The organism is Deltaproteobacteria bacterium PRO3 (assembly GCA_030263375.1).
Classification (GTDB): domain Bacteria; phylum UBA10199; class UBA10199; order DSSB01; family DSSB01; genus DSSB01.
This window is the reverse complement of the sequence record SZOV01000012.1, coordinates 1-49934: the sequence shown is the minus strand read 5'-3', so window position 1 is coordinate 49934 and position 49934 is coordinate 1. Positions and strand designations below refer to the sequence as shown.

The 49934-nt window shown below is 61.2% G+C and carries 54 protein-coding genes; 34 read left to right on the top strand and 20 right to left on the bottom strand.

Annotated features, from left to right (window positions below):
* Positions 1 to 322 precede the first annotated feature (322 nt).
* Entirely contained in the window at positions 323 to 2230 is a 1908-nt protein-coding gene (locus tag FBR05_03895) for a hypothetical protein (GenBank protein ID MDL1871329.1), read from the top strand.
* Between the two features lie 9 nt (positions 2231 to 2239).
* On the opposite strand, the gene FBR05_03890 is transcribed toward FBR05_03895, so the two are convergent.
* Both FBR05_03890 and FBR05_03885 read right to left on the bottom strand, forming a co-directional pair.
* On the bottom strand, positions 2240 to 3325 hold the full coding sequence (locus FBR05_03890; GenBank protein MDL1871328.1) for an FHA domain-containing protein: 1086 nt from the start codon (positions 3323 to 3325) through the stop codon (positions 2240 to 2242).
* Between the two features lie 14 nt (positions 3326 to 3339).
* Positions 3340 to 4503: a tetratricopeptide repeat protein gene (locus tag FBR05_03885; protein MDL1871327.1), complete on the bottom strand. Its 1164-nt coding sequence runs from the start codon at positions 4501 to 4503 to the stop codon at positions 3340 to 3342.
* A 222-nt stretch (positions 4504 to 4725) separates the two neighbouring features.
* On the opposite strand from FBR05_03885, the gene FBR05_03880 reads away from it, so the two are divergent.
* The 23 genes from FBR05_03880 to FBR05_03770 all read left to right on the top strand — a co-directional run bounded on the left by FBR05_03880 (position 4726) and on the right by FBR05_03770 (position 24117).
* Positions 4726 to 6900: a PEGA domain-containing protein gene (locus FBR05_03880; GenBank protein MDL1871326.1), complete on the top strand. Its 2175-nt coding sequence runs from the start codon at positions 4726 to 4728 to the stop codon at positions 6898 to 6900.
* 84 nt (positions 6901 to 6984) lie between these two features.
* On the top strand, positions 6985 to 7260 hold the full coding sequence (locus FBR05_03875; protein MDL1871325.1) for a hypothetical protein: 276 nt from the start codon (positions 6985 to 6987) through the stop codon (positions 7258 to 7260).
* A gap of 808 nt (positions 7261 to 8068) precedes the next feature.
* Complete coding sequence (locus FBR05_03870) at positions 8069 to 8476, top strand: tetratricopeptide repeat protein (GenBank protein MDL1871324.1); 408 nt, start codon at positions 8069 to 8071, stop codon at positions 8474 to 8476.
* A gap of 8 nt (positions 8477 to 8484) precedes the next feature.
* The gene (locus FBR05_03865) at positions 8485 to 9429 is read left to right on the top strand and encodes a hypothetical protein (protein MDL1871323.1); all 945 of its coding nucleotides are present in this window, start codon (positions 8485 to 8487) and stop codon (positions 9427 to 9429) included.
* Positions 9430 to 9532: 103 nt separating this feature from the next.
* Positions 9533 to 10009 (top strand): hypothetical protein, encoded by a 477-nt coding sequence (locus FBR05_03860; GenBank protein MDL1871322.1) that lies wholly within the window; start codon positions 9533 to 9535, stop codon positions 10007 to 10009.
* Positions 10010 to 10059: 50 nt separating this feature from the next.
* Positions 10060 to 10398, top strand: a complete 339-nt coding sequence (locus FBR05_03855) for a hypothetical protein (GenBank protein MDL1871321.1) — start codon at positions 10060 to 10062, stop codon at positions 10396 to 10398.
* A gap of 252 nt (positions 10399 to 10650) precedes the next feature.
* Positions 10651 to 11439, top strand: coding sequence for a sigma-70 family RNA polymerase sigma factor (locus FBR05_03850; protein MDL1871320.1), 789 nt, complete (start codon positions 10651 to 10653; stop codon positions 11437 to 11439).
* Between the two features lie 110 nt (positions 11440 to 11549).
* Positions 11550 to 12086, top strand: a complete 537-nt coding sequence (locus FBR05_03845) for a hypothetical protein (GenBank protein MDL1871319.1) — start codon at positions 11550 to 11552, stop codon at positions 12084 to 12086.
* Between the two features lie 93 nt (positions 12087 to 12179).
* Positions 12180 to 13133 (top strand): hypothetical protein, encoded by a 954-nt coding sequence (locus tag FBR05_03840; protein MDL1871318.1) that lies wholly within the window; start codon positions 12180 to 12182, stop codon positions 13131 to 13133.
* 98 nt (positions 13134 to 13231) lie between these two features.
* Entirely contained in the window at positions 13232 to 13912 is a 681-nt protein-coding gene (locus tag FBR05_03835; protein ID MDL1871317.1) for a hypothetical protein, read from the top strand.
* 18 nt (positions 13913 to 13930) lie between these two features.
* Entirely contained in the window at positions 13931 to 15301 is a 1371-nt protein-coding gene (fliI, locus tag FBR05_03830) for a flagellar protein export ATPase FliI (protein MDL1871316.1), read from the top strand.
* Positions 15302 to 15313: 12 nt separating this feature from the next.
* Positions 15314 to 15817 (top strand): hypothetical protein, encoded by a 504-nt coding sequence (locus tag FBR05_03825; protein ID MDL1871315.1) that lies wholly within the window; start codon positions 15314 to 15316, stop codon positions 15815 to 15817.
* Positions 15818 to 15822: 5 nt separating this feature from the next.
* Entirely contained in the window at positions 15823 to 16686 is an 864-nt protein-coding gene (locus FBR05_03820) for a hypothetical protein (protein ID MDL1871314.1), read from the top strand.
* Between the two features lie 13 nt (positions 16687 to 16699).
* The gene (locus tag FBR05_03815; protein ID MDL1871313.1) at positions 16700 to 17626 is read left to right on the top strand and encodes a hypothetical protein; all 927 of its coding nucleotides are present in this window, start codon (positions 16700 to 16702) and stop codon (positions 17624 to 17626) included.
* Positions 17224 to 18084 (top strand): hypothetical protein, encoded by an 861-nt coding sequence (locus FBR05_03810; protein MDL1871312.1) that lies wholly within the window; start codon positions 17224 to 17226, stop codon positions 18082 to 18084. The genes FBR05_03815 and FBR05_03810 overlap by 403 nt, the downstream gene beginning before the upstream one ends.
* Positions 18081 to 18497: a hypothetical protein gene (locus FBR05_03805; GenBank protein ID MDL1871311.1), complete on the top strand. Its 417-nt coding sequence runs from the start codon at positions 18081 to 18083 to the stop codon at positions 18495 to 18497. The genes FBR05_03810 and FBR05_03805 overlap by 4 nt, the downstream gene beginning before the upstream one ends.
* Positions 18484 to 19272 carry an EscR/YscR/HrcR family type III secretion system export apparatus protein gene (locus FBR05_03800; protein ID MDL1871310.1) on the top strand — a complete coding sequence of 263 codons (789 nt, stop codon included), beginning with the start codon at positions 18484 to 18486 and terminating at the stop codon, positions 19270 to 19272. Before FBR05_03805 ends, FBR05_03800 begins: the two co-directional genes overlap by 14 nt.
* A gap of 12 nt (positions 19273 to 19284) precedes the next feature.
* Positions 19285 to 19551: a flagellar biosynthesis protein FliQ gene (gene fliQ / locus FBR05_03795; GenBank protein MDL1871309.1), complete on the top strand. Its 267-nt coding sequence runs from the start codon at positions 19285 to 19287 to the stop codon at positions 19549 to 19551.
* Positions 19552 to 19563: 12 nt separating this feature from the next.
* A complete protein-coding gene (locus FBR05_03790) occupies positions 19564 to 20400 on the top strand; it encodes a flagellar biosynthetic protein FliR (protein ID MDL1871308.1) in 837 nt (278 codons plus the stop codon).
* Between the two features lie 162 nt (positions 20401 to 20562).
* Positions 20563 to 21552: a hypothetical protein gene (locus FBR05_03785; protein ID MDL1871307.1), complete on the top strand. Its 990-nt coding sequence runs from the start codon at positions 20563 to 20565 to the stop codon at positions 21550 to 21552.
* 132 nt (positions 21553 to 21684) lie between these two features.
* Entirely contained in the window at positions 21685 to 22302 is a 618-nt protein-coding gene (locus FBR05_03780) for a tetratricopeptide repeat protein (GenBank protein ID MDL1871306.1), read from the top strand.
* A gap of 42 nt (positions 22303 to 22344) precedes the next feature.
* Positions 22345 to 23415: a hypothetical protein gene (locus tag FBR05_03775; protein ID MDL1871305.1), complete on the top strand. Its 1071-nt coding sequence runs from the start codon at positions 22345 to 22347 to the stop codon at positions 23413 to 23415.
* A gap of 63 nt (positions 23416 to 23478) precedes the next feature.
* Positions 23479 to 24117: a tetratricopeptide repeat protein gene (locus FBR05_03770; GenBank protein ID MDL1871304.1), complete on the top strand. Its 639-nt coding sequence runs from the start codon at positions 23479 to 23481 to the stop codon at positions 24115 to 24117.
* Positions 24118 to 24208: 91 nt separating this feature from the next.
* Here FBR05_03770 and FBR05_03765 read toward each other — a convergent pair whose 3' ends face one another.
* The 8 genes from FBR05_03765 to FBR05_03730 all read right to left on the bottom strand — a co-directional run bounded on the left by FBR05_03765 (position 24209) and on the right by FBR05_03730 (position 31562).
* Positions 24209 to 25567, bottom strand: a complete 1359-nt coding sequence (locus tag FBR05_03765) for an FHA domain-containing protein (protein ID MDL1871303.1) — start codon at positions 25565 to 25567, stop codon at positions 24209 to 24211.
* A gap of 51 nt (positions 25568 to 25618) precedes the next feature.
* Complete coding sequence (locus FBR05_03760; GenBank protein MDL1871302.1) at positions 25619 to 28378, bottom strand: PEGA domain-containing protein; 2760 nt, start codon at positions 28376 to 28378, stop codon at positions 25619 to 25621.
* A gap of 6 nt (positions 28379 to 28384) precedes the next feature.
* A complete protein-coding gene (locus FBR05_03755; protein MDL1871301.1) occupies positions 28385 to 28981 on the bottom strand; it encodes a hypothetical protein in 597 nt (198 codons plus the stop codon).
* 43 nt (positions 28982 to 29024) lie between these two features.
* Positions 29025 to 29294 (bottom strand): zinc ribbon domain-containing protein, encoded by a 270-nt coding sequence (locus FBR05_03750; GenBank protein MDL1871300.1) that lies wholly within the window; start codon positions 29292 to 29294, stop codon positions 29025 to 29027.
* A gap of 108 nt (positions 29295 to 29402) precedes the next feature.
* Positions 29403 to 29879 (bottom strand): DUF167 domain-containing protein, encoded by a 477-nt coding sequence (locus tag FBR05_03745; protein ID MDL1871299.1) that lies wholly within the window; start codon positions 29877 to 29879, stop codon positions 29403 to 29405.
* Positions 29711 to 30025 (bottom strand): YggT family protein, encoded by a 315-nt coding sequence (locus tag FBR05_03740; GenBank protein MDL1871298.1) that lies wholly within the window; start codon positions 30023 to 30025, stop codon positions 29711 to 29713. The genes FBR05_03745 and FBR05_03740 overlap by 169 nt, the downstream gene beginning before the upstream one ends.
* On the bottom strand, positions 30013 to 30852 hold the full coding sequence (locus FBR05_03735) for a pyrroline-5-carboxylate reductase (protein ID MDL1871297.1): 840 nt from the start codon (positions 30850 to 30852) through the stop codon (positions 30013 to 30015). Before FBR05_03735 ends, FBR05_03740 begins: the two co-directional genes overlap by 13 nt.
* Positions 30849 to 31562, bottom strand: a complete 714-nt coding sequence (locus FBR05_03730) for a YggS family pyridoxal phosphate-dependent enzyme (GenBank protein MDL1871296.1) — start codon at positions 31560 to 31562, stop codon at positions 30849 to 30851. The genes FBR05_03735 and FBR05_03730 overlap by 4 nt, the downstream gene beginning before the upstream one ends.
* A gap of 92 nt (positions 31563 to 31654) precedes the next feature.
* Here FBR05_03730 and FBR05_03725 point away from each other — a divergent pair, with 92 nt between their 5' ends.
* The 7 genes from FBR05_03725 (at position 31655) to FBR05_03695 (ending at position 39637) form a co-directional block, all read left to right on the top strand.
* Complete coding sequence (locus FBR05_03725) at positions 31655 to 32197, top strand: hypothetical protein (protein MDL1871295.1); 543 nt, start codon at positions 31655 to 31657, stop codon at positions 32195 to 32197.
* A gap of 3 nt (positions 32198 to 32200) precedes the next feature.
* Positions 32201 to 33010, top strand: coding sequence for an ABC transporter permease (locus FBR05_03720; GenBank protein ID MDL1871294.1), 810 nt, complete (start codon positions 32201 to 32203; stop codon positions 33008 to 33010).
* Positions 33011 to 33017: 7 nt separating this feature from the next.
* Positions 33018 to 33761, top strand: a complete 744-nt coding sequence (locus FBR05_03715) for an ABC transporter ATP-binding protein (protein ID MDL1871293.1) — start codon at positions 33018 to 33020, stop codon at positions 33759 to 33761.
* A gap of 2 nt (positions 33762 to 33763) precedes the next feature.
* Positions 33764 to 34669, top strand: coding sequence for an MCE family protein (locus FBR05_03710; protein ID MDL1871292.1), 906 nt, complete (start codon positions 33764 to 33766; stop codon positions 34667 to 34669).
* Between the two features lie 192 nt (positions 34670 to 34861).
* The gene (locus tag FBR05_03705; GenBank protein ID MDL1871291.1) at positions 34862 to 36934 is read left to right on the top strand and encodes a serine protein kinase; all 2073 of its coding nucleotides are present in this window, start codon (positions 34862 to 34864) and stop codon (positions 36932 to 36934) included.
* A 90-nt stretch (positions 36935 to 37024) separates the two neighbouring features.
* Entirely contained in the window at positions 37025 to 38134 is a 1110-nt protein-coding gene (locus FBR05_03700) for a DUF444 family protein (protein MDL1871290.1), read from the top strand.
* 3 nt (positions 38135 to 38137) lie between these two features.
* Positions 38138 to 39637, top strand: a complete 1500-nt coding sequence (locus FBR05_03695) for a SpoVR family protein (GenBank protein MDL1871289.1) — start codon at positions 38138 to 38140, stop codon at positions 39635 to 39637.
* A gap of 120 nt (positions 39638 to 39757) precedes the next feature.
* Here FBR05_03695 and FBR05_03690 read toward each other — a convergent pair whose 3' ends face one another.
* From FBR05_03690 to FBR05_03670, 5 genes are all read right to left on the bottom strand, one after another.
* Positions 39758 to 40639 carry a phosphoribosylaminoimidazolesuccinocarboxamide synthase gene (locus FBR05_03690; GenBank protein MDL1871288.1) on the bottom strand — a complete coding sequence of 294 codons (882 nt, stop codon included), beginning with the start codon at positions 40637 to 40639 and terminating at the stop codon, positions 39758 to 39760.
* A gap of 4 nt (positions 40640 to 40643) precedes the next feature.
* The gene (locus tag FBR05_03685) at positions 40644 to 40853 is read right to left on the bottom strand and encodes a DNA-directed RNA polymerase subunit omega (GenBank protein MDL1871287.1); all 210 of its coding nucleotides are present in this window, start codon (positions 40851 to 40853) and stop codon (positions 40644 to 40646) included.
* Positions 40854 to 40961: 108 nt separating this feature from the next.
* Positions 40962 to 41792 carry a hypothetical protein gene (locus FBR05_03680; protein MDL1871286.1) on the bottom strand — a complete coding sequence of 277 codons (831 nt, stop codon included), beginning with the start codon at positions 41790 to 41792 and terminating at the stop codon, positions 40962 to 40964.
* A gap of 86 nt (positions 41793 to 41878) precedes the next feature.
* Positions 41879 to 42076, bottom strand: a complete 198-nt coding sequence (locus FBR05_03675) for a hypothetical protein (GenBank protein ID MDL1871285.1) — start codon at positions 42074 to 42076, stop codon at positions 41879 to 41881.
* 317 nt (positions 42077 to 42393) lie between these two features.
* The gene (locus FBR05_03670; GenBank protein MDL1871284.1) at positions 42394 to 43374 is read right to left on the bottom strand and encodes a DMT family transporter; all 981 of its coding nucleotides are present in this window, start codon (positions 43372 to 43374) and stop codon (positions 42394 to 42396) included.
* Between the two features lie 136 nt (positions 43375 to 43510).
* On the opposite strand from FBR05_03670, the gene FBR05_03665 reads away from it, so the two are divergent.
* On the top strand, positions 43511 to 43939 hold the full coding sequence (locus FBR05_03665) for a DUF2203 family protein (GenBank protein ID MDL1871283.1): 429 nt from the start codon (positions 43511 to 43513) through the stop codon (positions 43937 to 43939).
* 27 nt (positions 43940 to 43966) lie between these two features.
* Here FBR05_03665 and FBR05_03660 read toward each other — a convergent pair whose 3' ends face one another.
* From FBR05_03660 to FBR05_03640, 5 genes are read right to left on the bottom strand one after another with little or no spacing between them, the layout of a single operon-like run.
* Positions 43967 to 44188, bottom strand: coding sequence for a hypothetical protein (locus FBR05_03660; GenBank protein ID MDL1871282.1), 222 nt, complete (start codon positions 44186 to 44188; stop codon positions 43967 to 43969).
* The gene (locus tag FBR05_03655) at positions 44185 to 44778 is read right to left on the bottom strand and encodes a dephospho-CoA kinase (GenBank protein MDL1871281.1); all 594 of its coding nucleotides are present in this window, start codon (positions 44776 to 44778) and stop codon (positions 44185 to 44187) included. The genes FBR05_03660 and FBR05_03655 overlap by 4 nt, the downstream gene beginning before the upstream one ends.
* Positions 44775 to 45278 (bottom strand): hypothetical protein, encoded by a 504-nt coding sequence (locus FBR05_03650; GenBank protein ID MDL1871280.1) that lies wholly within the window; start codon positions 45276 to 45278, stop codon positions 44775 to 44777. Before FBR05_03650 ends, FBR05_03655 begins: the two co-directional genes overlap by 4 nt.
* The gene (locus FBR05_03645) at positions 45232 to 46662 is read right to left on the bottom strand and encodes a CCA tRNA nucleotidyltransferase (GenBank protein ID MDL1871279.1); all 1431 of its coding nucleotides are present in this window, start codon (positions 46660 to 46662) and stop codon (positions 45232 to 45234) included. Before FBR05_03645 ends, FBR05_03650 begins: the two co-directional genes overlap by 47 nt.
* 56 nt (positions 46663 to 46718) lie before the next feature.
* A complete protein-coding gene (locus tag FBR05_03640) occupies positions 46719 to 47735 on the bottom strand; it encodes a hypothetical protein (GenBank protein ID MDL1871278.1) in 1017 nt (338 codons plus the stop codon).
* Positions 47736 to 48006: 271 nt separating this feature from the next.
* Between FBR05_03640 and FBR05_03635 the strand changes: the two genes are divergently transcribed.
* Together FBR05_03635 and mreC are read left to right on the top strand one after the other, a co-directional pair.
* A complete protein-coding gene (locus FBR05_03635; GenBank protein MDL1871277.1) occupies positions 48007 to 49053 on the top strand; it encodes a rod shape-determining protein in 1047 nt (348 codons plus the stop codon).
* An 89-nt stretch (positions 49054 to 49142) separates the two neighbouring features.
* A partial coding sequence (mreC, locus tag FBR05_03630) for a rod shape-determining protein MreC (GenBank protein ID MDL1871276.1) occupies positions 49143 to 49934 on the top strand: 792 nt, incomplete at its 3' end.

The window sequence follows — 49934 nt, the reverse complement described above, 5'->3', positions numbered from 1 at the left end:
GGTGACGGGCTACGGGGAGGCGAACCCCTTGGTCCCGAACAAGGACGAGCCCAGCCGCGAGCAAAACCGCCGCGTTCAGATCTTCGTCGAGGCGGTGCAAAAATAATAAAGCGCCGGAGCCTGGCTTCGCGTTCCGGGAGAAGCGATAATTATTGATTTGTCTGTCAGCCGAGGCTCAAACGGAACCCCGTTCGGGCCTCGGTTTTTTATTAATGATTTCAATGGTTTATATTTACAGTCTCCAAAATCCCTTTGACTTGCTCGACGCCTTGGTCTCAAGTCGTGAGGACAACCAGGGGTGGGCTGTCGAGGAGGAGACATCATGCGACTTTGGATCGTTCTTGCGGCGGTATTCCTGCCGAGCTGGCTTTCGGCGCAGACGCTTTTTCAAAACACCAACTTAGCCTGCGAAAACGAGCCGGTGCTTTGCGCCACCGACGGCTGCAATTTCCCCGACGCCAATACCCTGTCCTGCCGCAACATCCAGCGAGATGGAACCTTTTTGGGAAGCGATTTCAACGGCGATGGCTTCGCCGATTGCGTGGCGATGCGCGAGAACAGCTTCGACACCCAGACGCCTGAGCTCTTGGCCAGCGTCCTGATCAACCGTGGGGCCGCTGCGGTCGCCTGCTCGCCCGGCCCCGGGGATCAATTCAACGCCTCTTTGGATTACGGCCTGAGCGGACTGGGCACCTCGGATAATTTCAGCAACGTTCTCTCCGGGGACCTCGACGGGGGCAATTCCGACTTCCTCGGGATCTCGGTGGAGGGATTCAGTACGACCTTCGCCCAGGCCATGAATCCCGGCTCGGGTTTCGGTGCGGACGGGACCACGCTCACCACACTGGACGCGGCCGGGGATGTCGCGGGCAACAATCAGCAGGGATTTTCCACCTTCTTCGGGGCCCGCAAGGCCGCCCTGTTCGACTGCGACGGTATCAACGGCCTGGACGCCGTCCATGTGGTTACCGAATCCAGTCCCGGCCCACTTTCCTTCCAGCTCAACATCCTACGCAACAATGGAAGCGGTCTGCAGAACGTGCTGGCGGCGGATTCCTTCGACACCAACGTCGCAGCCAATTTCGAGGACAACGCGGGCCTGACCGTCGGCGATTTCAACGGCGACGGGAATCTGGACGTAGCGGCCTTCTTCGATACCCGCAGCGACGGGACCCCAGTCCTGCAGGTCGTGACGGTCTGCTTTAACGACAGAAATTGCAATCTTGCCTGTCCCGCGAGCCCCAGCATCAATCTGTTTGATGCCCATCCCGGCCAGGACCCCTCGCCCGGTTCGATCGAGGCCGGGGATTTCGACGGCGACGGCGACGTGGATTTGGTTCTCACCGAGTCGGGGCTCAGCGCGACCGATCCCGTTCCCACCCCGGAGCCGCCGGGGCTTCAGTATTACGACAACGATGGGGCCGGAAACTTCGCGGTGGGGGATTTCGTTCCGCTGCCGCTCGGCACTCTCACGCCTCGGGTGTTGACGACCGGTTGCTATAACAACGACAACGTCACCGACGTCGCGGTCACCTTGGAGGACGCGGAATTCCCCGTGAATCTCGTCGTAGCCGTGACTTCAGCTGCGAGTGGTGCTCTGAATCCGCCTACCGGTTTGGCCGGCCCTTCCAGCCAGATGCGCAGCATCGACACGGCGGACTTCGACAACGCGGGCGGCGATGATATCATGGTTCTGGCGAACAACGGGGTCGGGGATCGGGCCGCCTTCGTCTTTTTAAACGGCCTAGAAACGATCAGCGCCATCGCCGGCGCCGACCAAAGCGGCGATCCAAACCAGGCGATCGCCGTGACCGGGGCCTCCTGCTCCCTTTCTCCCGAGATCGCCGATCCCTTCGCCGACCCGGCCCGCTTCGCGGTGCAGTGGGCGGTGACCGCCGCGCCGGCGGGGGCTTCTTCCGCCTTGAGCGGAGCCGGCACCTTGACGCCGACCTTCACCGGGGATCTCCCGGGCGTCTACACCTTGCAGCTGGAGTGCCGGACGCGCTGCACCTCGACCGCCGTCGACGTGAAAAACGTGACTTTGGCCGGCGCGGCTCCTACGCCCACGCCCTTGCCGACCGCCACGCCGGCGCCCCTTCTGGAAACGCAGGGCGGCTGTCTGGCCAGCCTGGCGTCCGCCGCTCCCGGAACCGGGGCCGCCCTTTGGAGCTTGGGGCTCCTGGGGTTGCTGCCGGCGATCTACGGATATGCGCGGCGCCGCCGCAACTAAGGGCGGGGTTTACTTCAAGAGCAGGACGAGCAGACCCGCGATCGCCGCGATGCCGACGAGAATGCCGGCGGCGATCATCAGCTTCTCCGCGGTGGAGAAACCCGGTTTGGCCGGCGCCGCGGCGGCTGTGGGAGCAGCCGGGGGGGCCTGTTGGGCGGGGGGCGGAGCGGCCTCGGGCGGCGGTGCCTCCGCGGCACGTTTTTCTTCTTCCTCGGCCTTCTCTTTTTCGAGGGCCTCTTGCACCGCCTTGGCCTCGGCCTCGCGGCGGGCCGTTTCCTTATCCTCCGCCTCCTTGGCCAGGCGCTCTTCCTCGAGCTGCTTTTGCGCGAGCCGCTCGGCTTCGCGCATCGCGGCCTCTTTCTTCTTCTTGGAGATCTCTTGGCTGATGACCTCGAGGTTGACGTCCTTGGGGTTGCGGTAGAGCAGCTTGACCGTGCCCAGCATGACCTTGTCGCCGTCGCGCAGCAGCTTCTCCTCGACGCGGTCGTTGTTGACGAAGGTGCCGTTCTTGCTTTGCAGGTCGACGATGACGATGCCGCCCCACTTGCGCTCGAGCTTGGCGTGCAGGCGGCTGATGACGTTCTCGTCGATAGTGAGGTCGGCGGCCCCGTCGCGGCCGATGACCACCTCCTGCTTCGAATCGGGGATCAGCAATTTCTTGCCCACCGCCACGCCGTTCAGCACCTCGACGCTGGGGGTGTCGTCGGCGTCGAGGGTCTTGAGCATCTTCTTGATCAGCTTGATCTCGAGGATGTCAGTGTCCGTGTCTTCCTCGACGGCGTGCTCGGGCCCGTCCTCGGCCAACAGGAAGCGGATCTCGTAGTCCTCGATGCGGATCACGTCGCCGGAGCGCAGCAGGTTTTTCTCGAGCGGCCGGATCTTCTGGTTGTTGAGGAAGGTGCCGTTGCCGCTCTTCAGGTCGCTGAGGTAGTAGTCCTGCGCCTCGCGGACGATCTCGGCGTGGCGGCGCGAGATGGACTTGATCGGCAGCTCGACGTCGCAGGTGTTGGTGCGCCCGAAGACGATGGTGTCCTGGGGCAGGGTGTATTCCTGCTCCTCCTGCGTCTTGAGATTGTGGACGATGAGCTTGGGCATGGGCCGGGTCGAGTTTACTTGCACTTGCCGTTTTCGGCGATGATTTTTTGCGCGGCGTCGATGGAGGCCTGCAGGTCCTTGGGCGCCACCTTCGTGAAGCGGCAGAGGTAGTTGACCGCCGAGGCGACGTCGCCGCCCTGCAGCTTGATGGCCCCGATGCCGAAGAGGGCGCGGGGGTAGTTGGGGTCGATGGCCAGGGTCTTGTTGTACCACTCGGAGGCGCTGGTCAAGTCGCCGAGCCGCAGGTAGGCGTAACCCAAATTATAGGTCGCGTCGGCGTAGTTGGGGACCTGCTGGATCAGGGATTGGTAGTAATTGATACTTTCTTGGTAGAGGCCCCGCGCGGCGTCGAGGCCGTTGCGGGCCCGGGCGTCCTCGGCCTGGCTGAACTTGGCGTAGGCCAGGTTGAAGAGGATCTTGGGGTTGTTGGGGTTGGCCTGGCGGGCGAGGGCCAGCTCGCGCTCGGCCAGGACGTAGTTTTTCTCCTGGATGTAATACAGGCCCATGTTCAGGTGGGCGTCGACGTTGTTGGGGTTGGCTTCCATCGCCTTGTTGAAGGCGAATTGGGCGCGGTTGTTGTCGCCCTGGGCCAGGTAAAGGGTGCCCAGTTCGCGCCAGACCTCGGAGGCCGAGGGCTGGATCTCGAGGGCGACCTTGTAGCGGATCATGGCCTCTTCGTTCTTGCCCTGAGCCTTGTACATGTTGCCCAGCTCGAAGTTGGCCAGGTAGTGACGGGAGTTGGCCTCGGTGGCCAGGCGGAAGGCCTGCTCGCCCTCTTTGTAATATTGGGGATTGCCGGTCTTTCGGGCCAGCTCGCGGAGGATGATGCCCTTGTTGTAATAGCCGTCCGCGAACTTTTTGTCCTCTTTGATGGACTTGTTGGCCCACTTCAAGGCCTCTTCGTAGTTGTTTTGCGTATAGTAGAGCGTCGCCAGGTGGTTGTAGGGCGCCGGGTACTTCGAGTCGATCTTGATGCTGCGCAGGAAGGAATCCCGCGCCTGGTCGAAGTCTTTGAGATGGAGATAGGCCAGGCCCATGTTGTTCCAAGCTTCGGTGTACTCCGGGGAGATCTCGGTGGCGGTCTTGAACTCGAAGAGGGCCTTCTTGGGGTCGCCGGCATTGAGGTAGCTCACGCCCTGGTTGTTATGGAAGACGGCCTGGTCGAGGGGGCGTACCACATAACGCGATGTGGCAATCTGTGGAAAAAAAAGGATGAGTGCTGTCAACGTCACAGTTAGAATCTTCGATAAGGTGCTCACGTGTAAACTCCCATCCTGGTATACGCCCCGAGCGGCTCTAGGATTGTAGTTTATTTCTTTGCAATATCAAGATTTTATGCTACCCGCCGCAATTCAGAGGGGTAGGGCGGCCGCCAAGGCCGCAGACCGATAAGGGATTCCATGACAGGTCCTTCCAAAACCGGAGCCGAAGAAAATACCTTCATCAAGGCCTATGAAGAGTTGGAGCAAGCCTCCAAGGGCCCGGTGCGCGGTCCGGAGGCCTTTCCCCTGCTCGAGATCGTCCATGGACCCAAGCAGGGCGCCTGGTTCACGGTCGCCTACCAAAAAGAGCTCACCCTGGGCCGGGCGGCCACCAACAGCATCATCCTCGAGGACAACAGCGTCTCGCGCTCCCATGCGGTCATCCAGGCGGCGGGTAACAACACCTACACGGTGCGCGACATCGGCTCCCGCAACGGCACCTTTCTCAACGAAAAGAAGATCCAAGGCGAGATGCCGATCAAGCACCTCGACACGATCAAAGTCGGGATCTACACGCTGCGGTTTTTGGAAGAGGCGACCGACGAGCCCTTCGAGCTTGAGGTCAAGGAAGAGTTCACGCCCCGGGTCGCGGAGTCCCAAGAAGAGGCGCCGCCTCCCGAGGCCGCCGCTCAGGGCGCCTTCGAGTCCGAGCCTGAACCGGAACCCGAAGCCGAACCCGTCGCCCCCCCGGCGAACGAAATCGAGCCCGCGATCGAAGAGAGGCTTCCGCAGGAAGTCCCGCCCCCCGTCGTTCCCGCCCAGGCCGCCGCGGGCGCCAAAGGCAAGTCGCGCGGCCTGCGCAACCTCCTCATTCTGCTCTTGGTCTTCGGCATCCTCGGCGGCGGTGCCTACGCCGCCCATCGCTTCGGGGCCTTAAACAAGCTCAAGGCCTACCTCGGCGCCGCCAAGACCAAGATTGCCGAGAAGCCCAAGACCGAAAAACCGAGCGGGGAGGCCCCCAAGGTGATCACCCCGCCCAAGGTTGAGACGCCTCCCGCGGGCCAGGCCATGCCGGTTTTCATCGAGGCCGACGCCAAGCCGGTTCCGGCCAAAATCTTCTACAAGGACAAAGAGCTCGGTCAGACGCCTTTCAAAATCAGCCTGCAGGTGCCGCTGGGCCAGCCGCAGGAGCTGACGGCGGAGTTTTTCCTCGAGGGCATCGGTGAGAAGTGGACCGAAAAGGCGACCTTCACCGCGCAAAAGCAGGACGAGGTCGTCCCGGTGAACATCGAGGCGAAGATCGGTCGCCTGAAAGTCGTCGCTCTGCCGAAAAACGGCGATCTCTACCTCGAAGGGAAGTTCCTGCCAAACCAGGCCGAGATGAAGCCGTTGAAGGTCAGCAACCTCTCCTTCGACGCGCCGGTGTATCTGCCCTTCGGAAAATACGTCGCCGAGGCGCGGATGCCCGAGACCCTGGACGGCAGCACCTCAACCGTCAACGCGGTCAAATACCGCCGCGAGTTCGAGCTCTCGCAGGCCGCGCCCGAGTTCACCATCGAGGCGAGCGACGAGGCCATCCGGACCTTCCCGGCCCAGATCAACACCAACCCGCCGGGGGCCGAGCTCTTCGTCGACGGCAAGAAGCTGGGCGAGACGCCCTTCAACGGCAATCTGCCTACCGGCCGCCACAAGTTGGTCCTGAAAAAAGAGGGCTTCAACGAGTTCGAGAAAGAGCTCAGCATCGAGCTCAACACGCCTTACACCGCCAACTTCAATCTCAACACCAGCCCGGCCGGCGAGTTCATCAACAAGGGACGGCAGCTCGTGAAGGTAGGGCAGTACAACGAGGCCATCGAGCAGTTGGCCGAGGCCCTGAAGCGCAATCCCGAGCCCACCGAGCTGGCGCAGGTGCACATGCTCTTGGGGCAGGCCTTCGTGAAGACCCAGACCTTCGACCAGGCGCTGGCTTACTTTCAGCGCGCCAAGGACAGCCCCGAGTACGCCAAGGCCGCCGAGTTGGGCATGGCCGAGGCCTATGCCGGCCTGGGGCAGAACGACAAGGCCCTGGTGGCCCTGATCAACATCGTCCTCAACACCAAGGACGAAAAGATCCGCAGCGACGCCGAGTCGGTCTATCACAAGATCTCGCCGATGAAGTCGGTCCTCTACGTCGCGACCGAGCCGCCGGGGGCCCAGATCAGCGTCAACGGCAACCCCATCGGCCAGGCCACCCCGGTCATCCTCTCCGATTTGCTGGTGGGTTCGTATCGGATCAGCATCCAGAAGGACGGTTTCAAGCCCTTCGAGAGCCGCGTGACTTTGCCGCTCTCCGCGATCAAGCCGATGATCGTTAAGCTCGAGCCGGTGCAATAATTCCGCAGGGCCGATAAATCGCCTTGACTTTCCCGGGTCCCGATCTTTTAATTTAATCTCATTTCCCTATTTTTTCGAGGACTTATGGCCAAGAACAACCAGGAAGAGACCCTCACCGCGGGCTATCCCCGCATCGAAAAGCTGATTGAGACCGAGGATTTTGACGCGGTGAACAAGAGCTTCGCCGCTTCTTTCGAAGAGTTGCAGAAGATCGCCAAGCAGAAGAGCGGCCTGGGCAAGGGCAAGGCCGCCAAAAAGGCGATGCGGGCCTACGAGCTGACGATGGATTTATTTAAAGAGCTCCTGAGGCTAAAATACCAAATGATGGAGGTCCTGAAGAAGGAGGGGGCGAAACCCTAGTTTCGCGAATTTGTGGGGCTTGCCGCAACTTTGCCCTCCGGCCCCCTCGATAATTGAGCTGTGAGATGGGAAAAGATGTTTTCCCAGGGGCTTTTGTAGGAGGAACCCAATGGCCGACCCAAATTATAATACTGTGCAAGGTTTGAATACGGTCAATACCCGTGAGCTTTTTCGGCAAAATGACGCCTTTACCAAGAATCACGGCGTGATCGGCAATGAAGGGTTTACGCGGGCCCTAGGCATCGCTCAAGACGTGATGTCCCTTGCCGGCCCCACGATCGGCGCCGCCGCCCCCTTCATGGGGATGAAAGGCGCGGCGATCACCGGTGCGGCGGTCTCGGCCTTTGCGGGCCCCGGCGGCCAGCTCGGGACCCCCGGTTTCGCCCCGATGGGCGGTCAAGTCGCCTACGGCACCGGTAAGGCCCTCAGCATGCCCGGTACGGCCCCCGGCTTTCCGGGTGCGGGCGGCGCGGGCGGCATGCCCGGCACGGCCCCCGGTTTTCCGGGTGCGGCCGGTGGCGCGGGAATGCCGATGGGCAGCTCGGCCAGCCAATTCGACGCCCAGATCAACGCGATGGCGACCCAGCAGGTCGAGATGCTCAGCCTGCAGGCCCGGGTGCAAAATATCTCGCAGGTCGGCCAGATGATGTCCAACATCGCGAAGACGGATTCCGACGCGAAACTCAACGCGATCCGTAATATCCGGGCGTAATCACGGGTAATTAAACGAAAAAAATGCTATAAAATTTTGGGTAAATGGTTATTCTACTAAAGATAGCCATTTACCCATTTTTTTATCGAGGTCCCTATGATCCAAGTCCCCAGCGAAGACCTGCGTATTTTGCTCGAATCCGGATACCTTTATCTGGGCATGCAGCGTTTTAAAGAGGCAAAGGAGGTCTTCGAGGGCGTCGTGGCCCTGGCCCCCAAGAGCGAGGTCCCGCTCGTCGCCTTGGGCAATGTCTATTGTGTCCAGGCCAAATTCGACCAGGCCATCAAGACCTACAAAGAAGCCCTCGAGGTCGATCCAAAGAGTGCCTTTGCGACGGCCTATCTGGGCGAGGCCCTCTTTTTCAAGGGGGAGAAGGACAAGGCGGTGGAGGTCCTGGAGAAGGCCTCCAAGATGGACCCCGACGGCAAGTCCGGCGACTTCGCCCGTTCCCTGTTGGATTTGATCAAGAAGGGCTTCACCCCCGCGGTGACCCCGCAAAAATAAGAGGTCCCATGAGACTGAAGAAGTACGCCATCCTGTTTTTCTCGCTGGTCTTTCTCGCCGGCTGCGGCCAGGAGACCCTGCAGCAGGGCCTCACCGAGCAGGATGCCACCGAGATTTTGGTGGTCCTCTACCAAAACGGGATCAACGCGACCAAGGTCCTCACCGAGTCCTCCGAAGGCGCGACCTACAGCGTCACCGTTCCGAAGGATTCCATCCAGAACGCCCGGCGCATCCTGGTCGAGAACAACCTGCCGAAAAAGAAAGAACTGGGCTCGGAAGGCATCTGCAAGGAAAAGGGCCTCATCCCCACGCCCGAAGAAGAAAAATGCCGCAAGCTGCTCGCGAAGAAGGGCGACATCATCAACTCGCTGCAGCGCGTGCCCGGCGTGATCGACGCCGACATTGTTCTCAATGTCCCCGAGATCAGCCCCTTCAACACCGAGACACAGAGCGAGGCGCGGCCCACGGCCAGCGCGGTGATCCGCGTCAAGAAGAGCCCCGACGGCTACGAGATCACCGAGGCGCGGATGCAGCAATTCATCTCCAAGTCGGTGGAAAAACTCGATCCCCGCGACGTTTCCGTCATCATCAGCTATGTCCAACCTCCGCAGGAAGTCTTGGCCAAGGGCCCGCAGGCTTCGGGAACTGAGACCGCCGCGGCCGCCGGCAACGTCAAGCTGGCGACCATCGCCGGTCTAGTCATGAAGGCCGAATCGGTCCAGCGCTTCAAGATCTTCGCGGTCGTGATGTTGGTCTTGCTCTTGGGCGTCTCCGCCGCCCTGATCGTCAACGTGATCAAACTGACGCGGATGCGCCAAGAACTCAAGGTCTCCAAGTTGAGCAGCGGCCTGGCCGAGGTGCAGGGCGCGGCCGCGCCCCCGCTACTCGAAGGCGGCGCCGGAGCCCAGGCCCAGCTTGGGGCTGGAGAAAAAGCGGCAACTGCGCCAAAATAGCGAATATTAATATGAAAAGAATTCCATTTTCCCGACGAAACTTTGGGGGAGGCCTTCCCCGATAAATGCTCTGAAGTGATCGTTGGCTTTTTGGGAGTTTGTAATGGAATTTCAAACAATTAACCCCGCGCAAATCAGCATGGACCTGACCAGTCGGCCCATCATCAACACCAACAATACCCGGTTGGTGCAGGGCGGGAGCCTGCTGGACAAGCCGACCTTCGGCGAAAAGTTCATGATGGGGCTCAAGAAGTTCGGTTCCATCTTCGCCAGCATCGGGTCGAGCATCCTCCGTTTCATGCCCTTTCCCGGCGCCCAGGTGGCCGCCGCGGGGCTCTACGGCATCGGCCAGGTGGCCCAGCGCAGCTACGAAAACCAGGTGATGAAGCGCATGAACAACCTCGCCCTCGACGAGGCCGCCGCGCAGACCAGTTTTTCGACGATTACTCCCGGATTTGGAATGTTTGGGTCCCCGACCGACGTCGCGTCGGCGGTCCCGGTCAGCAGTTTCGACCAGCAAAAGTTAGACACCGTACTGACCCGCGAGGCTGCCGCCCGCGCAAGCATTTCGGCGATGTAAGCCGATCGGCCGCCAGGGCTCGGGACAAAAAAAGACAAAAGGGAAAAACGATGAGCGACTCGGTTAGCCGCATTCCCGATGGCAAGGCCGCAGCAGTCAACACCCAGCCTGCGTCGAAAGAAGATTCCTCCCTCAAACTAGTCATCGACAACGTCACCGAGTACCAGAAGGTCGAGCAATCGCTGGGCGGCCTGCGTGCCCTGCAGAGCCCCTTGGACCGGGTGGCCCGCGAGCGGGTCTTCGATGCTATCGTCCGGAAAACATTGGATAATCCGGACCACCCCTATTACTCCTTGGTCGATTCCGGCACCCGCAAGGAGATGATCCAGCGCATCACCGCCCTCTTGGACTCCTCCCACTACCTGACCCAAACCAAGCGCCAGGCCTAGGGATTCATTGGGGGCTTAAGTCCCCAGTTCTGGGAAATCCGAGCACCACTTGTGCACTTTTTACGGGGTGTAGGGGAGGGGTATTGCTGGATGTTATCGAGTTCCTGCCTAAAAAGTTGTTATAAATCCATGCCTTAATTTTTTTATTCCCCTACATTTTTTTAGCAACTCGCTGGCGGGCTTCTTGCATATTTACCCGCTCAAGGAAATTGGGTTGTCAGGCACACATTCATTGACTAAGGGGAAAAACGCATGAGTCGGACAGCTACGCAACGGGCCGTTAAGAAAAATCCAGTCAATCCTGTCACCGTTAACGCAGCGCAAGAAGATTTAAGCGGCCGCGACAGCCTGATCGAACAATACCTGCCTTATGCCACCTCGATAGCCAACAAGGTGGCCCAAACCCTCAGCAACGACGCCGACATCGAAGAGATCATCTGCAACGCCCGCCTGGGCCTGCTGGAGGCCGCCAAGCGCTTCGACCCCAAGTTCAACGTCGATTTCAAAACCTTCGCCTATTACCGGATCAAGGGCGCCATTTACGACGGCCTGCGCAAGACCGGCTGGATCCCGCGTTCGCTGTACTCCAAGATCAAGTTCGAGCAGGCCGCCAACGAATACCTCCAGACCATGGCCGACAAGAGCGCCACGACCAAGCTGAGCGCCGACGAAGAGATCGGCGAGCTCTACGACACGGTCAACTCGCTGGCCTCCATCTACATCATCAGCATCGACGCCAGCGAAGAGACGATGGAGATCGAGGACAAAAAGGCCAACGATATTGAACATAAGGCCGAGTTTCAGAAGGTGAAGGAGTACATGCGGCAGGCCATCGAGGAGCTGCCCGAGAAAGAGCGCAAGCTGATCAAGATGTACTACTTCCAGAACAAGACCCTGGAAGAGGCCGGCCAGAAGCTTGGCCTGTCCAAGTCCTGGACCTCCCGGCTCCACGCCCGGGCCCTGGGCCTGCTGTTCAAGAAGATCAGCCTGATCCAGCTCAAGTCCCAGCACCAGCATCGTGCCGCGGTGCATCCCCAGTAGCAAAAAATTGTTCAGATTTTTCGTTTCGTGGTAGAAACTTTCGAAGATAGCTGAGACGATAAGTAATTAGGCATTTTGGGTTGTTGCAAACAACCAAGAGAGGACGTTTTATGGATCCGATTTCAGCTGGTTTGACTCAAAGCGCGTTGCAAAACATCGGCGGGGCCGGCACTCAGCTCCCCAGCCAAGGTACCGGCGCTGGCGGTTTCCAGACCGACAAGACCAGTTTCTCCCAGCTTTTGGACAACACCATCGGCGCCCAGTCCAGCGCCAACAGCACCTCCAACGCCAAGCTGCTCGAGTTCGTCGAATCCTTCGGCAACGACTCGATCGGCGGCAACATGAAGTCGATCCCGGCGGGCGAGATCCAGATCGACGTGGCCCGCGCCGGCGAGATCGAAAAGTCCTCGGCCCCCAAGAGCACGGGCATCTTCGAGATCTTCAAAGAGGTCAACAGCAATCAGATGGGCATGGAACAGCTCATGGAGCAGATGTTCTCCGGCAGCAAGAAGAGCTGGTCGGCCCTCGAGCTCACCCGCATGCAGATGTACGCCCACCACAGCACCGTCAACATGGAGGTCATCTCCAAGGTCGGCGAAATGGCGAACAAGGCGATCTCGACGCCCTTCAACATGCAGGTCGGTTGATACGATTTCTACCTTTCTAAAAGGCGGCCCGCGAGGCCGCCTTTTTTTTGCTTTTGGAAGCCCGCTTTTCCCCGTTAGTATGGTTTCTAGTTTATGACCGAGCTCCAAGACTTAAGCGAACGCCAACAGGCCTTTCTCCTGATCTCCGCCCTCCGCGAGGGCGAGCAGGCGCCGGTCCTGCTCGACTACGTCGACGAGGGCCGGGGCGAGGCCGCCCGCGCCGTCCTCGACGCCATGCTCAAGCAAAACAAGAAGGCTCGCCAAGATGACTGGGCCCGGGCCCTGGCGGCGCTGGGATCCGAGGGTAAGGTGAATTTATGGTCCCAGGCCGACGCCGGTTGGATCGTCGATTCGCTGCGCGGGGAATCGCCATTGGTTTGGGCGCAGGTCTTTCGCGAGCTGCCGCGCGCCAAGGTCGGCCGCGTCCTGGCCGAGCTGCCCAAAGAGATGCGCAAGCTCGTGAAGGCGATGTCCAGCCACGTCCCCGTCGACCGGGTTTGGGCCTTGCTGAAACGGCGCTTGGAGAGCCGCTTTCCCTCGGTGCCCCGCGAGCTTTGGGAGCGGCCGGGCGACTTCGAGGCCTTCCACCGGCTCTCTGCCGACCAATTTTTGCAATTGATGCGCGAACTGGGTTTGAGCGAGATGGCGGTGGCCTTCGCCAAGGTCGACCGTACCGCCACGCGGGCCATCCTGCACCGGCTGGGAGTGGAGGACGCCAAGGAATTGCGGCGCCGCATCAAACAGGGCGGGAATTACAGCCTCGAGATGATGCGCGAGGCCCAGATGAACATCCTCTCGCTGGAGGTCGAGAAGCTGAAGACCGAGGAGCTGACCCTCGAGATCGGCTTCAGCGTCTTCAGCCGGGCCTGCGGACCGGAACACCGCGTCCTCACCCCGATCTTCGTCTACAAGCTTTCGCCCAAGCACGGCTACGTCCTCAAGCGCTATCTCGACCTCAACATCCCCCGTAACCACCCCGAGAAGGCACAGCGGCTCCGGGAGCGGATCGCCGCCGCCTTAGAGCGGATTCGACCGCAATTTTCCTGAGCCGGCTCCAGGATATCGTTGGAAAACCTTCATTTTTTGGCTAGACTGGCCTTGGATCCGGGCCGGCATGGCCTAGACAATCGGAACGGAAACAGACCATGGCCAAGATTCTCAAGGGCGACGAATTCAAAAAACGACTCAACCTCCAAGACCGCATCGAATCCGACCTGCCTTCCAGCTTCGGCGGGGCCACCGAGGTGGGCGGAGTCATCGACCGCGAGGTGCTCGACGCCTCCGGAAGGGCCCGCCAGATCATCGAGGAGGCCAAGGGCGACGCGGCGAGGATCAAGGCCGAGGCCAAGGAGGTCTTGGCCCAGGTCCAGGCCGAGATGGAGCGCAGCAAGAAAGAGGGCTATGACCTCGGCTACCAGGAGGGCCTCCAGCAGGGCCTGGAGATGTTGCAGCGCGTCAAAGAACTGCGCCAGAAGCTCTTCGACGACAATGAGCGGGAGATGGTCAAGCTGGTCTTCGAGATCGCCGAGAAGATTATCGGCCGCGAATTCCGGGAGAACGACAAGGCCATCATGAACGTGATCCGGCTCGCGATCAGCGACGCGGTCGGGGACAAGATCGTCGTGCATCTCAACCCACAAGACTTTGAAAAGATTAAGAAAAACGAGGCCGAGCTTTACCAGAAGATCGAGTCCGGCAAGACCCTGGTCTTCCGGGAGGACGAGACGGTGAAGGTGGGGGGCTGCGTCGTCGAGACCGACATCGGTACTATCGATGCACAACTGGACACCCAGCTGAACGCGATAAAAAAGGCACTGGGCTTATAATAAGCCCTGCGAGGTTTTATGCAGGCTGCCGCGGAACATGCGCCGTTGTTTGACGACGGCTTCGAATTGCCGGTCATCGACCTGCACAAGTACTACCGGGCCGTCGCGTCGCTCTCTACCTACCGCATCAAAGGCAAGGTCACCGAGCTGACCGGCTTGGTGGTCAAGGCCGTGGTGCCGGGGGTGCGGGTGGGCGAGCTCTGCTACATCCAAACTTTCAACAGCCGCGCCTTGCCCATTAAGGCCGAGGTCGTGGGCTTTAAGGACAAAGAGGTCCTGCTCATGCCGCTCGGCGACCTCGAAGGCATCGGACCCGGCAACGACGTCATCCCGACCGGAGGCTGTCTCAAGGTGCGCGTCGGCGAAGGCCTGCTGGGCCGCGTCCTCGACGGCCTGGGCGACCCCATCGACAGCGACACCCACGGCCCCTTGAGCTACGAGACCGAGTATCCGGTCATGGCGCCGCCGCCCGACCCGCTGACCCGCAAGCGCATCACCCAACCCATTTCCGTCGGCATCCGCGCGATCGATTCCGTGCTCACCGTCGGCGAGGGCCAGCGCGTCGGCATCTTCGCGGCCGCGGGCGTCGGAAAATCGACGACCATGGGCATGCTCGCGCGCAACTGCGACTCCGACGTCAACGTCCTCTGCCTGGTCGGCGAGCGCGGCCGCGAGCTTCGGGACTTTTTGGAAAAGGATTTGGGAGAAGAAGGATTGGCCCGGTCGGTGGTGGTCGTTTCCACCTCCGACCAGCCGTCCCTGGTCCGCTCGAAGGCCGCCTACGTGGCCACCGCGATCGCCGAGTATTTCCGCGACCAGGGCAAGAAGGTCCTGATGATGATGGACTCGGTCACGCGTTTCGCCCGCGCCTTGCGCGAGATCGGCCTGGCCATCGGCGAGCCTCCCGCTCGGCAGGGCTTCACGCCCTCCGTCTTCTCCACGCTGCCCAAGCTGCTCGAGCGCACCGGGAACAGCGCGACCGGCTCGATCACCGCCTTTTATACCGTTCTGGTCGAGGGCGACGACATGACCGAGCCCGTCGCCGACGAGGTGCGGTCGATCCTGGACGGCCACATCGTCCTCTCGCGGTCGCTCGCCGCGCGCGGGCATTATCCGGCGATCGACGTCTCCGAGAGCGTCAGCCGCGTGATGAGCGCGATCGTCGACGAGGACCACGAGGCCGCCGCGCGCAAGCTCCGCGAAGTAGTGGCCAACTACGAGAAGGAGCGCGATTTGATCTTGATCGGCGCCTACGAATCGGGCTCGGATCCCAATGTGGACTACGCGATCGAGAAGATCGAGGACGTGAACAACTTCCTCAAGCAGCACGTCAACGACAAGATCCACCTGACCGAGTCCGTGGAGGAGTTGAAGAATCTTTTTATGTAGGTTTGAGCATCGATGCCGAAAAAGAAGGAAAAATACCGCCTCCAACCCTTGCTCGACGTCCGGCTCCGCAACAAGCGCAACGCCGAGATCGCCCTGGGCAAGGCCTTCAAGATCCTGAAGGAAGAACAGGAAAAACTGGTCAAGTTGGAGGAGGAGAAGCAGGCGATCATCAAGCAGCGCGAAGACGCCCGCAAGGAGATGGCCGAGATGCTGCGGATGGGCGAGAGCGTGGTCGCCGATTCCCACGGCCATATCAACTTCATCAAGCGCCTGGTGGAGGACGAGGAGAAAAAGGACCAGGAGATCGAAGACCAGAAGATCCAGATCGAGAAGGCCGAGGAGCGGGTGGCCAGCGCGAAACGGGACTATATCGACGCCTGCAAAGAGGTTAAGATCATGGAGAAGCACAAGGAGCTTTGGCAGAAGAAAGTAAAGCAGAAGCTGGAGTACGAAGAGGCGAAACTCATGAACGAACTCGGCAACGTCGGGCACCAGCTGCGTAAGATGCGAGGATAGCGATTATGACGGAAAGCGTAAGACCCAGTGCCGGGGAAGAGGCGCGCGCCGCGGCCCGAGCCGCGGAACTCAAGAAGACCAAGCAGACCCAGCAGGCCGCCGGCCAGCAGGGCGCCCAGGCGGCGGGCCTGGGACAGGACAAGAAGCTCAAGACCAGCTTCGACGAGCTGCTCAAGAGCGCATCCTCCGAGCAGGGGGCCGCCAACTTGCTGCCGCCCGAGCAGAAGTTCGACTCGCGCCTGAGGGAGATCCACGGCGAGGACGACCGCCGCTCCGACCGCGACAAAGAGGAAGACCGCAAGCCCAACGACAAGGCTGAGTCCGGCAAAAAGACGAAGGAGCCCGCCTCGGGGGTGAAGGAGCGCGTCCTGGGCAAGCACGGCTCGGGCGAGCAGCAGGGCGGCTCGGGTTCGGACTCGGGCGGCAAGCGCGAGGGCGGCTCGCAGCGCGGCTTTCAAAAAGACTCGGCGAGCGCCCAGGCCTTCTCGGCCGACCTGAAGCGCCGCGATCCGGCGCCCGCCCCGGTTCCCATGCAGGTTCCCGGTCTCCAGGCGACGGCGCCCGTCACGCCTCCGGAGGCACCCGCGGCCCCTCGGGAGCTGCCGAAGGCTTTGCTTGACCAGATCGTCCAATCTGTCACTATTATCCAAAAGGGGGATCTCCAGAAGGAGATCCAGATCGACTTCCACGACAAGATCTTCCATGGTCTCAAGCTGAAGGTGACTTCGCAGGGCCAGGAGGTGAGCGTGGAGTTTCTCGTTCCCAACCGCACGGTCGAAGAGACCTTCAAGCAGGAGCGCGAAAACATCGCCCTGGCGCTCGGCGAAAAAGGGGTGGACGTCCGGGCGATCAACGTCACCCGCATGTGACCTCCGGGATTTTATGGCTCAGGCGCAAATTCGGCCCTTCGATTTCACCAAATTGCCCAAGCTCTCCAGCCGGCACCTCGCCACGGTGGACGCCTTGCTCCGCCTCTACCCCCAATTTCAACGCGGTACCGAGCTGGCCGCCTCGTTGGGCGAGGCCTTCGACCGCGACCTGGGGCTGCCGATGAAGCTGCGCTTCATCGATTTCGAAGAGGCCTCGGCAGCCGGTTTTCTCGCTTCCACCCCCAACCCCTCGGTTCTGGTACTATTAAAGATCCAGCCCAGCGGTCAGGCCGCGCTGCTCGAATTGGATTACGCCTTCTGCCGCCTCCTGGTCGAGCGGGTGCTGGGCAATCCCGGTGAGCCCGTCGAGGCCTCGCGGCCCTTCAGTCCGGTGGAGGAGGGGGCCCTAGAGTTTCTCCTGGCCAAGGCCGTCCACCACCTCAAGGACGCCCCGACCCCGCAGGGGCCGGCCGCCTTCCGCATTGCCCGCATCGTCCAAGAGCCCAAGCTGCTCTCCGATGCCGTCCCCGCCGAGGAATGGGGCTGTGTCTTCAAGTTTTACCTTGGCCTGGAGGACCGCGGCGGCTATGTTCGGGCCTACCTGCCGCATCCGCTTGTCGAAGGCGTATTTTTGCGGGAAGATATCCAGGCCGAGGGCGGCGAGATCCCCGAGGAGATGCTCGACCGCGTCTCCCACATCAAGACCCTGCTGTGGTCGGAGATCGGACGGGTCAGCCTGATGGCCTCGGAGAAAGACCAGCTCGAGAAGGGCGACGTGATCCTCTTCGACGACACCCTGGCCAACATGGGGCCGCACGGCTTGGCCGGCAAAACGATCCTGAGGGTGGGGGAGATGCCCACGGAAGGCCTCTTGGCCGAGGTGATCGACACCGAGGGCAAGATGGTCGTCAAGGTTTTGGACTTTTTTGGAGGCGAGTGATGGCGAAGACCCCGGATCCGAACATGGAAATGGAAGACTACAATCCCGACTTGGATCCCTTTGCCGAGCCGGGCGGCGCCGATCCGGCCCCGCCCGAGGGCGGGGACCCCTTCGATTTCAATCCCAATCCTCCGCCCTTCAAGCCGGCCTCTAAGAAAGAAGTTCCCGCCGCCGGCCCTCCGCCCGCCTTCGGTTCCCCGCCGCCCGCGGCGGCCAAGGCCGACCGTCGCGCCGTGGGACTGACCGCCGACGTGCCCGTCCAGTTGGTCGCGGTGATGGGCAAGAAGACCATCACGATCAAAGAAATTCTGTCCCTGAAGAAGGGGCAGGTCATCGAGTTGAACCGCTTCCCGAACGAGGCCATCGACCTGGTCGCCAACGGCAAGCTGATGGCCAAGGGCGAATTGGTCGAGATCGATGGCAAGCTGGGCGTGCGCATCATCAAAATCTTCGAATGAAATATCTCCACCTCATGCTGGGCTGGGCCCTGGCCCTGACGGCTTGGCCGGAAGGGCTCTTCGCCGCGACCCCTTCGCCCACCCCCCTCGCCCTGGGCGATCCGACGGCCGAGTTCGGCGCCTCCTCGGTGGATTTCACCTGGCTTTTCCTCAAGATGGTCTTCGCGATGATCTTCGTGATCGCGCTTGCCATCGTGGTCATTCGGTTTATTATCCCCAAATTGACGTTCCACCGCGGCGCCGCGGCACGCTCGGACCTGCGGATCGTCGACCGCGTCCCGCTCGACGCCCGCAAGTCCCTCTACATCCTGCAGATCGAGGGGCGGCGGTTGCTGATCGGTGCGAGCGAGCACCATGTCGGGCTGATCGCGGAATTGAAAGCGACTCGGGACGAAGACGATGACGAAACTTAAAGCCATTTTAAAAAAACACCGCAAGTCCTTGGCTCTGGGGGCGGGCGTCTATGCGCTCTTCTGTCTTGCCGCCGGCGCCCTCTGGGCCCAAGGGAAGTTCGAACAGCCCGTCAGCAAGCCGCTGATGATCCTCTTCGCCCTGGTGGCCCTGGCCCTGGTGCCGATCCTGCTGACGATGATCACCTCCTTCGTCAAGATTGCGGTGGTCCTCGCCCTGATCCGCAACGCGTTGGGCACGCAGCAGATCCCGCCCAACCAGATCATCACCGGCCTGGCGATGATTCTCACGGTCTACATCATGATCCCGGTCGGCGTCGAAATGTACCGGCAGACGGAGGGCGTCATCCAGACCACCAGCAACCAAGGGCTCTTCTCGACGGCCACGGTGGGCCTGCTCCAGGAGGCCCTGAACAAGGGCAAAGAACCGATGCGGGCATTTTTGAAGAAGAACACCAGCGAGAAGGACCTCACCATGTTCTACTCGCTGGCGCGGAAGATGCGGAAAGTCGAGGACCGCGACTCGGTGGGCAAAGACGACTTTTTGATCCTGATCCCGGCCTTCGTGATCAGCGAGCTATCCGAGGCCTTCCAGATCGGCTTCGTCATCTTTTTGCCTTTCTTGGTCATCGACATGGTGGTCGCCAACATTCTCTTGGCCTTGGGCATGTTCCAGCTCTCGCCGGTCACCGTGTCGCTGCCCTTCAAGCTATTGTTGTTCGTCTTGGTCGACGGCTGGTATTTGATCGCCCGCGGCCTGATCCTGGGATACACTTAAGCGAGGTTTGATATGGAAAGCTACATCCTCGCCATCGGCAAGCAAGGCCTGTTCCTCACCCTGATTCTCTCCGCGCCCGCGGTGCTGGTGGCCCTGATCGTCGGCCTCCTGATCAGCTTGGTCCAGGCTACCACCCAGATCCAGGAGCAGACCCTGACCTTTGTCCCCAAGCTGGTCGGCGTCTTCGTGGTGCTCGCCTTGACGGGGCCTTGGTTGATGGCCCAGATGATCGCCTTCACGAAGAGCCTCCTGGAGGGTTTTCCCAACTACATCCATTGAGGGGTCCCGCGGATGTTCAGCTTCACCACATCCCAGGCCTTTCTCGACCGGTTGGGCCTGCACATCGATCTGTTCCGCTACTTGTTGATCGGCGGCCTGATCTTCACCCGCATCTTTGTCTTGGCGCTGTTTGTGCCCTTCCTCGGCGGCAGGCCGGTGCCCGGGCGCATCCGCATCACGGTGGCCTTCGTCCTCACGTTTTTTTTATATATTCCGGTTTCGGGCGCGGCGCCGCCCACCATCCCCCATACCACCGGCGTCCTCTTCGCCTTCTTCCTCAAGGAGATGCTGGTCGGCATCCTTCTCGGAATGCCGCTGGCCTTTATGTTTTACGGGATCCAGTCCGCGGGCAACATGATCGACAACCAGCGCCAGCTCGCCAACGCGCGCATCTTCAACCCCGCCCTCGGTTCCCAGGCCTCGCTGTTCGGTGTCTTTTTCTACCAGGTGGCCCTGGTCTCCTTCATCACCATCGGTGGGCACCGCATGTTCATCCAAGGCCTGGCCCAGAGCTTCGAGACCGTGCCGGTCCTGGGCCTGCCCCCCGTCCAGGAGGGGTTGACCCCTCTTTTGGAGCTGATGATAAGGCTGACTGCGGATACCCTGGTCGTCTGCCTCCAGCTTTCGGCCCCCATTTTGGTGGCCATCTTCATCGCCGACTTGATCTTGGGGCTGACCAATCGGGTGGCCCCCATGATCAACGTCTTCGAAATGGGCTTTAATATCAAGGGCTTCGTAGGGATGGCCCTAGCCTATATCAGTTTTCCCCTCGTCTATGAGCAGATGAAGGTCTGGTTTTTGAAGACCCTCGCGGCCATCGACCAGATCCAAAAATTATTTCTAAAATGACGCAACGCGCTAATTGCGGGATCTCCGCTGATGCGACTAGCCGCCCCCCATGAAACTCGTTAAAATGACCTTGTAAATTTAAGATTCCGCCAAGCAACTCCCTCTTTGGCCTTACCCGATAAAAAGGGGGAGGCGAGGTATACCTTCTTAAGGAGAGCCGTGATGAGTGGCCCAATTAAAAACGACGCAAAGACCCGGCAACGCGAACACGAGGAAGAGTGGCAAGCGGAGCAGGATTACGTCGATTACGCGGATTACAATTTCGACGGCCCCGAGGATGTGGGCGGCGATTTTCCCGAATACCCCAGCGGGCCCGCGTATCCCACTTCCGGCACGGGAGGCCCCAACCCTTACGGCCCCGGCAACGCGACGGGCGGCAGCAAAAATTTGGCGAGCGGCGGGGGCTTCGGCTCGCCCAGCAGCTCTCAGGCCCAGTCTTACATGCAAGACCTCATCCATCAGGGCTTGAACAACGCGCAGATCAAACAGCAGATGCAGGCGCAGTTCGGCTATACGCCCACCGACGCCGAAATTAAATACGCCAAGGACGGGATGGGCGGCTTCAACGGCCTGCCCGGCCAATACTACCAGTATTCGAACACCCCGCAGGGCAAGGCCATGTCCAAGGCCTACGGCACGCCGGGATTTCAGCAGTGGATGGACCAGCAGCAGCAAGTCCAAGACGCGAAGTCCATGGCTCGCGACATGCGGAAAAAAGAGGGCGAGGCCAAGGTCAAGATCCACATGATCCTGCTTCAGATCATGATGGGGGACCTGGTCGGCGCGCTGCGTTCCTACTCCTTGCTGATGGAGCGCGACCTGCGCGCCTTCAGCCGATTGATCGTCAAGAAGCTCGACGGCGTCCGCAAGGCCCGCTCGATGGTCATCCGAAATTTCGCGCGCACCAAGCCGCCGCGCGCTTACGCCGGCCAAAACCCGCAGACGGCGGCCCGCGCCCAAGACCGTTCTTCGAAGTACACGCAATTCGTCCAGATGAGCACCCAGCTCATGAACGAACTGCAAAACACCGAACGCGAGTTGGTCGACGCGCTGCAGAGTCAAAAGCGCGATCTGGACAACTTCCTGCAGAGCTACGCGAGCATGCGCGACGACGACAAGCGCGTCGCCGAGCGCGTCATGACCTCGCGGTAAGACCTAAGCGGGGTCCCGGCCGGGGCCTCGGGGAGGCGGCGAGAGTCTCGCGCAGACAATCGGTTGAGACTAAAGGATTTACTGGGGTTTTTTGTTGAAGCCCGGTCGGCTTTAGCGCTAGCATAAGTCGTTATGGTCATTCCGAAAAACCCCCAAGGTCCGGCCGTTGCCCCCGATTCCGCGGGTGCGGCCTCGGATCCCGGCTCCTCAGGTCCTCCGTGGCTGAACGCCCTTGGCGAGTTGCTCGATAAGATCGATCCCAAGGACTCCGAAAAAGCCCTCAAAGACCTCGAAGAGTTCATCAACGGCGATTTCACTTGGGCGCAGGTCCAGGGGATTCCCCAGCAGATGTTGCTGGACGTGGCGGAACGCGGTTATTTGAAATTCAAGGGAGGACGCCTGAAGGACGCGGAGATCATCTTTAAAGGTCTCGCCATCCTCGACCATAAGACCGCTTATTACCATACGGCACTGGGGGCGATTTACCAGAAGCAAGAAAACTACCTGGACGCCCTGGCCGAATATACCGTGGCGGTGGAGCTAGACCCCGAAGACGCCACGGCTTACGTCAACCGCGGGGAGATATATTATCTGTTGGGGCTCGAAGACGAACCCCTTCAGGACTTTGACAGCGCGATCAAGCTCGACCCCGAGGGGAAAGATCCTTGGGCCAATCGGGCGCGCTTTTTGAAGAAGCAGGTGCTCGACGAGCTGGCGGAGATCAAGGCCGCCGAGGCGCCTAGGACCTGAGGCCGAGTCCGGCCAAGGTCGGACGCGAAACAGGAGTAAACGATGGCCAAGACGACGATACGAGATTCTTTCAATATCCAGGCGCAGATGCAGGCCTCCCTCAAGGAAGCCGGCATCGAAAACCGCGCCGCGCTCGACAAGCTGATGTCGTCGACGACGATCGAGAAGATTCTCTCCGACGCTCCGGCCGTCTACAACTACTTCAAGCTGGCCAATATCGGGCTCTGGTCGATGATCGAGCCGAAGGACCTCCGCGAGGTGCGCGGCGCCACGCCGACACCCGAGGAATATCGCGCCTACTTCGACAACCAAACGCCGCAGCCGACGCCTTATATCAACTTCATTCCGTATCAGGACTTTTTCGACCCGCAAGCCTTGGGTCAGAAGGCCGGCTTCAAGCCCGAACAGACGGCGGCACTGGCGATGCTCCAGCAGGAACCTGCCGAGAGCCCGGCTTCGGCCTCGTGGGAAGATGTCGAAGGGCAGGGCGGCGCGCCCTACGGCGGCCCGGCCGGCGGCACCGGCAAGGCCATGAGCACCGGAACCCCCTATTACGGCGGCGGCACGGGCAAGGCGATGGGTACCGGAGCCGCTCCGCAAAGCAAGAGTTTGGCGCCGCCCCCTCCGCCTCCCGGGATGGGCGGGGCGCCGGGCGGTTTTCCTCCGCCGCCTCCAGGGCCCGGCGCCATGGGCGCCGGCGGCGGCATGCCTCCGGGTTGGGATCCCAGCGCGGGGACCCAGTGGGCGCGCGATTACGTCGACACCTATCTTGCCAACGACCCCAACTACCAGGGTTTCCAAGCCCTGTTCGGCCGCAGCGACATGACCAACAACATGATCGCCGGCTTGATGGAAGAGCAAGCGCGCGAAGATCAGATCAAGCAAAAGATCTTGACCGAGCTGCAGACCCTGGATCCGCGCACCCCCGAGGGCGCGCGGCGCATCACCATGCTCAATTACGAGATGCAAGAGATCAGCCAGAGCCGCAGCATGCGCATGGATAAGATGATGACGGTGAAGCGCTATTTTAACGAATTTGTCAGCGTATTCAAAGATCTCATGGACATCAAGAACCGCAGCCTGGATACGATCAGCAAGAACATGCGGCAGTAACCGAAGATTTCTTAGCGAACGAACGCCTTTCGAAACATCGTGGCAGATAACGAGAACCTACCCATGCCGATGACCGCCGAGGAGCGGGGTGCGAGCAAGTTGCACGACCCCACGCCCCAAAGGCGGAAGTACGTCATCGAGCTGCTCTACAAGTTCATGACCAACCAGATCTCCTTCGCGCAAATGACGGGGATCAGCCAGAAGGACCTCTACCTGCTCTCCGAGGTCGGCCACGTCAAGCTCAAGCACGGCCGCGTCGACGAGGCGAAGCGCATCTTCGACTGCCTGGTGCAAATCGACCACAAGAATCCCTTCTATCACGCCTGCCTCGGCTCGATTTATCAAAAGATGAACAAGTTCGTGGACGCGGTCTACGAGTTCTCCGAGGCCCTCAAGTTCAAGAAGGACGACGTCTCGGCCCTGGTCAACCGCGGCGAGATCTACCTGATCCACAAGAATTTCAAGAAGGCGGCCGAAGACTTCCGCGCCGCCATCCTGCTCGACCCCCTGGGTAAGAACACCTTCGCCAACCGCGCGCGCTCGCTGGTCATCGCGATCAAGCGCAACTTGCAGGCGCAGAAGGCCGTGGCCGGAAAGGCCGGGCCCGCGGCCGCGGCGCCGGGACTTCCGGGCGCCGGTCCGGTTCCGGGCGGGCGTCCCGCCTTGCCGGCGCGGGGCAAGCCGATGCCCAAGGGGCGGTAATCTACACGGTAAATCTCCGAAATTTTGGGGGATGGGCCCGGATCGGACCTCGTTGTCCAGGAAGATTCCAGGCCGCCGCCTGGTCGGCCACTCAATCCTCTTCGTCGTCGTCCGGCGCATTGATCTCGTACTTCTTCAAGAGATTGCGCAGGTGCTTTCGGTCGATCTGGGCCTCGCGGCTGGCGCGGCTGACGTTGTAGTTGTTCCGCTTGAGCAGCTCTTCCAGGTAATCCTTCTCGAAGATCTCGACGACCTTCTGCTTGGCCTCTTTGAAGGGGAGGGAGGTGTCGACGCTCATCTTCTCGGTGGGCTCGACCATCTGCTCCATCTCTTGGAAGACGTAGCTTAGGTTGGAGGCGCTGATCGTGTCGCCGTCGGCCATCGAGACCACGCGCTCGATGACGTTGGCCAGTTCGCGGACGTTGCCGGGCCATTGGTAACGCTGCAAGAGCTTGAGCGCGTCGTCCTCGACGCGCACCACCTTGAGGCTGCCGTCGGGCAGGCGGTTGAAGCGGCCGTGTTCGAGGAACTTCTTGATGATCAGCGGGATGTCCTCGGAGCGCTCGCGCAGGGCCGGGATGTGCACCTTGACCACCGAGAGGCGGTAGTAGAGGTCCTCGCGGAAGCGGCCCTCGTCGACCTCCTTGCGCAGGTCGCGGTTGGTCGCGCAGACCACGCGGACGTCCAGGTCGATTTTCTCGTTGCTGCCGACCCGCTTGATCTCGCGCTGCTCGAGGGCGCGCAGTAGCTTGGGCTGCAGGTCCAAGGTGAGCTCGCCGATTTCGTCCAAAAAGACCGTGCCGCCGAAGGCCGCCTCGAAGGCGCCCTTGCGCTGCTTGATCGCCCCGGTGAAGGCCCCCTTCTCGTGGCCGAAGAGCTCGGACTCGATGAGGGTGGGGGCCACCGCCGAGCAGTCGAAGACGATAAAGGGCTTGTCCTTGCGCAGGCTGGCGCCGTGGATGGCGCGGGCGACCAGCTCTTTTCCGGTGCCGGTCTCGCCCTCGATGATGACGGTCGCCAGGCTGGGGGAGACCTTCTCGAGCAGCGAGAAGATCTGGCGCATCTTCCGGCTTTTTCCGACCAACTCGCCGAATTGCTGGTTGGGCGAGGGTTCGATGCGGACCTTCTCGTCGAAGGCGACGAATTCGATCTCGGTGTTGCCGATCTTGATCACGTCGCCGGGGCTTAGGTAGGCCTCCTTGACGCGCAGGCCGTTGATGAAGGTGCCGTTGGTGCTGTTGAGATCTTTCAACAGGTAGGAGTCCGCCGTCATTTCGATCTCGACGTGGTGGCGGCTGACGGTGTTGTCGAGCAGGGCGACCTCGTTGTCCTCTTTTTTGCCGATGCGGGTGATCTTGCGGTTGAGGTCGAATTTTTTCTTCTCGTCCGGGCCGGTGATGACGCGTAGCTGGCACTTGCGCAGCGAAACCACGTCGCGAGTCTCTTCCATTTCGAGCAATTGGGTTTGCGGTTCGAATTCGCTGTTGGACATGTCGGGACCTTACAGTTTTTTCAGGTTGGCCATGAAGGATTTGGTGCCCTCGCCGACGGTGAAGCTGGTCGACCAGGTCTCATAGCCGTCCTTCTTGACGGTGATCGTGTGCGTGGTGGCCGGCCGCAGGCCCTTGATGCGCAGGGGGGTCGTCTTCTGCGGCTGTCCGTTGAGCAGGACCATCGCGCCTGGCGGGTTGGAATCCACCACCACGATGCCGGCGGCCCCGGAATCGGCGCCGGTGCCGCCGAGGTTGATCGTGCCCAAATTCCTCGTCTCCCCGGGCCGCAGCGTCACGACCTTGGTGACGGTGGACAAGCCGCTCTTGCTGACCGTGATCTCCAGCGGCGAGCCGGCCGCCACCTTCCACTTGCCTGGCGCGCTGCCCTTGCGCACGCCGTTGATGAAGACGTCGGCGCCCTTGGGATTGCTGCTCAAGGCGACGAAGGTCTCGCCGCCGGTCTCGGTCTCTTTGCCGGCCTGTTTTTCTTTATCCTTCTGGGCCTGGGCTTCCTTCTCTTTTTGGGCCTGCTTCTGCTTGTCGGCCTCTTGCTGCGCCTTCAGGCGTTCGGCCTCCTGCTGGGCCTTCAATTTGTCGGCCTGTTGCTTCTGCGTATCGGTCTCTTTGCCCTGTTGTTGCTGGGCCTGCTTTTGCCGTTCCAGCTCCAGTTGTTTCTGCCGCTCCTGCTCCTGCTTGAGCTTTTCTTGGGCGATCTGGTCGGGGGTCTTTTCCTCCACCTTGACCAGCCGTTCTTGCAGGGAGGCTCCGGCCTTGTCGTTTAAGTCGATGGAACGGACGATGTCTTGATATCCCTGCCGGGCGAGGCGGAGGGTGTAGCGTTTGCCGACCTCTTGGTCGGGCAGGGTGGCCGGGGTGCTGAGCCCGGTGTCGTTGTTGTTGAGGTAGATCCGCGCCCCCGCCGGGTTGCTGCCGACGCGGATCGGGGCGAAGAAGATCTCCTCGAGCTTTTTGTTAAACTCCATCGGCTCGATGGAATAGACCGTGACGCGCTCTTCGATGGGCCGGTGCTTGTCGAGCTCGAGCTTGAGCGAATAGGTCTGGGAGAGCGGGAGGTCCTCGAGGGTCGCGGGGCTGACCTTGCCCGTCTCCTTACCGTCGACGAGGATCTTGGCGCCGGGCGGCGTGGTGACGACCTTGATCGTGCCGACCGGGATGACCTCGAGGGTCGGAGTCAGGGAGACGGGGTTGGGGTCGGCCAGCGTGACGGTCTTGGTCCAATCCTTGAATTTGGGCTTCTTCAGGGTGACCTTCTGGGGCTCGCCGACCTTGACGTCCTTCAGGGTGGCTGGCGTCACCAGCTTGGTCTCGCTGTCGTTGAGGAAGACCTGAGCGCCCTCCGGCGTCGAATTGATCTGCAGGACCCCGAAGACCTCCGGCGGGGGCGGGGGCGGCGGCTTGAACCAATCGGTCTTGAAATAGAGGCCCGCCGCGGTGCCGATCAGGAGCATGGCGGCGATGGGGTAGGCCAGCCATTTTTTCGACTTGGCGGGTTTGGGCTCTTTGGGCGGTTTGGCGGCCTTGGGCTTGGCCTCGGGGGCGGCCGGCTTGGGCGCGGCCGCCGGGGCCTTAGCCGCTGGCTTGGGCGTCGGCGTTGGCTCGAGGGTTTGGCCGGTCCGGGTGATCTCGGGGAGCTCTTCGTCCTGCCCCGAGATGAAGGATTCGATGAAGGTCTGGGTCGGCTGTTTGTCGACGATCCCGCCGGTCACCTCGTCGTTGTCGCGGTGCACCAGGTTTTCTTGGGCCACCGCGTCGATCATGATGGAGCGGGTCTTGGAGTCGATCGCGACGTCTTCCTTCTTGGGCGCGATCTTGGTCTCGATCTCCTGGGCGAAGACCTTGCGCATCATTCCCGATAGCTTGCGGGGCGTGAAGTCGATGTAGGTCGAATACAGGTAGCGCGTCAGGTCGATCTGCATGTCCCCCGCGTTGTCGTAGCGGTCCTTCACCGAATAGGCGAGGGCCTTGGCCAGGATCTTACGCAGCGGCATCGGGATCGAATCGGGGAAGGAGTTCTCGGTGAGCCGCGTGGTGCGGATTTTCTTGAGCACCTCGAATTGCGTCTCGCCCGTGAAGAGCTTCTCGCCGGTGAGCATCTCGTAGAGGATCAGGCCGGTGGAGAAGATGTCGGTCTTCCGGTCGATCGGCTTGCCCAGGGCCTGCTCGGGCGACATGTAGCTGATCTTGCCCTTGAGGATGCCCGCCATCGTGTGGCTGATGTTCATCGCGGCTTTGGCGATGCCGAAGTCGACGATCTTCACCTCGCCTTCGAAGCTGAGCAGGATGTTCTGGGGGCTGATGTCGCGGTGGACGATGTTGAGCGGCTTGCCCTCGTTGTCCTTCTTGGAATGCGCGTAGTCGAGGCCCTTGCAGGTCTCGCTCAGGATGTAGACGACGACGTCCTCGGTGAATTTTTCGCCGACTTCCTTGGCCCGGTTCATCACCTCGCGGAGGTTGATGCCGTTGATGAACTCCATCGAGATGAAATAGTCCTCGCCGACCTTGCCCAGGTCGTAGACCTGCACGATGTTGGTATGCGACAGGAGCACCGACAGCTTGGCCTCGTCGACCAGCATGTTGATGAACTCTTTGTCGACCGCGCAGTGGGGGAGGATGCGCTTGATGGCGAGAATCTTCTCGAAGCCGTCCACGCCGAAGGTTTTGGCCTTGTAGATCTCGGCCATCCCGCCGGTGGCGAGCTTTTCGATCAAGAAGTACTTCCCGAAGGGTTTTGGATGAAATTCAGCCATGCCTGCCTACAAGGTAAAAAAGTAAATCAACAACAGCACCGCGATCGCCATCGCCCCGAAGCCCAGGTAGTAGGACCAGGTCAAGCCGCTCCGGACGACCTTCAGGGACTCGACCCCGGCCTCCGCCGGGGAACCGCCGGTCTGGGGTGCGGCCGGGGCGTTTGAAACGGCCGCCGCCTCGTGCTGCTGGGGCCGCGCGACGGTCAAGAAGGTCCCCTTGACCAACTGGTCGACGACGATGTCCTCGCCGGGCCGCCGGCTGATGAAGCGCATCCCCTCTTGCCGGCTGAGCGCGACCTGCGCCCCCTTGATCAGGGTGCCGTTCGCGAGGGTGATGTCGACCTCCAGCAGCGCGCTGTCGCGGTGGGTGCTGACGCCGCGATAAGTGAAGGCGCTGATCTGGTTCGAGGCGATCTTTTCGCTGACGAATTTCCGCGGGTCTTTGGAGAGCAGCTGGACGAAGTCGGAGCTCTCTCCGAAGCTGTCCTTGCTCTCTTGGCCCTGGGCGCCGCCTTCGTCGCGCTTCTTGTCCTCCTTGGTCTCTTTCGTGGCGCCGATCATCCAGGGATCCACCGGGCGCGATTTTTCGATTCGATCCACCACGGGAAGATCCTCCGAACCGAGGCCGGGTCTGCGGGATGGGCGTTTAGGAGCCGCTGGAGCCGCCCGTTTTGGCCGCCGGCTTTTCTGCGGCGGTCGATTCCTTCGCCTTTCCCTTGCCCGATTCCGCGGGTTTGGAGCTGGAATAACCGTCCTTGTACCAGCCTCCGCCCTTCAGGGCGAAGGAGGTCTGGGAGATCAGCCTTTCCAGCTTGCCTCCGCAATTCTTGCATTTTTTCAAGGGCTTATCGCTGACCTTTTGGAGTTCTTCGAAGTGTTTGCCGCACTGCGTGCAGGCATACTCATAGACCGGCATAAGTCCCGTTACCTTCGTCCCCCAAACATCCCATTTTGAGAGACGTCTGATTGCACCTGTTTAAATTCTATGGAGGCCGATGGCAAAAAAGCAACTAAATTCTTGGGTTTAGGATTCATGGAGACTCAAGACCGCAGCCGCCGCCTCCTCCGGTTTGAGGCCTTGAATCTCCACCCATTTGCTACGACTTTTCTCCCCACGCAAGATCTTTATATTTTGGCGCGGGACGCGGAACAGGGCGCGCAGCAGCTCGGTCAGCGCCGCGTTGGCCTTGCCGTCTTCGGGGGCGGCGTGCAGCTTGACCTTGAGGACTTCGCCTTCGGGTCCGAGGATCTTGTTTTGGGAGGAACGGGGTTGGACCCGCAAGGCCAGCCGGCAGCCGCCGGGCGCCGCCTGCAGCCAGGGCGGGAAGGTGCTCACCCCGCCACCATGAGCTTCTGTCCGTAATGGATCATCAGGGAGATGACGAAATTTTGGATCAGGACGATCAGCAGGAAGACGATCAACGGCGTGAAGTCGATGCCGGTGCGGAACATCGCCCGCGGCATCAGATTGCGGATCGGGCGGAAGATCGGCTCGGTAGATTGTCTGAGGAAGCGCACGATGGGGTTGTGGGGATCGGCGTTGACCCAGCTGACGATGACCGCGCCCAGGACGATGTATTGGTAGATCGTCAGCAGGATCGACAGCACCTTGGCGACGCTGACCAGCAGGGATCCTAGCGGGTACATTCGTTTTGCTCCCGAATTTCGGCGGCCCGCCGGGTCGCGGCGGCCACGGCCTCGGCGAGGATGGCCCGCAGGCCGCGATCCTCCAAGACCTTTAGGCCCGCCTCGGTGGTGCCGCCCTTGGTGGCGACATGCTGGATCAAGGTTTCCGGTGCTTGGCCCGACTCGGCTAGCATCCGCGAGGCCCCCAACAGGGTTTGAACGGCGAGGGCCTTGGCCTGATCCGGCTTCAGCCCCGCGCGTCGTCCGCCTTCGATCAGGCCCAGGGCGACCAGATAAACGAAGGCCGGACCGCTACCGCTCAGGCCCGTGACGCCGTCGAGCAGGGCCTCCCGCGGAACCGCGATGTATTTCCCCATGGCCGCGAAGATCTTTTCCGCGCGTTTGCGAAGCGTGGGAGGGATTCCGGCGGCGAAATATACGCCGGTGGCCCCGGCGCCCAGCAGGGCGGGGGTGTTGGGCATGAAGCGGACCAGCGCGGGTGCGGGGCCCGCCCAACGCCGCAGGCTTCGCGTGGAGACGCCCGCCATCATCGAGAGCAGGGTTTGGCCCTTGCGCAGGTCCGGAGAGATGCCCCTCAGCACCTCCGCGGCATGGAAGGGCTTGGTGCCGAGCCAGATCCACTCGCAGCGCTTCGCGACCTCGGCATTTTCGACGGTCGTCGCGACGCGGAAACGCCGCGCGGCCTCGCGCAGGGTGGTGGCGGAAGGGTCGGAGACCAGCACCTCCGAGGGCTTGGCGAGGCCCGCGCGCAGCATGCTACCCAGGATGGCTTGGGCCATCTTGCCGATGCCGATGAAGCCGTAGCGGTATTTGGATTTCAGTTTCATGGTTGTCTCGGTCCGAACAGTGCGGTGCCGACCCGCACCCAGGTCGCTCCTTCTTCGACGGCGACCTCGAAATCCTGGCTCATGCCCATCGAGAGCTCCGTCATGGGGTCCTGAAAGAAGCCCGTCCGGTTGCATTCGTCAAGCAGGGATTTCAGCCGGCGGAAATAGGGGCGGACGGCCTCGGCGGGTTCGAGGGCCGGTGGGATCGCCATCAGGCCGCGCCAGGCGAGGCCGGGCAGGGCCGCGTAGTCGCGGAGCTCGCGGAGTAAGGCACCGGCCTCGAGGCCGCCCTTGCTCGCTTCCCCCCCGAGGTTGACCTCGAGCAAGGCGGGTTGCGTCGCGCCGCGGGACTGGCAGACGGCGGAGAGCTTGCGGGCCAGCTTCAGCGAGTCCACGCTGTGCAGCAGGAAGACCTGGCCGGCGATCTGGGCGGCCTTGTTGCTCTGCAGGTGTCCAATGAAGTGCCAGCGGAGGGTCGCCGCCAGCTCGGGGTCGAGGGCGGCGACGCGGGCGCGTTTTTCCAGCCACTCTTGGACGTAATTTTCGCCGAAATCCCGCTGGCCGCGGGACGCGAGCTCGAGGATCCGCTCCGGGCTCTGGCCCTTCGAGACGGCTAAGAGTCGGACCGCTCCGGGCTCGCGTCCGGAGCGGGCGGTCGCGGCCGCGAGGCGTTGGTGGATTTCATCGAGGCGTTCCGACATGGGGCTCATGGGTCTTATTCCAAAGGATTCGCGTCCGGGGACGAGCACCTTTTTTGAGGGTTTTGTTGCCAAATATCAAGGCTTTGTGTAGCTTGCCCGCCATGTTCCGCCTCCGAAAATGCGCCCAATATGCGGCCCCCTTCCTCGCCCTGGCCCTCCTGGCCTGCTTCGGCGGGGTGAAGAAGACCGGAAAGGTCGTCGATTACAAGCCCGGCCGGGTGATCACCAAGAAGGGGTATTACGACGTCGGGCCTCTGTCCGCCGATTGGTACCGGATCAAGCTCGGCATCGCCGCGATCAACTTCCGCAACGACGCCCTGGGCAGTACCATCAGCACGGATGCCTTTTGCGACCAGGCCTTCGACGATGCCCCGCTCAACGCCCTCACCGGCCACCTGTTCGCGGGGCTCCAGGACATCAAGATCGAGAAACAGACGCCCTTCATGATGGCCGACCGGGGGGCGCTGCGCACCTCGCTGAAGGCCACCCTCGACGGGGTTCCCGTGCGCATCGAGACGGTGGTCTTGAAGAAGGACTGGTGCCTCTTCGATTTCTACCTGGTCAGCCCGCCGGAAAAATTCGCGGCGGCGCTTCCCGACTTCGAGGCTTTCTTTCAGGGCTTCCAATTCACAGGGGAGATCTAGGTTATGGCTGAATCGGCTTCCATGCGGATTTCCGGGCTGGGGCAGGTCTTCGCCAAGGCGGGCGGGGGCTTCCTTGATTTGATGGACTACCTGGGCGGGGTCGCCAAGCTGGCCGCGGTCTTTTTCAAGACCTTGGTGCGCAAGTCCTTTCCCCTGGGCGAGACCGTCAAGCAATTCGAGGAGGTCGGCATCAAGTCGGCCTCGCTCACCAACCTGATCGCCCTGTTTACCGGCTTGGTCTTGGCGGTGCAGTTCATCGTCGGCCTCAAGCGCTTCGGCCTGCAACTCTACACCGGGCAGATCATCGGCATCGCCATCACCCGCGAGTTGGGACCGGTGCTCACTTCGCTGATGATCGCGGCGCGCGTCGGCGCCGGCATCACCGCCGAGCTGGGGTCGATGAAGGTCACCGAGCAAGTCTCCGCCGTCGAGGCGATGGGCGCCAACCCCATCCAGAGGCTGGTGGTGCCGCGCGTCGTGGCCACCACGCTCTGCGCGCCCATCCTCACCGTCATCGCCGACTTTATCGGGATCATCGGCGGCATGATCATCACCACCGCGGACACCGGCGTCGGCGCGCGGTACTATCTCAACCAGATTACGACCACCGTCCAGATGATCGACTTCGGCAGCGGGATCGCGAAGACCTTTTTCTTCGGGTTCTTCATCGGCATCATCGCCTGTTACCAGGGCTTGATCACGACGGGCGGCACCGAGGGCGTCGGCCGCTCTACGACCCTGTCGGTGGTCTACAGCTCGATCTGCATCTTCGTCTCGGACTTCTTTCTAACCAAGCTGTTTTTGCTGTTCTAGGCCACGCATGGACGCCTTTATCCGCTTCCAACATATTAAGAAGTCCTTTGATGAAAAGGTGATTTACACCGACCTGAACCTCGACATCTTCAGGGGCGAGACGATCACCATCATCGGGGGTTCGGGGACGGGCAAAAGCGTCATGCTCAAGCTGCTGCTGGTCCTGATGCGGCCGGACTCCGGCGAGATCTTCTTCGACGGCGAGGATGTGCTTAAAATCGACGAGGATCAATTGATCGGCGTCCGCAAGCGGGTGGGGATGCTTTTTCAAGGCGGGGCCCTGTTCGACTCGATGACGGTGTTCGACAACGTGGCCTATCCGCTTTACGAGCATTTCAAGGACTACAGCGAGGAAAAGATCGCGAAGATCGTCCACGAGAAGCTCGAGGTCATCGGCCTGCCCGACACCGCCGACATGATGCCCTCGGATCTCTCCGGCGGCATGAAAAAGCGCGTGGCCCTGGCTCGCGCCATCGCCACCGATCCCGAGGTCATCCTCTACGATGAGCCGACCACGGGCCTGGATCCGACCAACACCAATCGGATCAACGACCTGATTTTGGACCTGCAGAAGCGTTTCAAGGTGACCTCCATCGTCGTGACTCACGACATGGCGAGCGCCTTCAAGGTCAGCGACCGCCTGGCCTTGCTTTACGACAAGAAAATCGAATTCGTGGGAACGAAGGCGGAAGTCGATCGTTCCACCAACGAAGTCGTCCGGAAGTTCATCTCCGGACAGATCGGGGAATAGCCATGAAAGTCAAAACCTCCCAGCAAGTTCGCGTCGGCGTCTTTGTCTTCATCGGACTGGCGCTTTCGATGGTGGTCATTTTCCTCTTGGGCGGCGGATTCGCCTTTCTCTCCCGGCAATACTATCTCTACGGTCGCTTCAAGGATATCAGCGGGCTGCGCTTGGACGCACCGGTTTTCCTGGCGGGCATCCAAGTGGGCAAGGTGGACCAGATCGTCTTTCCCAAAGATCTGAACCAGCGGGAGGTCATCGTCAAGCTGCTCATCCAGAAGCAGTACCAAGACCGGATCCGCGAGGACAGCCAGGCCAGCGTCACAACGCAGGGTCTTTTGGGCGACAAGGCGATCTTTATCAGTATGGGAAGCCCCGATTACGCCGAGCTGAAGGAGGGCGAGACCCTCAAGATCAAGGAAGGTCTCTCGCTCGAGGCGATTTCGGATCGCGGCACCGAGCTGCTCGACAACATCAACAAGCTTTCCAAGAACATCAACGGACTGGTCGACGACGTGAAGACCAAGGAGGGCATGGTCCATGCCCTGATCTACGACACGGAGGGCAAGGAGATCGTGAAGGACCTTTCCCGCCTGACCAAGACGGCCCAGTCGGTGGTCCAGCAGGTCCAGTCGGGCCGCGGCATGCTCCACGCCCTGATCTACGATCCGGTGCGCAAGGACATCGGCAAGGCCTTCTCGCAGACCGCCGAAAATCTTAAGTCGGCCTCCAAAAATTTCGACTCGATCAGCACCACGATCGCGAAGGGCGAGGGCAGCGTCGGCGGCCTGATCAACGACCCCACGGTCTACTACGACCTGATGACCTTGCTTGGAAAAGCGAACCGTAATAAACTATTGCGCACCGTCATCCGCGCGACCCTCGCGACCAACGAAAAAGATCTGATCGAAAAATGATTCTTTAGACCCGCCAAACTATTACATTGCGCGGTCTCCCGGGCATGCTATAATTTGCCTAGGGAATACGCTGCGTTGTGTCACCTCTCCCTCATTTGGATGGCTGGACCTGCTTTGACAATTCGATAATTCGTTGCCCGCAAGGGAGCCAAACGTCCGTCGCTTCATCGGAAAGAAAGAGGAGGCTGTGCTATGACGTCCGCATCGACCTTGATGGCTGAATTGCGCAATCTGCACGATGTCCGCGGTTATCAAGATCTGAACTGGGAAGGGAGCTTTGAAGAGTATCTCGAAATCGCCCGCCGCAACCCCAAGGTGGTCCGTTCCGCCTTTCAACGGGTCTACGACATGATCGTGGCCCAGGGGACCGAAGAGTATAAAGAATACAAAAAGAAAATTATCCGCTACAAGTTCTTCGAAGACCCCTTCGAGAACGGCAAGGACGGTGTCTTCGGCCTGGATCTGCACCTGATGAAGCTGGTCCACCTCTTCAAGTCCGCCGCGAAGCGTTACGGCGCCGAGAAGCGGATCTTCCTGCTTCACGGGCCTGTCGGGTCCTCCAAGAGCACCATCGCCCGCCTGCTCAAGAAGGGGGTCGAGCACTACTCCCGCACGCCGGAGGGCGCCCTCTATACCTTCAAATGGGTCAAGCATCCCTCGGTCGACGCCCAGGGCATCTTCGGCGCCGCCGACGAGATCCCCTGTCCGATGCACGAAGAACCCCTTCGGCTGATCCCGCCGGAATTCCGTTCCAAGGTGGTCGACGAGCTGACCCGGGTCGCAAAGGGTGAGTTTAAGATCGAAGTCGAAGGGGATCTGGATCCCTCCTGCCGCTTTATCTTCAACAGCCTGCTCAAGCTCTACCAGGGCGACTGGGCCAAGGTGATCGACAACCACATCCGGGTGAAGCGTCTGATCTTAAGCGAGAAGGACCGCGTCGGCATCGGAACCTTCCAGCCCAAGGATGAGAAGAACCAAGATTCCACCGAGCTGACCGGGGATATCAACTACCGCAAGATCGCCGAGTATGGCAGCGAGTCCGACCCGCGCGCCTTCAACTTCGACGGCGAATTCAACATCGCCAACCGCGGGATAGTCGAGTTCATCGAGGTGCTCAAGCTGGACGTCGCCTTCCTCTACGACCTGCTGGGCGCCTCCCAAGAGCACAAGGTCAAGCCCAAGAAGTTCGCCCAGACCGACATCGATGAGGTCATCCTGGGCCACACCAACGAGCCCGAGTACCGCAAGCTGCAGAACAACGAGTACATGGAAGCCCTGCGCGACCGCACCGTGAAGGTCGACATCCCCTACGTCACCCGGCTCAGCGAGGAGATGAAGATCTACCAGAAGGACTTCAACTCCGAGAAGATCCAGGGCAAGCACATCGCCCCGCACACCATCGAGATGGCCGCGATGTGGGCGGTGCTCACCCGCCTCGAGGAGCCGAAAAAGGCCAACCTCACGCTGCTGCAGAAGCTCAAGCTCTATGACGGCAAGACGCTCAGCGGCTACACCGAGGACAACGTCAAGGAATTGCGCAAAGAGGCCACCCGTGAGGGCCTCGACGGGATCAGCCCGCGCTACATCCAGGACAAGATCAGCAACGCCTTGGTCAAGGACGTCGAGGGCTGCGTCAATCCTTTCATGGTGCTCAACGAGCTGGAGAGCGGGCTGAGGCACCACGCCCTCATCCAAAACGAGGACAGCCGCAAGCGGATGATCGAGATGCTATCAGTGGTGAAGGACGAGTACGAGGACATCGTGAAGAACGAGGTGCAGCGGGCGATTTCCAGCGACGAGGAGGCGATCAGCCGACTCTGCGCCAACTACATCGACAACGTCAAGGCCTACACTCAAAAGGAAAAGGTGCGGAACAAATACACCGGCCAGGACGAGGAGCCCGACGAGCGCCTGATGCGCTCGATCGAGGAGAAGATCGACATCCCCGAGTCCCGAAAGGACGACTTCCGCCGCGAGATCATGAACTACATCGGCGCGCTGGCGGTCGAGGGCAAGAAGTTCGACTACAAGACCAACGAACGGCTGCACAAGGCCCTCGAGCTGAAGCTCTTCGAGGACCAGAAGGACAGCATCAAATTGACTTCCCTGGTCACCAGCGTCATCGACAAGGAGACTCAGGAGAAGATCGACGTCGTCAAGTCGCGCCTGATCAACAATTATCACTATTGCGACATCTGCGCGACCGACGTGCTGAACTACGTGGCCAGTATTTTCGCGAGGGGAGATATAAAAGGAAGTGCGTAAGTGCTTAAGTGTCCAAGTGCTTAAGTTGGATGGATAGGACAATAGAAACTTAGACACTTCGGTACTTAGGTACTTCAACACTTGGGGCGTATGGTTCTCAAGATCGAACAAGATTACAACCGCTTCAAGCAGATCGTCCGCGGACGCATCAAGAAGGAGCTGCGCAAGTTCATCACCAACGGCGAGCTGATCGGCAAGCAGGGCAAGGACCTGATCAGCATCCCGCTCCCCCAGATCGACATTCCCCACTTCACCTTCGGTTCCCGGCAAAAAGGCGGGGTGGGGCAGGGCGAGGGAAACCCCGGAGACCCCTTGGGCGGCGACCCCCAGGAGGGGAACGATCCCCAGGCCGGCAACCTGCCCGGGGAGCACCTGTTGGAGGTCGATATCAGCCTGGAGGAATTGGCCGAGATCTTGGGCGAGGAGCTGGAGCTGCCTCGCATCGAGCCCAAGGGCAAGTCCAACATCGTCCATTACCGATCGAAATACTCCAGCCTGCGCCGCACCGGACCCGATTCGCTGGTCCACCGCAAACGCACCTACAAGGAGGCCCTCAAACGGCAGATCCTCGCGGGGACCTATCAGTCTGAACGGCCCATCATCCTGCCGATCCGCGAGGATAGGCGCTACCGTTCCTGGAAGGAGGAGAAGAAGCCCGAATTCAACGCGGTCGTCATTTACATGATGGACGTCAGCGGCTCGATGGGCCAGGAGCAAAAGGAGATCGTGCGCATCGAGTCGTTCTGGATCGACACTTGGCTGCGCTCGCAATACGACGGCCTCGAGACGCGCTACATCATCCACGATGCGGTGGCCCGGGAGGTCGACCAGAACACCTTCTACCACACCCGCGAGTCCGGCGGCACCATCATCTCCTCGGCCTACAAGCTCTGCCTCAAGACCATCGAGGAGGAATATGACCCCAACGAGTGGAACATTTATGCCTTTCACTTCAGCGACGGGGACAATTGGTCGAGCAACGACACCCAGGAATGCCTGGGCCTGCTCGCCAACCAGATGCTCCCCAAGCTGAACGTTTTTTGCTACGGCCAAGTCGAGAGCGAGTACGGCAGCGGGCAGTTCCTCCGCGATTTGAACGAGCGCTTCGACGAAAAAGAGGAAAAGGTCCTCTCCTCCCGCATCGAAAGCAAGGAGAAGATCTTCGACTCGATCAAGGTTTTCCTGGGGAAGGGGAAGTAAGGCATGAGCACGCGGCTCACCCCCGAATTGGAAGCGATCCGCCGCGAGGTCGAGGGCTACGCCAAAGAGTACGGACTGGATTATTTTCCCGTCATCTTCGAGGTGCTGGACTGGAACCAGATCAACATGGTTGCGGCCTACGGCGGCTTTCCCAACCGCTATCCGCACTGGCGCTTCGGCATGGAATATGAGCAGCTCTCGAAGTCCTATGCCTACGGCCTTTCCAAGATCTACGAGATGGTGATCAACAACGATCCCTCCTACGCCTACCTGCTGCATTCCAACGCCGAGGTCGACCAGAAGCTGGTCATGGCCCACGTCTACGGGCACTCCGATTTTTTCAAGAACAACATCTATTTCGGCCAGACGAACCGCAAGATGATGGACGAGATGGCCAATCACAAGACCCGCGTCAAGAAGATGATCGACAAGCACGGGATGGAGGCGGTCGAGAACTTCATCGACGTCGCCCTTAGCCTGGAGAATCTTATCGACACCCACGCCGCGGGCATCCGGCGTCGCCGGCCGGTCGAGGACGATCTCTCGGGGGAGAACGGCGAGCGTCCCTTGGTGTCCAAGCTGAAAAGCAAGGACTACATGGACAAGTTCATCAATCCCAAGGAGTTCCTCGAAGAACAGCGGTTGCGTCTGGAAGAAGCCAAGATGCAGAAGAAGAATTTCCCCGAGAGTCCCGAGCGCGACGTCCTGCTCTTTCTGATCGAAAACGCCCCCATGGAGCGCTGGCAGCGCGACATCCTCGAGATCATCCGCGAGGAAGCCTACTATTTCGTGCCGCAGATGCAGACGAAGATCATGAACGAGGGCTGGGCCTCATACTGGCACTCGACCATCATGACGCAGCGGGCGCTCAAGCCCAGCGAGTTCATCGACTATGCCGACCACCATTCGGGAACCCTCGCCACTTCGCCCGGACGGCTCAACCCCTACAAGATCGGGATCGAGCTATACCGGGACATCGAGGACCGGTGGAACAAGGGCAAGTTCGGGAAGGAGTACGAGGACTGCGACGACATGGTCGAGAAGAAGCGATGGAACAAAAACTTGGGGCTAGGCCGGCAGAAGATCTTCGAGGTCCGCAAGATCTATTCCGACCTGACCTTCATCGACACCTTCTTGACCGAGGATTTCTGCCGGGAACACAAGCTCTTCACCTTCGCCTACAACCCTAATAAGCAGGCCTACGAGATCGCCAGTCGCGAGTTCAAGGCGGTGAAGGGCAAGCTGCTCGACGCCCTGACCAACCGCGGCCAGCCCTTCATCAGCGTGACCAACGCCAACTACCAGAACCGGGGCGAGCTTTACCTGGTGCACGAGCATCACGGGATCGACCTGCGGCCGGACTACGCCGAGGAGACCCTAAAAAACCTGCATATCGTGTGGAAGCGCCCGGTGGCCATCGAGACCCTGGTGGACGGTGGGGAGAAGATCCTGTACTACGACGGAAAGAGTTATCAGGAATTGGACAAGAATCGGGAAGTGTAGCGGAGGCCTGGGTTCGTCCTTGGGTGGTCACGCAACTCCATGGCTTGAACACAGCACCCGTAGGGGCCGTTCGCGAAGGACCCCTTACATTTTGGGCCAAAAGTACCAATATTATTTTTTTTACGCGCGGGTCAAACGATCCAGCGCCTCTTGGTATTTTTCCGCAGTCTTGCGGACGATATCCTCCGGCAGGGCGGGGGGATTGGATTTCTTATCCCAGTTAATGGACGTGAGATAATCCCGGACGAACTGCTTGTCGTAGCTTGGCGGGTTGGATCCGGTCTGGTATTGGTCGGCCGGCCAGAAGCGCGAGGAATCCGGGGTCAGCAATTCGTCGATGAGGATCAGCTTCCCCTCGTAAATGCCCAATTCGATCTTGGTGTCGGCGATGATGATGCCGCGGCTCAGGGCGTATTCGGCGGCGGTCGAGTAAATTTTCAGGCAGATGTCCCTGGCCTGGGCGGCCAAGTCGGGTCCGATCAGCTTCACCATCTCCTCATAGGAGATGTTTTCGTCGTGCTGGCCCTTGGGGGCCTTGGTCGAGGGCGTGAAGATCGGCTGGGGCAGCTTTTGGGCCTGCTGGATGCCGGCGGGCAGCGGGAGGCCGCAGACGGTGCCCTGCTTCTTGTATTCTTCCCAGCCGCTTCCCACTAAATAACCGCGGACAATCAGCTCGACGGGCAAAGGCTTGGCCTTCTTGACGACGACGCTGCGACCCTCGAGCTGGCGCAATTCGTCGGGATCTTTCGTCACGGTGCTCAGGGCCCGGGACAGGCTGTGGTTGGGGATCAGGGCCTCGGTTTTTTTCAGCCAAAAGTTTGAGAGCTGGGTCAAGATCACGCCCTTGCGCGGGATCGGCGTGGGCAGGATGTGGTCGAAGGCCGAGATGCGGTCGCTGGCGACCAGCAAGAGGGCGTCGCCCAAGTCGTAGATGTCTCGTACCTTGCCGCGAAACAGGAGCGGGACGCTCTTCAAGTGGGATTCCAGCAGGGCTTCGCTCATGGGCTCAATCGACCTTCTCGGGCAGGGATTGTTTGACGGCGCGGACCTTGTTTTCGGCGATCTCGCGCAGGGCGGTCACGACGTCCTTGTTCTTGCTGTGGACGAGGCGGTGGCTGCCCTTGCTCAGCTGGCGCACGCGGCGCGCGGCTAAGTGCACGAGAGCAAAGCGGTTTTCGATGAATTGCAGGCAGTCTTCAACGGTGACGCGGGCCATAAATAACCTTTATATAAGGACTTTTTTAAAACCGAGGTCGCTTATATGGCGCATCCCTGCAGGGATTTCAAGGGGGATGTTTTTTTGGTGTAGAACTCCAGGCGCGAATTATCGGCCGAACGACCGCACGATCGCCATCGTCGTCTCGTGCTCTTTGGAAATGAAGGCATTGGCCAATTCCAGGGAGGCCTGCTTGTTCTGGGCCACGTCCCGGATGAAAGTCTGGAGTACCGAGATGTCGTCGTTGACCTGTTCCATATCCAGCTTGATCTTCTGCAGATTTTTGCTCCCCTGCGCGTCGTCCTTTTGGTTTTGAATGTCTTGGGCGAGCTTGCGCTTGTTGTCCTGCATTTTTTGGACCTTTTCCATCAGACAGGTGGTGATCTCGTTGGCGGTGGCGGCCTCCAAGTGGCTGAAGAGGAGCATGGCCAGCGAGATGTTGCCCGAGCGCAGGGCCAGGAAGAGCAGGTGGGCCAGGCGGTCGGCCCTGGCGTTTTGGCTCAAGGCCTCGCTCTTGGCCTGTCGGGCGGAGGCGCGGGCAAGGTCTTGCAGGGTCCCCTGCCGGATCTCTTGGCTCCAATCGATGGCCTGAAGCGTGAGGGGGTTGGTTTCTGGAAATCGCCACCCGCCCTTGCCGGAGAATTGAATCTCCTCCAGGAAGGTCTCGAAACCCTCGCGATCCGCGGCCGAGAGCGGCGAGGATTCCCGCAGGCGCGCGGAAACCGACTCGAGGGGGCCTTCCTGCCAGGCCACCGCCCCCGCCGCGGCGATCTTGACCTCTCCGCCGCTCTGCAAGCCGGCAAAACCCCGGCTCAAGGCGCGGGCGAGCTCGGGCGTCGCGAGTTTCATCAGGGGCCGGTATGCGGGCTCCGCCTCCAGGCAGGCGCGGCTGATGATTTTGATTTGCCTTTCCACCAAGGTCTTCAGGGAATAGAACATGGGCATCTCCTTTAAAAAAACGTCCCGCCCCCGCGAGGGAGCGGGACGGCCGTGTTTTCCGCCCTCGCGACGGCGAGGGTTTGGTTTTAAAATAGGGTCGCGGCGAGCAGGGCCGCGCTGCCCGCCAGCCAGAGCCAGCGCTCCACCGTCCTAAGCGCCGAGGCCTCCTGGAGGGTTTGGCGGACGTGGTGGATTTGAAACGGCCGTGACGGCAGCAGTCCTTCGGTTTCCAGGGTGAAAGTTTGGCCGGTCAGCAGGCTGAGCCCGCGGTGTTCGCGTCGCATTAGATCCTCCCGATGATTTGGTAGCTTTTTTGAATTTGGCGGACTTGGCGGTCGAGGCCGAAGGGGCGCCCCTGCGCCAGGCTTAAGACCATGCGGGCCTTCATCTGGCGGATCTTGTCTTCGAGCTTCCGTTTCTCGTCTTGCAGGGCTTCGGGCTTCATGGCGCCTCCTTGCGGCTTGGGATGCAGGGTTCCATTGCAGGGCGGGTGCCAGGGAAGGCATCACGGATTTTTAAGGATTTTTTCGGGTCGATGCCGAAGGCGGCGGACGGAAACGCGACGGCGGCGCGGCCGGGCGTTCGAAAAGCGGTCGGTGGCCTAGGCCGGCGAGGCCCCGGGTCTATCCTCGACGGCGTCGAGGACCTCCCCGTCCGGCACCGGAAGCTCGGGCGCCAAGGGTGGTCTGAGGCGGTTCTTGAGGACGACGAGGGCGATGCCGCCCCCGATGGTCAAAACAGCGCCGAGGAGGGTCCAGAGATCGGGATGCTCGCCGAAAAAGGCTATTCCCAGGACAAAACTGAACAGGACGCCGGCGTAGGAGAAGGGCGCCACCCAGCTCGCCTCCTCGTTCTTATAGGCCAGGGTCATCAGTAGCTGTCCGAGGGTGCCGAAGAGACCGCTGCCGATCAACAAGGCCCATTGCCGTGGGTCGGGGTTTTTCCAGGCAGCCAACATGGGAGGAAAGGAAAGGATCGCCGAGGCGGCCATGAAGTAGAAGGCCATCGTCCAAAAGGAGTCGGTCCGGTGCAGCCGGCGGATCGAGACGTAGGCCGCCGCCGCGAAGAGGGCGCCGCCGATCCCGGCCAGGCCCGCCAGGTTGAAGACTTCGCCGCTCGGACGCAGGATCAGGACGATGCCGAGGAAGGAGAGGGCGGTCATGCCGAGGAGGGAGCGGTAGAAACGCTCGCCGAGAAAGCACCAAGAAAACAGCAAGACGAAGACCGGCGAGCTTTGGTTAAGCACCGCGGCGTCGCCCAGGTTGATACGGGCCAGGGCGTAGAAATTCAAGGTCATGGCGATAAAGCCCACGACCGAACGGATCACCAGGAGTCCCTGATTCTCCCCGCGCAGGGGGATGCCGCGTCGCCACATCACCAGGCCCAACAAGAGCGCCGAGACCATCGCCCGAAAAAAGGTGATCTGGAAGAGGGGTATGGCGTTTCCAAGGGACTTGATCATGGCGCCCATCGCCGCGAAGAAGAGTCCCGAGGCCGTCATCGCGACGGGTCCGTGGGACAGCAGGTGGCGCAGTTTCGAGGGCATGCGGCCTGCGGTAACAAAAAAATAAAAAAAAGTCATTTGGGGATAAGTGACGCAAATCCGGAAAAAGATAGAACTCTGGGCCGAAGCTCCTCGTTTTCCTGACACGCTGCGCCTTGTGTTCGGGCCGCGACAATATTAAAAGTAAATCTACTTTCGGGTGTTCTGGAGGGTTATGGGCAAGAAGTACTTCACGGTCGACGAGGTCAACGAGCTGATCCCCCAGCTCGATCATCATTTCCGCAAGATGTTGCTCCACAAAAAAGAGATGTCCAAGGCGACGGTCCGCCTGCGCAAGTTGGGCGTCGAGCCCCAGCTGCTCGAGGCCGCGCCGCCTTCGGAGTCTTCCGACGTCCAAGAGCTGCACCGACAGCTGCAAAACCATTATTTCGCCTTCAAGCAAAACCTCCTCGCCATCGAGCGGACGGGCGGGGAGATCAAGGACCTCGAGCTTGGCCGCGTCGATTTTCCCAGCCTCGAGGACGGCCGCGAAGGACGCCTGACCTGGCAGCTCGGCGTCACCGAGGCCGCTTACCGCCATCCCCTTCCCGAGGAGGGCCAATCCCTCCCTTTCGAAAAAGCGAAAATGCGCCGCGTCGGTTGAGGCGGCGTTGAAGACGAATCCTCAGCGCTATTCCTGCCGGCGTTGCCGCTCGGCCTGGTCTTGAAGGGCGTTCCAGCGCCGGAAGGGCAGCCGTCCGATCTCCGCGCGGCAGGCATGGCAGAACAACCGGACAATATTGGTGGTGAAATTCATCGCGCGGCGCCGCTCGGCGACCGGCGCGCTGGACCGGCAGGCGGGGCAGGCGACCTCTTGTCGCAGGCTCTCGAGGCGCAGGAAGCGGACGGTCATCGCTTCAGCTCCCGGACGAGATTTCGCACCTGACGCTCGGTCGAGGCCAGGCTTCCCGAATTGTCGATCACCCAATCCGCAGCCGCCAATTTGCGGCGCCGCGGCATTTGGCTGCGGATCTTGGCCAGGGCCGCGGCGCGGCTCAGGCCCTCCCGGCGCCTCAGGCGTTCGATTTGGATTTGGGGCGGCGCGTCGACGACGATCAGGCCGTGGAAGGGGCGATGATAGCCGGTCTCGACGTGCAGGGCGGCCTCGACCAGGATGAGCCTTCGGCCCCGGCGCAGGGCCGCTTGGATTTCCCGTCCGATCAGGCGGCGGGTTTCGGGATGGATGCGCACCTCCAGCCAGAGCCTCTCGGGCTTGGAGCGAAACAGGATGGCCCCCAGCTTTTTACGGTCGATGCCCCCGTCGGCGGCGAGGATTTCTCTTCCGTAACGCCGCAGAATGTCCCGATAGAGTTGGGTCCCCGGCCGGTAGGCGCGGTGCGCCGCCCGGTCGGCGTCGATCACCCAGGCGCCGTGCTTCTCAAAGAGGCGGGCCACCGCCGTCTTGCCCGTCGCGATGCCGCCGGTGAGCGCGAGGATCTTCATAGCGGGGAATTGGGGGGCGGGAAGGGATCGTCCCCTCCCTCCGGGGCCGGGACGTTTTGCCCGGCGAGGGCCTTGATGGAAAGCAGGAAGTGGAGCATCGGCAGGCTGGCGCGCTCGCCGTACTCGAGGATCTTCTCGACGAGGGCGTTTTCCTGCTCCTCGCCCAAGGCGGTCATCAGGCGCTGCAAGAGCTGGTGCACCTCGCGGTATTCGAGGGAGAAGGTCTCGTGGATCAGGCGGATGTGGGGGTTTTGCAGCTCCTGGCGCCGCATCGTCCAGGACATCGAATTGGCGAAGTCCTCCTCCTGCCACTCGCTTTCCTCGATCTGCCCTTGAGTGTCGATCAGCTTGTCGTAGATCTCGACGCGCTCGGGATCGAGGGCCTCGCTCTTCTGGTACTCGCCCATCGCCTCGCGGAATTTGCCCTTGCCCGCCAGCTTGTCGCCCTTGGCCTCATGCTTGAGGGCTTTTTTCGGGTCCCTTTTTTTGTCTGGGGTCATGGTTCTCCTTCGCCGCCTCGGCCGGGGGATATTTCGCCAGGACGTACTCGAGGAGGGATTGTCGCGTATTTAGCTCGGGGTCGTCCAGCACAAGTTCGACCAGCTCCTTCAGGATGCGCCCCAGGATGGGGCCCTCGGGGTAGCCGAGGCCCATCAGGTCGTGGCCGCCGATGGCTAGGTCTTTGGGGCCGAAGGGGGGCTTTTTGTCCAACTCTTCCTGGATGCGGCGCTTGAGGCGGAGAATGCCCTTGAGTTGGTTGGGGTAGGCCCCGCCCTTCTTGTCGGCAATGCGCAGGTCGACCAGCTTGAAGATCAGGTCCTTGCCGATCTTGTGGATGAAGCGGCGGATGGCGCGTTCGGTGTAGAAGCTCTTGGTCTCGAACATGTGGTTGTGCACCATGCTGAGGACGTTTTCGGTGTCGATGCCCAGCATGTTGGCGCGGTATTTTTTCATCCACTTACGCGCCAGCCGGGTCGAGACGATCTGGTGGCCGTAGAAGGTGATGCGCCGGGTCTTCTCGTTGAAGCCGACGGTGTAGGGTTTGCCGATGTCGTGGAACAGCGAGGCGAACATGATCTCGAGGTCGCCCGGCCGGTCGAGGTCGGCGCAAGTGCGGGAGGCGTCGAGCACCTTCATCGTGTGGTCGAAGACGTCGCCGCTCTTCTTGGCGGGCTGCTCGACGCCGATGGTCTTCTCGAGTTCCGGAAAGACGTAGCGCAGCAGGCCGGTGTCCCGCATCAGGTAGAAGCCGGTCGAGGGCCGCTCGGCGCGGAACAGTTTGCCGACCTCCTCGATGACCCGCTCCGGCGAGACGGTCTCGATCTTGGCGGCATGCCGCTTCATGGCGATGAGCGTCTCGGGCTCGATGCTCAGCTCGAAGCGCGCCGCGAACTGCACGGCACGCAGCAGGCGCAGGGGGTCCTCGACGAAGGAATCCGCGAAGACCTGGCGCAGGATCTTGGCCTTCAGGTCCTTTTGCCCGCCGAAGGGATCGAGCAGCTCTCCGGTTTTCATCTCGCGCGCCATCGCGTTGATGGTGAAATCGCGGCGCTGCAGGTCCAGCTCGACGGGGAGCTTTTCGTCGAAGCGCACCTCGAAGTCGCGGTGGTGCGGGCCGGTGGACTTTTCGGTGCGGGGCAGGGCGACGTCGAAGTCGTGATCGGACCCGCGCGGCTTGAACTTGAGGACGCCGAAGGACTTCCCCACCTCGTGCACCTGCCCGAAGGAGCCCAGCAGCCGCACGAGGGCCTCGAAAGGGACGCCCGCGACCAACAGGTCCTTGTCCTTGTGGGGGTGGCCCATCAACTCGTCGCGGACGGTGCCGCCGACCTCGTAGACGCGGCCGCCGGCTTGGTAGATGGCGTCGATGAAAGACATAGACATCAGGGTTATTCAGGGTCCGGATATAAGATCAATAGGGAACGAGGGCCGCGCGGAGCTTATTTTTTTGGGGTCAAATAAGTTTGGATTTTCGCCTGCTTGGTGAGCAGGTCCGCGACCCCCGCGAGGATCTGCGACTTCTGGCCCATTTGCAGCTGCCGCGCCATCGCCTGGCCAGCTTCGGGGGTGACCGGTGCGTCCTTGCGCTCGACCAGCTGCACCGCGACCAAGGTGTCCTTGATTTGGAAAGGGCCCTCGCAGACTTCGCCCGGCTTGAGGGCCAAAAGGCAGGCGAGGACGGGGAGGCTGTCCTCGCGGCCGAAGACGCCCTGCAGTTGCACCAGGGACTGGGGCTCGCCGGCCTCCTCTTTGAGGCCCTGCGCCTCAAGCAGGGCGTCGGCGCCCTTACCCTCACGCTTGGCGGCGATCCATTCTTGGGCCAGCTTCTTCGCCTCCTCCAGGGGCTTACCGCCGCCCTGCGGCTGCAGGGGGATGCTGATCTTGTTCAGCTTCAGCTGGGTGTTTTGCAGCAGGCTTTGGGTCTCGACCTCCTGGTCGCTGACCAGGGCCGCGCTGTCCAGGACCTTGCGGAGCTTGTCGGCCAAGAGGTCCTGGCGCAGGTCGAATTCGAAGTCGCTGCCGTTCTGCTGCTGGTACCAGGGTTTGAAGGTGTTCAAGTAGAAGCCTTCGTTGAAGCGGCCGTCCTTTTGGAAGTTGGGGTTCTGCCGGATCTCGCGGGCGAGCTCGACGTCGGGGACGCGCAGGCCCAGGGAGTAGGCGGCCTGGGCGAAGAGGGTGTTGGCGATCAGGCGCTGCAGGACTTGGTTTTCGAGCATCTGCCGCATCTCGGGGCTGATATTGGTCTGGCCGAACTGCTCGAGCATGGCGGTCTGGTTTTCCACCCCCTGGGCGAACTTGCCCGCGGGGATGCCCTGGTCGTTGACCTTGGCGACCAGCGCCGTTCCGGGCCGGTCGGAGATGGTGCTGTAGCCGTAGAACAGGATGAAGCTTAGGGCGATCAGACCTAGGAGGCTTTTGGAAAAGACCGACGAGAGATTTCGCATTTGCTCGAGCATTTTGGGAACAACTCCTTGAAGCGGCGTGTATTTATTGCGGCTTTATTAAAGAGCTGATCGGCAAAAAGCAACGGGAAAGACGTGAAACGCCGAAAGGGAAACCTGTTATGATTCTTTATGTTTCACGTTTCCCTTTTCGCCGTTCACAGCTTCGAATTCCCGTTTGACTTGAATAGGGGCGAATGGTAGCCCGGAGCTGCGAATCCAACAGCGAGCGCCGCGGCGATAACTTAATGTAATTCTTCTGTGTTTTTCGCCTAACTAGGGATTAATCCAAATGATTCTTGATCCGATTTTAGGGCTCTTCTCCAACGACCTCGCGATCGATCTGGGCACGGCCAACACGCTGGTCTACGTGAAGGGCAAAGGGGTGGTCTGCGCCGAGCCTTCGGTGGTCGCCGTGCAGAAAGACGCGCGCGGGATGCGCAAGGTCCTGGCGGTCGGCCGCGAGGCGAAGGAGATGCTGGGCCGCACCCCCGGCAACATCGAGGCGATCCGCCCCATGAAAGAGGGCGTCATCGCGGACTTCGAGATCACCGAGGCCATGCTCCGCTATTTCATCCGCAAGGTGCACAACCGCCGCACCCTGGTCCGCCCCCGAATCATTATCTGCGTCCCCTTCGGCATCACCGAGGTCGAGCGCCGCGCGGTGCGCGAGTCGGCCGAGTGCGCCGGGGCCCGCGAGGTCTACCTGATCGACGAGCCGATGGCGGCGGCGATCGGCGCCGGCCTGCCCATCACCGAGCCCTCGGGCAACATGATCGTCGACATCGGCGGCGGCACCACCGAGGTGGCGGTGATCAGCCTGGCCGGCATCGTCTACTCCAAGTCGGTCCGGGTCGCCGGCGACAAGATGGACGAGGCCATCATTCAGTATCTCAAGCGGAAGTACAATTTGTTGATCGGCGAGCGCACCGCCGAGCAGATCAAGATCCAGATCGGCAGCGCCTTCCCCAACGGCGAGATCAAGACGATGGAGATCAAGGGTCGCGACCTCGTCGCCGGCGTGCCTCGGGTGATGGAGGTCAATTCCGAAGAGGTCCGCGAGGCCATCGCCGAGCCGGTGCACGCCATCGTCGAGGCGGTGAAGGTCGCGCTGGAGCGAACGCCGCCCGAGTTGGCGGCCGACATCGTCGACAAGGGGATTGTGCTGGCCGGAGGTGGGGCCTTGCTGGCCCACCTTGACGTCCTGCTGCGCGAGGAGACCGGGCTGCCGGTGACTATTGCCGAGGATCCGCTGTCCTCCGTCGTCCAGGGAACGGGCAAGGCCCTGGACCAGCTGGATTCGCTCAAAGGGATTACGGTTAATTCTTACTAGGTCGGGGCGTTCCTTCCGCCTTGGCCGCTTCCAGGTCCACATCTGAATCGTTTTTTTCCGGGCCGCCCCGCGCCCGGCATGGGCTTGGTATGTTTCGCCTGCACCGAAAATGGAAATGGCTTTTCTTCGCGGCCTTGGTCGCGGGGGGGCTGGTCTACCTTTCCCGATCGGGGGCGGGCGCTCCCAACCCAACCTGGTATCAGGCGCTGGCGCAGCGGGTCGTCTCGCCGGCGGCGCGGGTTTTTTCCGGCGGCGCGGCGCGTTGGCGCGATTTTTCCGACAGCTACCTGCAATGGCGCCGGGATCGGCAACGCCGCGTCGAGCTGGAGGCCGAGCTCGCAGCCTTGCGCGTCGAGGCCCTGCGCCTCCGGGAGGAGAACCGCGCGCTCCAAGCCGAGTCCGTCCTATTCGCGGAGAACGGCCTAGCGAAAGGCGAGGGCCGGCCGGCCCGGGTCATCGGCTACGACCCCGTGCCCGCCTTCCGCAGCATCACCATCGACCGCGGCCGCGAGCACGGCGTTATGCCCGACCAAGTGGTGGTGGCCGGGGGCGGAGTGGTGGGCCGGGTGATGCGCAGCGGCAGTCGCAGCAGCCAGGTCCTGCTGGTGACCGACCTGAACAGCGCCGTCGACGTCGTCGACGCCCGAACGCGGGCCCGCGGCCTCTTGGTCGGCAAGCGCAAGGAGATGGGCTTAAAGCGCGAGCGCTGGATGACGCAGGCCGAGTACGTCTCGGCCTCGGAAGAGATCGTCCCCGGCGACTTGCTGCTGACCTCCGGGCTGGACGGGGTCTTCCCGCAGGGCCTGCCGGTCGGCGTGGTCGGGGCGGTGAAGAAGGATTCCTCCGGCTTGTTTTGGCAGGCCGAGGTCGATCCCTACGTC

Excerpts from the sequence above, each read along its gene's own strand:
- FBR05_03670 (MDL1871284.1), bottom strand. The coding sequence starts at position 43,374 with ATGACTTTTTTTTATTTTTTTGTTACCGCAGGCCGCATGCCCTCGAAA.
- FBR05_03680 (MDL1871286.1), bottom strand. The coding sequence starts at position 41,792 with ATGTTCTATTCCCTGAAGACCTTGGTGGAAAGGCAAATCAAAATCATC.
- FBR05_03780 (MDL1871306.1), top strand. The coding sequence starts at position 21,685 with ATGGTCATTCCGAAAAACCCCCAAGGTCCGGCCGTTGCCCCCGATTCC.
- FBR05_03800 (MDL1871310.1), top strand. The coding sequence starts at position 18,484 with ATGACGAAACTTAAAGCCATTTTAAAAAAACACCGCAAGTCCTTGGCT.
- FBR05_03820 (MDL1871314.1), top strand. The coding sequence starts at position 15,823 with ATGACGGAAAGCGTAAGACCCAGTGCCGGGGAAGAGGCGCGCGCCGCG.
- FBR05_03660 (MDL1871282.1), bottom strand. The coding sequence starts at position 44,188 with ATGACCGTCCGCTTCCTGCGCCTCGAGAGCCTGCGACAAGAGGTCGCC.
- FBR05_03785 (MDL1871307.1), top strand. The coding sequence starts at position 20,563 with ATGAGTGGCCCAATTAAAAACGACGCAAAGACCCGGCAACGCGAACAC.
- FBR05_03805 (MDL1871311.1), top strand. The coding sequence starts at position 18,081 with ATGAAATATCTCCACCTCATGCTGGGCTGGGCCCTGGCCCTGACGGCT.
- FBR05_03685 (MDL1871287.1), bottom strand. The coding sequence starts at position 40,853 with ATGGCCCGCGTCACCGTTGAAGACTGCCTGCAATTCATCGAAAACCGC.
- FBR05_03875 (MDL1871325.1), top strand. The coding sequence starts at position 6,985 with ATGGCCAAGAACAACCAGGAAGAGACCCTCACCGCGGGCTATCCCCGC.
- FBR05_03845 (MDL1871319.1), top strand. The coding sequence starts at position 11,550 with ATGGATCCGATTTCAGCTGGTTTGACTCAAAGCGCGTTGCAAAACATC.
- FBR05_03700 (MDL1871290.1), top strand. The coding sequence starts at position 37,025 with ATGGTTCTCAAGATCGAACAAGATTACAACCGCTTCAAGCAGATCGTC.
- FBR05_03895 (MDL1871329.1), top strand. The coding sequence starts at position 323 with ATGCGACTTTGGATCGTTCTTGCGGCGGTATTCCTGCCGAGCTGGCTT.
- FBR05_03715 (MDL1871293.1), top strand. The coding sequence starts at position 33,018 with ATGGACGCCTTTATCCGCTTCCAACATATTAAGAAGTCCTTTGATGAA.
- FBR05_03765 (MDL1871303.1), bottom strand. The coding sequence starts at position 25,567 with ATGGAAGAGACTCGCGACGTGGTTTCGCTGCGCAAGTGCCAGCTACGC.
- FBR05_03705 (MDL1871291.1), top strand. The coding sequence starts at position 34,862 with ATGACGTCCGCATCGACCTTGATGGCTGAATTGCGCAATCTGCACGAT.
- FBR05_03815 (MDL1871313.1), top strand. The coding sequence starts at position 16,700 with ATGGCTCAGGCGCAAATTCGGCCCTTCGATTTCACCAAATTGCCCAAG.
- FBR05_03760 (MDL1871302.1), bottom strand. The coding sequence starts at position 28,378 with ATGGCTGAATTTCATCCAAAACCCTTCGGGAAGTACTTCTTGATCGAA.
- FBR05_03735 (MDL1871297.1), bottom strand. The coding sequence starts at position 30,852 with ATGAAACTGAAATCCAAATACCGCTACGGCTTCATCGGCATCGGCAAG.
- FBR05_03675 (MDL1871285.1), bottom strand. The coding sequence starts at position 42,076 with ATGCGACGCGAACACCGCGGGCTCAGCCTGCTGACCGGCCAAACTTTC.
- FBR05_03775 (MDL1871305.1), top strand. The coding sequence starts at position 22,345 with ATGGCCAAGACGACGATACGAGATTCTTTCAATATCCAGGCGCAGATG.
- FBR05_03860 (MDL1871322.1), top strand. The coding sequence starts at position 9,533 with ATGGAATTTCAAACAATTAACCCCGCGCAAATCAGCATGGACCTGACC.
- FBR05_03825 (MDL1871315.1), top strand. The coding sequence starts at position 15,314 with ATGCCGAAAAAGAAGGAAAAATACCGCCTCCAACCCTTGCTCGACGTC.
- FBR05_03665 (MDL1871283.1), top strand. The coding sequence starts at position 43,511 with ATGGGCAAGAAGTACTTCACGGTCGACGAGGTCAACGAGCTGATCCCC.
- FBR05_03855 (MDL1871321.1), top strand. The coding sequence starts at position 10,060 with ATGAGCGACTCGGTTAGCCGCATTCCCGATGGCAAGGCCGCAGCAGTC.
- FBR05_03840 (MDL1871318.1), top strand. The coding sequence starts at position 12,180 with ATGACCGAGCTCCAAGACTTAAGCGAACGCCAACAGGCCTTTCTCCTG.
- FBR05_03690 (MDL1871288.1), bottom strand. The coding sequence starts at position 40,639 with ATGAGCGAAGCCCTGCTGGAATCCCACTTGAAGAGCGTCCCGCTCCTG.
- FBR05_03870 (MDL1871324.1), top strand. The coding sequence starts at position 8,069 with ATGATCCAAGTCCCCAGCGAAGACCTGCGTATTTTGCTCGAATCCGGA.
- fliQ (MDL1871309.1), top strand. The coding sequence starts at position 19,285 with ATGGAAAGCTACATCCTCGCCATCGGCAAGCAAGGCCTGTTCCTCACC.
- FBR05_03655 (MDL1871281.1), bottom strand. The coding sequence starts at position 44,778 with ATGAAGATCCTCGCGCTCACCGGCGGCATCGCGACGGGCAAGACGGCG.
- FBR05_03640 (MDL1871278.1), bottom strand. The coding sequence starts at position 47,735 with ATGCTCGAGCAAATGCGAAATCTCTCGTCGGTCTTTTCCAAAAGCCTC.
- FBR05_03725 (MDL1871295.1), top strand. The coding sequence starts at position 31,655 with ATGTTCCGCCTCCGAAAATGCGCCCAATATGCGGCCCCCTTCCTCGCC.
- FBR05_03645 (MDL1871279.1), bottom strand. The coding sequence starts at position 46,662 with ATGTCTATGTCTTTCATCGACGCCATCTACCAAGCCGGCGGCCGCGTC.
- FBR05_03770 (MDL1871304.1), top strand. The coding sequence starts at position 23,479 with ATGCCGATGACCGCCGAGGAGCGGGGTGCGAGCAAGTTGCACGACCCC.
- FBR05_03695 (MDL1871289.1), top strand. The coding sequence starts at position 38,138 with ATGAGCACGCGGCTCACCCCCGAATTGGAAGCGATCCGCCGCGAGGTC.
- FBR05_03750 (MDL1871300.1), bottom strand. The coding sequence starts at position 29,294 with ATGCCGGTCTATGAGTATGCCTGCACGCAGTGCGGCAAACACTTCGAA.
- fliI (MDL1871316.1), top strand. The coding sequence starts at position 13,931 with ATGCAGGCTGCCGCGGAACATGCGCCGTTGTTTGACGACGGCTTCGAA.
- FBR05_03865 (MDL1871323.1), top strand. The coding sequence starts at position 8,485 with ATGAGACTGAAGAAGTACGCCATCCTGTTTTTCTCGCTGGTCTTTCTC.
- FBR05_03890 (MDL1871328.1), bottom strand. The coding sequence starts at position 3,325 with ATGCCCAAGCTCATCGTCCACAATCTCAAGACGCAGGAGGAGCAGGAA.
- FBR05_03810 (MDL1871312.1), top strand. The coding sequence starts at position 17,224 with ATGGGGCTGTGTCTTCAAGTTTTACCTTGGCCTGGAGGACCGCGGCGG.
- FBR05_03650 (MDL1871280.1), bottom strand. The coding sequence starts at position 45,278 with ATGACCCCAGACAAAAAAAGGGACCCGAAAAAAGCCCTCAAGCATGAG.
- FBR05_03740 (MDL1871298.1), bottom strand. The coding sequence starts at position 30,025 with ATGTACCCGCTAGGATCCCTGCTGGTCAGCGTCGCCAAGGTGCTGTCG.
- FBR05_03710 (MDL1871292.1), top strand. The coding sequence starts at position 33,764 with ATGAAAGTCAAAACCTCCCAGCAAGTTCGCGTCGGCGTCTTTGTCTTC.
- FBR05_03835 (MDL1871317.1), top strand. The coding sequence starts at position 13,232 with ATGGCCAAGATTCTCAAGGGCGACGAATTCAAAAAACGACTCAACCTC.
- FBR05_03720 (MDL1871294.1), top strand. The coding sequence starts at position 32,201 with ATGGCTGAATCGGCTTCCATGCGGATTTCCGGGCTGGGGCAGGTCTTC.
- FBR05_03730 (MDL1871296.1), bottom strand. The coding sequence starts at position 31,562 with ATGAGCCCCATGTCGGAACGCCTCGATGAAATCCACCAACGCCTCGCG.
- FBR05_03880 (MDL1871326.1), top strand. The coding sequence starts at position 4,726 with ATGACAGGTCCTTCCAAAACCGGAGCCGAAGAAAATACCTTCATCAAG.
- FBR05_03850 (MDL1871320.1), top strand. The coding sequence starts at position 10,651 with ATGAGTCGGACAGCTACGCAACGGGCCGTTAAGAAAAATCCAGTCAAT.
- FBR05_03790 (MDL1871308.1), top strand. The coding sequence starts at position 19,564 with ATGTTCAGCTTCACCACATCCCAGGCCTTTCTCGACCGGTTGGGCCTG.